This window comes from Serinicoccus sediminis, assembly GCF_004153545.1.
Taxonomy (GTDB): Bacteria; Actinomycetota; Actinomycetes; order Actinomycetales; family Dermatophilaceae; genus Ornithinicoccus; species Ornithinicoccus sediminis_A.
In genome coordinates, this window is sequence record NZ_SDVA01000014.1 from 1 (window position 1) to 55246 (window position 55246).

The 55246-nt window shown below is 72.7% G+C and carries 56 protein-coding genes and 2 tRNA genes (1 of these 58 cut by a window edge); 30 read left to right on the plus strand and 28 right to left on the minus strand.

The window, feature by feature from the left end:
- The 6 genes from EUS26_RS12800 to clpS all read right to left on the minus strand — a co-directional run.
- Window positions 1-337 (minus strand): HU family DNA-binding protein (locus EUS26_RS12800; RefSeq protein WP_130014223.1); only part of this gene is annotated, 337 nt, incomplete at its 3' end.
- A gap of 139 nt (window positions 338-476) precedes the next feature.
- Window positions 477-549 (minus strand) — tRNA-Glu (locus EUS26_RS12805).
- Between the two features lie 85 nt (window positions 550-634).
- Window positions 635-706 (minus strand) — tRNA-Gln (locus EUS26_RS12810).
- A 100-nt stretch (window positions 707-806) separates the two neighbouring features.
- Window positions 807-2360: a glutamate--tRNA ligase gene (gltX, locus tag EUS26_RS12815; protein ID WP_130014224.1), complete on the minus strand. Its 1554-nt coding sequence runs from the start codon at window positions 2358-2360 to the stop codon at window positions 807-809.
- A 79-nt stretch (window positions 2361-2439) separates the two neighbouring features.
- Window positions 2440-3024: a DUF2017 family protein gene (locus EUS26_RS12820; protein WP_130014225.1), complete on the minus strand. Its 585-nt coding sequence runs from the start codon at window positions 3022-3024 to the stop codon at window positions 2440-2442.
- A gap of 3 nt (window positions 3025-3027) precedes the next feature.
- Window positions 3028-3360 (minus strand): ATP-dependent Clp protease adapter ClpS, encoded by a 333-nt coding sequence (gene clpS / locus EUS26_RS12825; protein WP_202865147.1) that lies wholly within the window; start codon window positions 3358-3360, stop codon window positions 3028-3030.
- Between the two features lie 67 nt (window positions 3361-3427).
- On the opposite strand from clpS, the gene EUS26_RS12830 reads away from it, so the two are divergent.
- Window positions 3428-4684, plus strand: a complete 1257-nt coding sequence (locus EUS26_RS12830; protein ID WP_238148981.1) for a nicotinate phosphoribosyltransferase — start codon at window positions 3428-3430, stop codon at window positions 4682-4684.
- A 6-nt stretch (window positions 4685-4690) separates the two neighbouring features.
- Here EUS26_RS12830 and EUS26_RS12835 read toward each other — a convergent pair whose 3' ends face one another.
- The 4 genes from EUS26_RS12835 to EUS26_RS12850 all read right to left on the minus strand — a co-directional run bounded on the left by EUS26_RS12835 (window position 4691) and on the right by EUS26_RS12850 (window position 9224).
- The gene (locus EUS26_RS12835) at window positions 4691-5302 is read right to left on the minus strand and encodes a nicotinamidase (protein ID WP_130014227.1); all 612 of its coding nucleotides are present in this window, start codon (window positions 5300-5302) and stop codon (window positions 4691-4693) included.
- Window positions 5303-5333: 31 nt separating this feature from the next.
- The gene (locus EUS26_RS17370) at window positions 5334-6236 is read right to left on the minus strand and encodes an RDD family protein (RefSeq protein WP_130014228.1); all 903 of its coding nucleotides are present in this window, start codon (window positions 6234-6236) and stop codon (window positions 5334-5336) included.
- 369 nt (window positions 6237-6605) lie between these two features.
- Window positions 6606-7268, minus strand: coding sequence for a DUF6226 family protein (locus EUS26_RS12845; protein ID WP_130014229.1), 663 nt, complete (start codon window positions 7266-7268; stop codon window positions 6606-6608).
- 207 nt (window positions 7269-7475) lie between these two features.
- Window positions 7476-9224, minus strand: coding sequence for a DEAD/DEAH box helicase (locus EUS26_RS12850; RefSeq protein WP_130014230.1), 1749 nt, complete (start codon window positions 9222-9224; stop codon window positions 7476-7478).
- A 133-nt stretch (window positions 9225-9357) separates the two neighbouring features.
- Here EUS26_RS12850 and EUS26_RS12855 point away from each other — a divergent pair, with 133 nt between their 5' ends.
- A complete protein-coding gene (locus EUS26_RS12855; protein ID WP_130014231.1) occupies window positions 9358-9699 on the plus strand; it encodes a DUF3039 domain-containing protein in 342 nt (113 codons plus the stop codon).
- Window positions 9700-9720: 21 nt separating this feature from the next.
- Here the strand turns inward: EUS26_RS12855 and EUS26_RS12860 are convergent, their stop codons facing one another.
- From EUS26_RS12860 to EUS26_RS12890, 7 genes are all read right to left on the minus strand, one after another.
- A complete protein-coding gene (locus EUS26_RS12860; protein WP_130014232.1) occupies window positions 9721-10296 on the minus strand; it encodes a YqgE/AlgH family protein in 576 nt (191 codons plus the stop codon).
- Entirely contained in the window at window positions 10293-10667 is a 375-nt protein-coding gene (locus EUS26_RS12865; protein ID WP_202865148.1) for a VanZ family protein, read from the minus strand. The genes EUS26_RS12860 and EUS26_RS12865 overlap by 4 nt, the downstream gene beginning before the upstream one ends.
- A 47-nt stretch (window positions 10668-10714) precedes the next feature.
- Complete coding sequence (locus EUS26_RS12870) at window positions 10715-12130, minus strand: NAD-dependent malic enzyme (protein ID WP_130014233.1); 1416 nt, start codon at window positions 12128-12130, stop codon at window positions 10715-10717.
- Window positions 12131-12197: 67 nt separating this feature from the next.
- Window positions 12198-13793: an ATP-binding cassette domain-containing protein gene (locus tag EUS26_RS12875; RefSeq protein WP_165368612.1), complete on the minus strand. Its 1596-nt coding sequence runs from the start codon at window positions 13791-13793 to the stop codon at window positions 12198-12200.
- A complete protein-coding gene (locus tag EUS26_RS12880; RefSeq protein ID WP_130014235.1) occupies window positions 13790-14662 on the minus strand; it encodes an ABC transporter permease in 873 nt (290 codons plus the stop codon). Before EUS26_RS12880 ends, EUS26_RS12875 begins: the two co-directional genes overlap by 4 nt.
- The gene (locus EUS26_RS12885; RefSeq protein ID WP_238148975.1) at window positions 14655-15659 is read right to left on the minus strand and encodes an ABC transporter permease; all 1005 of its coding nucleotides are present in this window, start codon (window positions 15657-15659) and stop codon (window positions 14655-14657) included. Before EUS26_RS12885 ends, EUS26_RS12880 begins: the two co-directional genes overlap by 8 nt.
- Complete coding sequence (locus EUS26_RS12890; RefSeq protein ID WP_130014236.1) at window positions 15656-17299, minus strand: ABC transporter substrate-binding protein; 1644 nt, start codon at window positions 17297-17299, stop codon at window positions 15656-15658. The genes EUS26_RS12885 and EUS26_RS12890 overlap by 4 nt, the downstream gene beginning before the upstream one ends.
- A 35-nt stretch (window positions 17300-17334) precedes the next feature.
- Between EUS26_RS12890 and trxA the strand changes: the two genes are divergently transcribed.
- On the plus strand, window positions 17335-17718 hold the full coding sequence (trxA, locus tag EUS26_RS12895; RefSeq protein WP_130014237.1) for a thioredoxin: 384 nt from the start codon (window positions 17335-17337) through the stop codon (window positions 17716-17718).
- Window positions 17719-17727: 9 nt separating this feature from the next.
- Here the strand turns inward: trxA and EUS26_RS12900 are convergent, their stop codons facing one another.
- The gene (locus tag EUS26_RS12900; protein ID WP_130014238.1) at window positions 17728-18027 is read right to left on the minus strand and encodes an SCO4225 family membrane protein; all 300 of its coding nucleotides are present in this window, start codon (window positions 18025-18027) and stop codon (window positions 17728-17730) included.
- 149 nt (window positions 18028-18176) lie between these two features.
- Between EUS26_RS12900 and EUS26_RS12905 the strand changes: the two genes are divergently transcribed.
- From EUS26_RS12905 to EUS26_RS12925, 5 genes are all read left to right on the plus strand, one after another.
- Complete coding sequence (locus EUS26_RS12905; protein WP_130014239.1) at window positions 18177-18893, plus strand: GAF and ANTAR domain-containing protein; 717 nt, start codon at window positions 18177-18179, stop codon at window positions 18891-18893.
- Between the two features lie 147 nt (window positions 18894-19040).
- On the plus strand, window positions 19041-19559 hold the full coding sequence (locus EUS26_RS12910; protein WP_130014240.1) for a DUF1269 domain-containing protein: 519 nt from the start codon (window positions 19041-19043) through the stop codon (window positions 19557-19559).
- A 29-nt stretch (window positions 19560-19588) separates the two neighbouring features.
- On the plus strand, window positions 19589-20998 hold the full coding sequence (locus EUS26_RS12915) for an ATP-binding protein (RefSeq protein ID WP_130014241.1): 1410 nt from the start codon (window positions 19589-19591) through the stop codon (window positions 20996-20998).
- Window positions 20999-21080: 82 nt separating this feature from the next.
- Window positions 21081-21509 carry a DUF6325 family protein gene (locus tag EUS26_RS12920; protein WP_130014242.1) on the plus strand — a complete coding sequence of 143 codons (429 nt, stop codon included), beginning with the start codon at window positions 21081-21083 and terminating at the stop codon, window positions 21507-21509.
- A 9-nt stretch (window positions 21510-21518) separates the two neighbouring features.
- Window positions 21519-21860: an SHOCT domain-containing protein gene (locus tag EUS26_RS12925; RefSeq protein ID WP_130014243.1), complete on the plus strand. Its 342-nt coding sequence runs from the start codon at window positions 21519-21521 to the stop codon at window positions 21858-21860.
- A 59-nt stretch (window positions 21861-21919) separates the two neighbouring features.
- Here EUS26_RS12925 and EUS26_RS12930 read toward each other — a convergent pair whose 3' ends face one another.
- The gene (locus EUS26_RS12930) at window positions 21920-22639 is read right to left on the minus strand and encodes a hypothetical protein (RefSeq protein ID WP_130014244.1); all 720 of its coding nucleotides are present in this window, start codon (window positions 22637-22639) and stop codon (window positions 21920-21922) included.
- Between the two features lie 135 nt (window positions 22640-22774).
- Here EUS26_RS12930 and EUS26_RS12935 point away from each other — a divergent pair, with 135 nt between their 5' ends.
- The 3 genes from EUS26_RS12935 (at window position 22775) to EUS26_RS12945 (ending at window position 26349) form a co-directional block, all read left to right on the plus strand.
- On the plus strand, window positions 22775-23974 hold the full coding sequence (locus EUS26_RS12935) for a sensor histidine kinase (protein WP_130014245.1): 1200 nt from the start codon (window positions 22775-22777) through the stop codon (window positions 23972-23974).
- The gene (locus EUS26_RS12940) at window positions 23955-24614 is read left to right on the plus strand and encodes a response regulator transcription factor (RefSeq protein WP_130014246.1); all 660 of its coding nucleotides are present in this window, start codon (window positions 23955-23957) and stop codon (window positions 24612-24614) included. Before EUS26_RS12935 ends, EUS26_RS12940 begins: the two co-directional genes overlap by 20 nt.
- A gap of 94 nt (window positions 24615-24708) precedes the next feature.
- A complete protein-coding gene (locus EUS26_RS12945; RefSeq protein ID WP_130014247.1) occupies window positions 24709-26349 on the plus strand; it encodes an esterase/lipase family protein in 1641 nt (546 codons plus the stop codon).
- 24 nt (window positions 26350-26373) lie between these two features.
- Here EUS26_RS12945 and EUS26_RS12950 read toward each other — a convergent pair whose 3' ends face one another.
- On the minus strand, window positions 26374-26736 hold the full coding sequence (locus EUS26_RS12950) for an ArsR/SmtB family transcription factor (RefSeq protein ID WP_130014248.1): 363 nt from the start codon (window positions 26734-26736) through the stop codon (window positions 26374-26376).
- An 88-nt stretch (window positions 26737-26824) separates the two neighbouring features.
- On the opposite strand from EUS26_RS12950, the gene EUS26_RS12955 reads away from it, so the two are divergent.
- The 4 genes from EUS26_RS12955 (at window position 26825) to EUS26_RS12970 (ending at window position 29459) form a co-directional block, all read left to right on the plus strand.
- Window positions 26825-27292 (plus strand): ArsI/CadI family heavy metal resistance metalloenzyme, encoded by a 468-nt coding sequence (locus EUS26_RS12955; RefSeq protein WP_130014249.1) that lies wholly within the window; start codon window positions 26825-26827, stop codon window positions 27290-27292.
- 83 nt (window positions 27293-27375) lie between these two features.
- Window positions 27376-28377 carry an ACR3 family arsenite efflux transporter gene (gene arsB, locus EUS26_RS12960; RefSeq protein ID WP_238148982.1) on the plus strand — a complete coding sequence of 334 codons (1002 nt, stop codon included), beginning with the start codon at window positions 27376-27378 and terminating at the stop codon, window positions 28375-28377.
- Entirely contained in the window at window positions 28374-28991 is a 618-nt protein-coding gene (locus EUS26_RS12965) for an arsenate reductase ArsC (RefSeq protein ID WP_130014251.1), read from the plus strand. The genes arsB and EUS26_RS12965 overlap by 4 nt, the downstream gene beginning before the upstream one ends.
- A 39-nt stretch (window positions 28992-29030) precedes the next feature.
- Window positions 29031-29459 carry an arsenate reductase ArsC gene (locus EUS26_RS12970; protein ID WP_272947967.1) on the plus strand — a complete coding sequence of 143 codons (429 nt, stop codon included), beginning with the start codon at window positions 29031-29033 and terminating at the stop codon, window positions 29457-29459.
- Between the two features lie 28 nt (window positions 29460-29487).
- Here the strand turns inward: EUS26_RS12970 and EUS26_RS12975 are convergent, their stop codons facing one another.
- The gene (locus EUS26_RS12975; protein ID WP_130014253.1) at window positions 29488-30453 is read right to left on the minus strand and encodes an acetylxylan esterase; all 966 of its coding nucleotides are present in this window, start codon (window positions 30451-30453) and stop codon (window positions 29488-29490) included.
- A complete protein-coding gene (locus EUS26_RS12980; RefSeq protein WP_130014254.1) occupies window positions 30447-31667 on the minus strand; it encodes an ROK family transcriptional regulator in 1221 nt (406 codons plus the stop codon). The genes EUS26_RS12975 and EUS26_RS12980 overlap by 7 nt, the downstream gene beginning before the upstream one ends.
- Before the next feature lie 96 nt (window positions 31668-31763).
- On the opposite strand from EUS26_RS12980, the gene EUS26_RS12985 reads away from it, so the two are divergent.
- The 4 genes from EUS26_RS12985 to arfA all read left to right on the plus strand — a co-directional run bounded on the left by EUS26_RS12985 (window position 31764) and on the right by arfA (window position 36896).
- Window positions 31764-33074 (plus strand): endo-1,4-beta-xylanase, encoded by a 1311-nt coding sequence (locus EUS26_RS12985; protein WP_238148976.1) that lies wholly within the window; start codon window positions 31764-31766, stop codon window positions 33072-33074.
- A 50-nt stretch (window positions 33075-33124) separates the two neighbouring features.
- Window positions 33125-34288 carry an endo-1,4-beta-xylanase gene (locus EUS26_RS12990; protein ID WP_130014255.1) on the plus strand — a complete coding sequence of 388 codons (1164 nt, stop codon included), beginning with the start codon at window positions 33125-33127 and terminating at the stop codon, window positions 34286-34288.
- 68 nt (window positions 34289-34356) lie between these two features.
- Window positions 34357-35376, plus strand: a complete 1020-nt coding sequence (locus tag EUS26_RS12995) for a LacI family DNA-binding transcriptional regulator (RefSeq protein WP_130014256.1) — start codon at window positions 34357-34359, stop codon at window positions 35374-35376.
- Window positions 35373-36896, plus strand: coding sequence for an arabinosylfuranosidase ArfA (arfA, locus tag EUS26_RS13000; RefSeq protein ID WP_238148977.1), 1524 nt, complete (start codon window positions 35373-35375; stop codon window positions 36894-36896). The genes EUS26_RS12995 and arfA overlap by 4 nt, the downstream gene beginning before the upstream one ends.
- 98 nt (window positions 36897-36994) lie before the next feature.
- On the opposite strand, the gene EUS26_RS13005 is transcribed toward arfA, so the two are convergent.
- From EUS26_RS13005 to EUS26_RS13020, 4 genes are all read right to left on the minus strand, one after another.
- On the minus strand, window positions 36995-39295 hold the full coding sequence (locus tag EUS26_RS13005) for a beta-xylosidase/alpha-l-arabinosidase (RefSeq protein ID WP_130014257.1): 2301 nt from the start codon (window positions 39293-39295) through the stop codon (window positions 36995-36997).
- 73 nt (window positions 39296-39368) lie between these two features.
- Entirely contained in the window at window positions 39369-40298 is a 930-nt protein-coding gene (locus EUS26_RS13010) for a carbohydrate ABC transporter permease (protein WP_130014258.1), read from the minus strand.
- Window positions 40295-41278 carry a carbohydrate ABC transporter permease gene (locus EUS26_RS13015; RefSeq protein ID WP_130014259.1) on the minus strand — a complete coding sequence of 328 codons (984 nt, stop codon included), beginning with the start codon at window positions 41276-41278 and terminating at the stop codon, window positions 40295-40297. The genes EUS26_RS13010 and EUS26_RS13015 overlap by 4 nt, the downstream gene beginning before the upstream one ends.
- A gap of 14 nt (window positions 41279-41292) precedes the next feature.
- Window positions 41293-42606 carry an extracellular solute-binding protein gene (locus tag EUS26_RS13020; protein ID WP_130014260.1) on the minus strand — a complete coding sequence of 438 codons (1314 nt, stop codon included), beginning with the start codon at window positions 42604-42606 and terminating at the stop codon, window positions 41293-41295.
- 161 nt (window positions 42607-42767) lie between these two features.
- On the opposite strand from EUS26_RS13020, the gene xylA reads away from it, so the two are divergent.
- Entirely contained in the window at window positions 42768-43976 is a 1209-nt protein-coding gene (xylA, locus tag EUS26_RS13025) for a xylose isomerase (protein ID WP_130014261.1), read from the plus strand.
- Window positions 43977-44150: 174 nt separating this feature from the next.
- Entirely contained in the window at window positions 44151-44642 is a 492-nt protein-coding gene (locus EUS26_RS13030; protein ID WP_130014262.1) for a beta-class carbonic anhydrase, read from the plus strand.
- A gap of 144 nt (window positions 44643-44786) precedes the next feature.
- Here the strand turns inward: EUS26_RS13030 and EUS26_RS13035 are convergent, their stop codons facing one another.
- Window positions 44787-45104: a fibronectin type III domain-containing protein gene (locus tag EUS26_RS13035; RefSeq protein WP_130014263.1), complete on the minus strand. Its 318-nt coding sequence runs from the start codon at window positions 45102-45104 to the stop codon at window positions 44787-44789.
- Between EUS26_RS13035 and EUS26_RS13040 the strand changes: the two genes are divergently transcribed.
- The 3 genes from EUS26_RS13040 (at window position 44986) to EUS26_RS17570 (ending at window position 47353) form a co-directional block, all read left to right on the plus strand.
- The gene (locus tag EUS26_RS13040; RefSeq protein ID WP_130014264.1) at window positions 44986-45378 is read left to right on the plus strand and encodes a serine hydrolase; all 393 of its coding nucleotides are present in this window, start codon (window positions 44986-44988) and stop codon (window positions 45376-45378) included. The genes EUS26_RS13035 and EUS26_RS13040 overlap by 119 nt on opposite strands.
- Window positions 45379-45467: 89 nt before the next feature.
- Window positions 45468-46691: a penicillin-binding transpeptidase domain-containing protein gene (locus tag EUS26_RS17565; protein WP_165368613.1), complete on the plus strand. Its 1224-nt coding sequence runs from the start codon at window positions 45468-45470 to the stop codon at window positions 46689-46691.
- A 2-nt stretch (window positions 46692-46693) separates the two neighbouring features.
- Window positions 46694-47353 (plus strand): penicillin-binding transpeptidase domain-containing protein, encoded by a 660-nt coding sequence (locus EUS26_RS17570; protein ID WP_130014266.1) that lies wholly within the window; start codon window positions 46694-46696, stop codon window positions 47351-47353.
- 755 nt (window positions 47354-48108) lie between these two features.
- Here EUS26_RS17570 and EUS26_RS13055 read toward each other — a convergent pair.
- On the minus strand, window positions 48109-48744 hold the full coding sequence (locus EUS26_RS13055; RefSeq protein WP_130014267.1) for a hypothetical protein: 636 nt from the start codon (window positions 48742-48744) through the stop codon (window positions 48109-48111).
- 416 nt (window positions 48745-49160) lie between these two features.
- On the opposite strand from EUS26_RS13055, the gene EUS26_RS13060 reads away from it, so the two are divergent.
- From EUS26_RS13060 to EUS26_RS13085, 6 genes are all read left to right on the plus strand, one after another.
- On the plus strand, window positions 49161-49910 hold the full coding sequence (locus EUS26_RS13060) for an AfsR/SARP family transcriptional regulator (RefSeq protein WP_130014268.1): 750 nt from the start codon (window positions 49161-49163) through the stop codon (window positions 49908-49910).
- A gap of 193 nt (window positions 49911-50103) precedes the next feature.
- A complete protein-coding gene (locus EUS26_RS13065; RefSeq protein ID WP_238148978.1) occupies window positions 50104-50736 on the plus strand; it encodes a helix-turn-helix transcriptional regulator in 633 nt (210 codons plus the stop codon).
- A gap of 17 nt (window positions 50737-50753) precedes the next feature.
- Window positions 50754-51386, plus strand: coding sequence for a Pvc16 family protein (locus EUS26_RS13070; protein ID WP_130014269.1), 633 nt, complete (start codon window positions 50754-50756; stop codon window positions 51384-51386).
- Window positions 51383-53464 (plus strand): ATP-binding protein, encoded by a 2082-nt coding sequence (locus EUS26_RS13075; protein ID WP_130014270.1) that lies wholly within the window; start codon window positions 51383-51385, stop codon window positions 53462-53464. Before EUS26_RS13070 ends, EUS26_RS13075 begins: the two co-directional genes overlap by 4 nt.
- Entirely contained in the window at window positions 53461-54882 is a 1422-nt protein-coding gene (locus tag EUS26_RS13080) for a hypothetical protein (protein WP_130014271.1), read from the plus strand. The genes EUS26_RS13075 and EUS26_RS13080 overlap by 4 nt, the downstream gene beginning before the upstream one ends.
- Window positions 54883-55071: 189 nt before the next feature.
- On the plus strand, window positions 55072-55246 hold the 5' portion of the coding sequence (locus EUS26_RS13085; RefSeq protein WP_130014272.1) for a hypothetical protein. 155 nt of this gene lie beyond the right edge of the window; only the first 175 of its 330 coding nucleotides appear in the window; its start codon is at window positions 55072-55074; its stop codon lies beyond the right edge, outside the window.

Here is a 55246-nt window from a genome sequence, read left to right on the forward strand (position 1 = left end):
GCCCCGTGCCGCTCTCGGTGACCGCCCCGCGCACGCCGGCGGACCCTTCCGCCGGCAGGCCGGCCGGGTCGGCGACGACGTCCTTGAAGTAGCTGCCGGGCCGGAACCGGGGGCTCGTCGTGCCCGCGATCGGCACCGGCTCCCCGGTGCGGGGGTTGCGCCCGGTGCGGGGGGCCCGCTGCACCCGCTCGAAGGTGCCGAAGCCGGTGATGGCCACCGAGCCCCCGGACGCGACCTCGCGCAGGACGACGTCCACCATGGCCTCGACGGCCGCCGAGGCGGCCGCCCGGCCGCCCAGCCGTGGCGCGAGCGCCTCGATCAGGTCTGCCTTGTTCATGCCGCACCTCTCCACCGTGCCGGGCCTGTGCCCGCAGGTCGCCCGCCTGCGGACGGCGGGCCCCCACGCTACCCCGACCCGGGCCCGCACATGCGGAACGGCCCCCATCGCTGCTGCGATGAGGGCCGTTCGACACGGGTAGCCCCGACGGGATTCGAACCCGCGCTACCGCCTTGAGAGGGCGGCGTGCTAGGCCGCTACACAACGGGGCCGTGTCCGACGCTGACTGCGCCGAGCGGAGAGCCTACCCGACCGGGCGGACCTCCACGAAATCGAGAGCGGCGTCTCGATGTCGCGCTGGGGTACCAGGACTCGAACCTAGAACAACTGAACCAGAATCAGCCGTGTTGCCAATTACACCATACCCCAAGGGGTATCTCCGACCCCGTGCGGGGCGGCGAACCGAGGAGTCACTCTACCGTGCCTGCGTCGCCGACCCCAAATCCCCCGGCCTGGCCCAGGGCCTGGCTCAGAGCGAGGCGCGCAGCCGCCGGAGCCGGTCGAGGGTCTCCTCCCGGCCCAGGATCTGCATCGACTCGAACAACGGCGGGCTGATGCGCTGCCCCGAGACCGCGGTGCGCAGCGGGCCGAAGGCGAACCGCGGCTTGAGGCCGAGCCCGTCCACGAGCGCCTCGCGCAGGGCCGCCTCGATCCGCTCGTGGGTCCAGTCCACGCCCCCGCCGAGCGGCTCCGGCGCAGCGCCGGAGATCGGCTCGAGCGCCGCCACGGCCGCGTCCAGGACCGCGGGAGCGTCGTCCTTGAGCTGCCCACGGGCGTCCTCGGCGATCTCGAGGTCGGCGCCGCGGACGTAGAACGGACGCACCATCGGGACGGCCTCGGACAGCACCTGGATGCGGGTCTGGATGAGGTCGGCCACCGCCTCCAGCCGGGCGAGCTCACCCATGTCGCTCTGCTCGCCCAGGACACCGGCCTCGCGCAGCACGGGCAGCAGCCGGGACGTGAACTCCGGCAGGGACAGCCGCCGCAGGTGGTCGCCGTTGATCGACTCCGCCTTCTTCTGGTCCCACCTCGCCGGGTTGGGGTTGACGTCGGCGACGTCGAACGCGGCGACGAGGTGCTCGGGGTCGAAGATGTCGCGGTCGGGGCCGATGGACCACCCGAGCAGGGCCAGGTAGTTGATCATCCCCTCCCGGACGAAGCCACGCTCGCGGTGCAGGAAGAGGTCGGACTGCGGGTCCCGCTTGGACAGCTTCTTGCTGCCCTCCCCCAGGACGAGCGGGAGGTGCGCGAAGGTCGGGACCCGCTGCGCCACCCCGATCTCGATGAGCGCCCGGTAGAGCGCGATCTGCCGCGGCGTCGAGGAGAGCAGGTCCTCCCCGCGGATGACGTGGGTGATCCGCATGAGGGCGTCGTCGACCGGGTTGACCAAGGTGTAGAGCGGCTGGCCGTTGCCTCGCACGATGACGAAGTCCGGCACCGACCCGGCACCGAAGGTCACCTCACCGCGGACCAGGTCGGTGAAGGTCAGGTCCTCGTCGGGCATGCGCAGCCGCAGCACCGGCTCGCGGCCCTCCTCGCGGTAGGCCTGCCGCTGCTCCTCGGTGAGGTCGCGGTCGTGGTTGTCGTAGCCCAGCTTCGGGTCCCGCCCCGCGGCCCGGTGCCGCGCCTCCACCTCCTCCGGGGTGCTGAACGACTCGTAGGCCAGGCCCGCCTCGAGCAGACGTCGCGCCACGTCGGCGTGCAGGTCGGCCCGCTCGCTCTGCCGGTAGGGGCCGTAGGGGCCCCCGACGCCGGGGCCCTCGTCGTAGTCCAGCCCGAGCCACTCCAGCGCGTCGACGATCTGCTGCATCGACTCCTGCGAGTCCCGGGAGGCGTCGGTGTCCTCGATGCGGAAGACCAGCGTCCCGCCGTGGTGGCGGGCGTAGGCCCAGTTGAAGAGGGCGGTTCGGGCGAGACCGACGTGCGGCGTCCCGGTCGGGCTCGGGCAGAAGCGCACGCGGACGTCGGGGCCGGTGACGTCGTCGTGCTCGGTGGCGGAGACAGGTGCGGAGTGGGTCGTCATGATGGCCGCCAGCCTACTTCGCGCGGCATCGGGCGGGTGCCCCTCGTCGGACCCCGGGACGGCGTCGCTGGGGTATGCCTCAGTGCCCCATGAGCGCGGTCGTCACCGACTCCTGCACCCAGGACAGGAAGTCGTAGTAGGCCATCTTCTGCGCCAGCGCCGGGTCGAGCTCGGTCTCCCCCGCCAGGGCCGCCTCCAGCTCGTGGTGCAGTCGCTCGGAGTCCTCGTCGGTCCGCAGCCCGAGCCGCTCGCCCAGGATGAGCCGCGCGTCGGTGAGCGCGACGGCCAGGGCGCGGCCCTGCCCGAGGTCGAGCTCCAGCCGCGGCGGCGCCGCCGCCTCGAGCGCGGCGATGGCCGTGGCCAGGGTGCTCGCCTTGCGCTGCCGCAGCCCGTGCTCGGTGAGCCGGCGGAACTCGGCCGCCTGCTCGTCGTCGTCCCTCGACGCGGGCGGCAGCAGGCGGCGCAGCGCCGGGTCGCTGGGCTCGGTGGGGTCGACCTCGTCCCCAAGACCGGCGACGAGGTCGAGGAAGGGGTCGCCGGTCTCCGGGCGCTCCGGGGCGACGAAGTCCCGGGTCAGCCGCAGCACGTGGACGACCACCGCGATCTCGTCGGCGTCGAAGGAGCCCACCAGCCGCTCACCCTGGCGCCGGAACGCGTGCGCCATACCTCAGTCGTCCTTCTGGAAGGTGGCCCACAGGCCGTAGCCGTGCATGGCCTCGGTGTCGGCCTCCATCTTCTCCCGGGTGCCGGTCGAGACGACCGCGCGGCCCACGGTGTGGACGTCCATCATGAGCTTCTCCGCCTTGCTGCGGGTGTAGCCGAAGTGGGTCTGGAAGACCCAGGTGACGTAGCTCATGAGGTTGACCGGGTCGTTCCACACCAGGGTCACCCACGGACGGTCGGACTCCGGGCGGTCCAGGACGGCGACCCCGCCCTGCTCCTGCGGGGTGGTCTGCGGGCCGGCCGGCGGGGCCGGTGGGCTGGGGGTGTCGACGGGCACGCCCCCACCATAGGGTGCGGGGGTGAGCCCGAGCACCGCCCTGCTGACCGACCACTACGAGCTGACGATGATCCAGGCCGCGCTGGCCAGCGGTCACGCGGACCGACGGTGCGTCTTCGAGGCCTTCGCCCGGCGGCTCCCGGAGGGCCGGCGCTACGGCGTCGTCGCAGGCACCGGGCGGGCCCTGGAGGCGCTGCGCGACTTCCGCTTCGGCGAGGAGGAGATCGCCTTCCTCGCCGACCGCCAGGTGGTCGACCGGCGCACCCTCGACTGGCTGGCCGACTTCCGCTTCAGCGGCGACATCTGGGGGTATGCCGAGGGCGAGGTCTACTTCCCGGGCTCGCCGCTGCTCGTGGTCGAGTCGAGCTTCGCCGAGGGGGTGGTGCTGGAGACGCTCTTCCTCTCCGTCCTCAACCACGACTCGGCCGTCGCCTCGGCGGCGTCGCGGATGACGGCCGTCGCGCACGGCCGTCCGTGCATCGAGATGGGCAGCCGCCGGACGCACGAGGAGTCGGCGGTCGCGGCGGCGCGCGCGGCATACCTCGCGGGGTTCGCCTCGACCTCCAACCTGGAGGCGGGCCGCCGGCACGGCATCCCGACCATGGGGACGGCCGCGCACTCCTACACCCTGCTGCACGACGACGAGCGCCAGGCCTTCGCCAACCAGCTCGCCAGCCTGGGGCTGTCCACGACGCTGCTCGTCGACACCTACGACGTGACCGGGGCGGTGGAGCTGGCGGTCGAGCTGGCCGGGTCCGCGCTCGGCGGGGTACGGCTGGACTCGGGTGACCTGCTCGGCCAGGCCTTCGAGGTGCGCACCCTGCTGGACGAGCTGGGCGCGCCGGACACCCGCATCGTCGTCACCTCCGACCTCGACGAGCACGCCATCGCCGCGCTGCAGGCGGCGCCCGTCGACGCCTACGGGGTGGGCACCAAGGTGGTGACCGGGTCCGGGCACCCGGCGGCGGGCATGGTCTACAAGCTGGTGAGCCGCGAGAGCGGCTCCGGGGCGATGGAGGGCGTCGCCAAGGCGAGCAAGGACAAGACCAGCGTGGGCGGGCGCAAGTACGCGTTGCGGCGCCGCTCGCCGGACGGCGTGGCCACCGAGGAGATCATCGGGATCAACGAGCGTCCGCAGGACGACGGCGACGACCGCACGCTGCTGGTCCCGCTCGTGGAGCACGGGGAGGTCGTCGCCCCGACCGACGTGCAGCGCGCCCGCCAGCACCACCAGCGGGCCCTCGCCGAGCTCCCGCAGCGCGCGCTGCGGCTCTCGCTCGGCGACCCGGCGCTGGCGACGACCTACCTCGACGACTGGAGCTGAGCCCGGTCAGGCGGCGCCGGGGCCCTGCGTCGTGCCGCTGCTCCCCAGCTCCACCCCGGCCTGGCGCATCTCCTCCAGCGCCGCCTCGGTCGACCCCGGGGCGACACCGGCGCACAGGTCGAGCAGGACGCGCGTCTGCAGACCTTCGCGGCGGGCGTCCAGCGCCGTCGCCCGGACGCAGTGGTCGGTGGCGATGCCGCAGACGTCGACCTCGGTGATGCCACGCTCCCGCAGCCACTCGGCCAGGCCGACCTGCCGACCGTGGACGTCGCTGGTGCCCTCGAACCCCGAGTAGGCGGCCTCGTGCTCGCCCTTGCGGAAGACGGCCTGCACGTGCCCCAGCGCGGGACCGAGCTCGGGCCGGAACTCGGCCCCCTCGGTGCCCACCTCGCAGTGGACCGGCCACGAGGTCGCGTAGTCGGGCTCGCCGTCGGTGGCCCAGTGCTCACCCGGGTCGACGTGCCAGTCGGCGGTGGCCACGACCGCCGCGTACTCCTGGGCGTGCTCGGTCGTGTAGTCGCTCACGCCGCTGGCGACGGCGATCCCGCCGGTCACCGGCAGCGACCCGCCCTCGCAGAAGTCGTGCTGGACGTCGACGATGATCAGGCCGCGGCTCATACCGTCGATGATGCCACTCGCGGGCGCGGCCTCAGCGCCTCTTGACCACGTTGGTCCCGGCCGCCTTGTCGTGCAGGGCCTGGTTCTGGGGGTCCCACAGCGGCCACAGGACGTTGATGATGGTGAAGAGGCCGAGGAAGCCCAGGACGGGCACCAGGCTGCTGACGAGGTTGGGACCCTGGTAGACCGCCGAGCGCAGCAGCACCGCGCGCCAGGTGGGCAGACCGGGCTCGTCGCGGAGCCGGACCCGCAACCCGGTGATGAGCTTGCCGACGGTGCCGCCGAAGAACTTCACCATGAGGACCTCGTAGGCGACGCCGAGCAGTGCGGTGACGAGGCCGACCTGGAGGATCCAGTCCTCCAGCACCACCGGGATGGCGGCGGTCGGATCGGGGTCGAGGACGTAGTCCTCCATCGCGCTGCTGACCTCGGGGGTCATCGTGGCGAAGACCAGGACGATGCTGAGGGCCAGCGCGAGCAGGCCGTCGAGCAGGCGAGCCCCGACCCGGTGCCACCAGCCGGCGAGCGGCTGGCCGTCCGGGGTCGTCGGGCCCGGCTGCGGCTGGTACCCGCCGGGAACCGGGCCGCCCTGCCACTGGCCCTGGTACGGGTTCTGCCCGGTCTGGCCGGCGTAGGGGTTGGGCTGCTGGTAGCCCTGCTGACCCTGTCCCCACCCCTGCTGGCCCTGGCCGTAGCCGCCCTGGCCCTGCTGACCCTGCTGGCCCCAGCCGCCCTGGCCCTGCTGCCCCCACCCGGACCGACCCTGCTGACCCTGGCCGGAACCGTCCGACTCGGGTGCCTGCCACTGCTGGCCCGACTCGGCGAGGTTGGGCTTCTGCTTGGGTGCCGTGTGGTTGGTCCACTGCACGCCGTCCCAGTAGCGGAGGTTCTGCGCGTCCTCGGGGTCGTCGTACCACCCTGCCTGCTGACTCATGGGGCCAGACTATCCGCGCGGGCGACCTGCTCCGGCATACCTGTGCACACCACATGCACCCCACCGGCACCTGTGCACGGTCCGAGGCCGCCCCTCCGCCCAGCGCCACGTCGCGAGCGGTGACGACCTGCGGGCCCTCGGCCTCAGCCGCACCCAGGTCCGCAGGCTCGTCACCGACGGCGTGCTGGTGCGGATCCGCACGGACTGCTCGTGTCGGGCGAGGTATGGCGTGGGGCGGCCCCGTGGAAGCGGCACGACCTGCGGGCGCGCGCGGCATACCCGGCCCGTCATCCAGCACGGTTCGCGACCGTCCTTCTCGTCCTCACGCCCGGCCTGTGCACGTCCTGAGCAGCCCCCTGGCGTGGCTGCTCATGCACAGCCCCACCCCTGGCTGACCACGACCTGGGCATCGTCGGGCACGGCGACCTGCTCCCCGGCGAGGAGCGAGTCCGCGAGCCGGACCAGCTCTGAGAAGCTCCAGGGCCGGCCCCTCCCCCAGGACCCCTGTGTCATCACCCCACGGTCGAACGACCAGTCCCCACCGCGCAGGGCGACGAAGGGGCTGATCGCGTGCAGGACCAGCTCGTCGACGTCCTGGAGCAACGAGTCACTGCCCTCGTCGCAGGCGTCGCAGCCGCACATCGGCAAGCGACCCAGGCTCACGCGAGGCTCTCCGACGGCGATCTCGACAGCGGCCACCAGCCCGTCGCGGGCTCTGCCCAATCTCTCGAGGAACCAGATCGGTGGAGCAGCATCGGCCGGCAGTCTGAGGAGCACCTCGCGGTCAGCCGCCGCCTCCCGCAGGGCGGCCCTGGGCGCAGGTATGTCCGCGCGCCGGGCTCCGGCCACGGTGCACAGGACCTCGGTCCACACCCTCGTCCTGGCGAGCAGCACGTCATACCGCGCCGGGTCCGTCACGCGGGAGTACTCCCACCCCTGCGGCGACTCCGTCGGGTCCCTCGGGCATGGCCACGAGGGCTGGTCGAGCGCGGCGTAGCGACGGGTCACCTCGTCCATCAACGCCAGCCTCATGACGGTGCACGATAGGCGTGCGGCAAGGCCCAGGACAGTCATGTTCGTCCCCACGCCCGGCCTGCGCAGCCTGTGCGTGCGGTAGAACCTGCGCACCGGCTGCATACCCGTCCACAGGTGCGGGTGGGGCGCATGGGGGCGTGCACAGGTCACGGTCCGACCGCGCGTCCGGTGCGTCCTGACCGCGCGTCCGGTGCGGGTATGGCGTCAGCGGCGGCCGACGAACCAGCGGCGGATGGTCTCGATGCGGTCGCGGACCTGCTCGGAGGTGGCCGTCGCGAGCTCCGGGCCGCCGCAGGTGCGGCGCAGCTCGGCGTGCACGACGGCGTGCGGCTGGCCCTTCTTCTGGGCGTAGGCGGAGACCAGCTTGTTCAGCTCCTTGCGGTGCTCGGCCAGGGCGCGGTGGGCGGACACCGCCTGGGCCCGCGCCTGGCCGCCGTCCCGCCCGACCTGCTTCTTCTGCCGCTCCCGCAGCAGGGTCGCGACCTGGTCGGGCTCCAGCAGCCCGGGCAGGCCGAGGTAGTCGTCCTCGTCCTCCGACCCGGGCACCCCGCCGAGGCCGAACTGCTCGGCGTCGAACAGCACGTGGTCGAACTCGGCGTCCGAGCCGATCGCCTCGTAGCTGCCGGTCAGCTCGTCCGAGGCACCCTCGGCGGCCTGGGCCTGCTCGACCAGCCCGTCCTCCTCGGACCACAGCTGGTCCTCCCCGGTGTCCTTGCGGTTGAGCGCGTGGTCGCGCTCCACCTCCATCGAGCCGGCGTGGCCGAGCAGCAGGGGCACGTTGGGCAGGAAGACCGAGGCGGTCTCGCCCCGGCGCCGGGCGCGGACGAACCGGCCCACCGCCTGCGCGAAGAAGAGCGGTGTGGAGGTCGACGTGGCGTAGACCCCCACGGCCAGCCGCGGCACGTCCACCCCCTCGGACACCATGCGGACCGCGACCATCCAGCGTGAGTCGCCCGTCGCGAACTCCTCGATCCGGGCCGAGGCGCCCGCGTCGTCGGAGAGCACGACCGTGGCGGCCTCGCCGGTGATCTCGCGCAGCTGCTTGGCGTAGGCGCGGGCGGAGCGCTGGTCGGAGGCGATGACCAGCCCGCCGGCGTCCTCGACGTGCCGGCGCACCTCGCTCAGCCGCTTGTCCGCCGCCCGCAGCACCGCGGGGACCCAGTCGCCCGCCGGGTCCAGCGCGGTGCGCCAGGCCTGCTTGGTGACGTCCTGGGTCAGCGGCTCCCCCAGCCGCGCCTCGAGCTCGTCGCCCACCTTGGTGCGCCACCGCATGGTGCCGCCGTAGGACAGGAACAGCACCGGCCGCACCACCCCGTCGCGCAGGGCGTCGGCGTAGCCGTAGGTGTAGTCGGCGGACGAGCGCAGGATCCCCTCCGGGTCCATCTCGTAGCGCACGAACGGGATGGCCGCGGTGTCCGACCGGAAGGGCGTGCCGGTGAGCGCCAGCCGTCGCGTCGCGGGCTCGAAGGCGTCCCGCACGGCCTCCCCCCACGACAGGGCGTCCCCGCCGTGGTGGACCTCGTCGAGGATGACCAGCGTGCGGGCCGCCTCGGTGCGCGCCCGGTGCAGCAGCGGCTTGCTGGCGACCCCGGCATACGTCACCGCGACCCCGTCGAAGTCCTGGCTGTGCCGCCCCTGCGCGTTGGCGAAGCGCGGGTCGATCCGGATGCCGACCTTGGCGGCCGCCTCGGCCCACTGGGTCTTGAGGTGCTCGGTCGGGGCCACGACCGTGATGCGCTGGACCTCGCCCCGGTCGAGCAGCTCGGTCGCGACGCGCAGCGCGAAGGTGGTCTTGCCGGCACCGGGCGTCGCCACGGCCAGGAAGTCCCGCGGGCGCTCGGTGAGGTAGGTCTCCAGGGCGCTCGCCTGCCAGGCGCGCAGCTTGCCCGCCGTCCCCCAGGCGGCACGCTCGGGATAGGCGGGGGGCAGGTGGGAGGCGGCTGAAGTGGACATCGACTCGCCAGGATAGGTCGTTTCCGGATCCGACTCACCGGCCCTCCCGCTCCCGCCGGTGCCCTGGACGCCGTGGTATGCCGCTCCCTCCGCCCGCGGACAGGCATACCGGGGCGCGCCTAGACTGGGGCGCATGAGCGTCCGCATGTCCGACCAGCCCCTCGACGCGCCCGAGGCACCCAGCCAGCCGTCCACGCAGACCGCCGTGCTGGAGCGCGAGGACACCCGGGTCCAGCCCGACCTGTCCGAGCCGGGCGACCACGAGCGCTTCTCGCACTACGTGCGCAAGGAGAAGATCATGGAGTCGGCGCTCAGCGGCGACCCGGTGATCGCGCTGTGCGGCAAGGTGTGGGTGCCCGGTCGGGACCCGCAGCGCTTCCCGGTGTGCCCGCAGTGCAAGGAGATCTACGAAGGGCTGCGCGAGCCGCAGGACGGTGGCGGCTCGGACGGCGGGTCCGGCGGCGGAGAGGGCTGACCCCACCACGGGCGGCCCCGGTCAGTTGCGCTCGGGGTGCTCGGTCCAGGTGGTGAGGAAGGACACCGAGGAGCGCTGCCGCAGGAGCACCTCGCGCCACAGGTCGCTGGTGTCCTCGCGGAAGGCGTCCCGCGGCTCCCGCGGCACGACCTCCCACGCGCCGTGCCGGATCTCGGAGTCCAGCTGGCCGGCCGACCACCCGCTGTAGCCGACGTAGATCCGGAACGCTCCCAGCTCGGGCACGACGAGCGGCGCCGGCGCGTCCAGGTCGACCAGGCCGATCCCTCCGAAGAGCAGCTGGGTGCCCAGCGGCGGGTCCTCCGGGCGGTGCCCCGGCACGCTCACCAGCCCCATGGCGGTGTCCCGCCCGACCGGCCCCCCGCGGAAGAGCACCCCGGGGTCGGTGACGAAGGGCTGCCACTCGGGCAGCACGGCATCGACACCGGCCTCCATCGGCTGGTTCAGGACGAGCCCGTGGGCGCCGTCCTCGTCGTGGTGCAGGACGAGGACGACCGACCCAGCGAAGGGCTCCCCGGTGAGCGGGGTGGCGACGAGCAGCTCGCCGGTCACCCGTCCCGGATCCCGCCGCGGACTCACGACTCCCCCCTCACCGGCGTCGACGTCTCGCCCATGTCACCATCATGACCCCACCGGCGTGCGGTCGTCGCGGCGACCCAGACGCCGAGCGCGATGCCGACGAGGTCGGCGACGGCGTCGACGAGGTCCGGTTGGCGGCCGGGGGCGAGCACCGCTTGCAGCGGCTCGCTGACGAGAGCGTGCAGGACCAGCACCGGCAGCAACCAGCGGGCGCGCAGCCACCAGGCCAGGGCGGCGGGGACGGCGAAGGCGACGAGGTGCCCCACCTTGTCCAGACCGGGGACGCCGTCCGGGCCCGGCATCTGCGGCGCGTAGAGCCCGTAGCACTGCACGAGGAGCGCGACGAGCAGCGCGAACCACCCGAGGACCACGACGAGGTCCAGGCCGGGCGGCCGGTGCGGGGGTGGTGGGCCGCTCGTCAGCTCGACGCCTCGCGGCGCGCCCGCGCGGCCTGCTCGACCGCCTGCGCGACCGCCTTGGTGGCCTTGGGGTTGAAGACGCTGGGGATGATGTAGGTCGGGTTCAGCTCGTCGGCGGTGACGACGTCGGCGAGCGCGGAGGCCGCGGCGAGCAGCATCTGGTCGTCGATGTGGTCGCTCGCGGCGTCGAGCAGACCGCGGAAGACGCCGGGGAAGACGAGCACGTTGTTGATCTGGTTGGCGAAGTCGCTGCGCCCGGTGGCCACCACCGTCGCGTGCCGGCCGGCCTCCACCGGGTCGACCTCGGGGACCGGGTTGGCCATCGCGAAGACCACGGCGTCCTCGTTCATCGTCGCGATGTCCTCGCCGGTGAGGATGTTGCCCGCCGAGACCCCGATGAAGACGTCCGCCCCCACGAGGGCCTCCTTGAGGGTCCCCGACTCCAGTCCGCGGTTGGTCTGGCTCGCGATCCAGGCGAGGTTGCCGTTGTCGCCGCGCATCACGTCGGGCCGTCGCGGGTGGATGACCCCGTCGACGTCGGCGACGAGGACGTCGGTGGCCCCGGCCTGCAGCAGCAGCCGGATGATCGCCGACCCGGCCGCCCCGGCGCCGGACATGACGATCTTGACCGAGCCGATCTCCTTGTCGACCACGCGCAGCGAGTTCTTCAGGGCGGCCAGCGCCACGATCGCGGTGCCGTGCTGGTCGTCGTGGAAGACGGGGATGTCGAGCTCGCGACGCAGCCGCGCCTCGATCTCGAAGCAGCGGGGTGCCGAGATGTCCTCGAGGTTGATCCCGGCGAAACCAGGGGCCAGCGCCTTGACGATGCGCACGATCTCGTCGCTGTCGTGGGCGTCGAGGCAGATGGGGAAGGCGTCGATGTCGGCGAACCTCTTGAAGAGCGCGGCCTTGCCCTCCATCACCGGCATGGCGGCCAGCGGCCCGATGTCGCCGAGCCCGAGGACGGCCGAGCCGTCGGTGACCACGGCGACGGTGTTGCGCTTGATGGTCAGGCTGCGCGCGTCCTCGGGGTTCTCGGCGATGGCCTGGCAGATCTTCGCCACGCCCGGTGTGTAGACCAGGGAGAGGTCGTCGCGGTTGCGGATCGGCAGCTTGGACTTGACCTCGAGCTTGCCGCCCAGGTGGGCGAGGAAGGTGCGGTCGCTCACCCGCCCGATCTCCACCCCGTCGACCTCGCTGACCGCCTCGACGACCTCCGCGGCGTGGTCGGTGCCGTAGGTCGCGATCGTCAGGTCCGCCTGCAGCCGCTCGGTGCCGGAGTCGCTGATGTCGACCGCGGTGACCATGCCGCCGACGTCGGAGACCGCGGTGGTGATCTCGGAGACGGCGGTGACGCGCGCCGGCAGCTCGAGCCGGACGGTGATGGAGTTCGACACGGAGGGGACGGGGCTCATGGCCCCATTGTGGCGCGTCGCAGGGCGCCGGAGGTATGCAGCCCGCTCCCGGCGTGCCGTGCGCGCCTCACCACTCGACGACGACGTCGCACCAGGTGCGCAGGAGCTCCTCGTCGTGCGAGGCGACGAGCACGCCGCAGCCGGTGGTGTGCTGGTGCTCGTGCACGGCGCGGACGACCGCCCGGGCGGTGGCGGCGTCGACCATGGACGTCGGCTCGTCGAGCAGGAGGTAGTCCGCGTCGAGCGCGAGCGCCCGGGCGAGGACCACCCGCTGCAGCTGCCCCCCGGACACCTCGTCCGGCCGGCGGCTCGCCAGCTCGGGGGCCAGACCCACCCGGTCCAGCAGCCGCGCGACCGTGGTGTCGTCGGCCGGCCGGCCAGCCAGCCGCGCGGGCTCGAGCAGGCTGCGGCCCACCGTCCACCGAGGGTCGACGCCCTGGCGCGGGTCCTGCGGCACGAAGGCGACGCGTCGGCGCACGGCGGGGGGCACCGCATACCCGGTGCCGCGGACCGGCCGCCCGTCGAGGCGGACCTGCCCGGCGGACGGCGCGTGCAGCAGTGCCAAGGTGCGCAGCAGCGTGGTCTTGCCCGCCCCGGAGGGTGCCATGAGACCCGTGGTGCGGTCGGGGGTGACCTGCAGCGTCACCCCGCTGCGCACGAGCGTGCCCCGACCCCGGCGCAGGGTGAGGTCGAGCGCCGTGAGGCCGGGGCCGTCCGGGACGTGCTGGCTCGGAGGCGCCTGCGGCCGAGGCTGCGCCCGGCCGGCGGGGTGCAGGGGCCGTGCGGGGGCTTGCGGCCGGGGCTCCACCCCGTCCGCCGATCGCGGGGTCGTCACGACGGCCAGCCGCTGGGCCGTCGTGGCGTGCGGGGCCAACCGGTGCGTCGCCGTGCGCGCCCGGGCGATGACCTCGGGCACCGGCACGTCGCCGCCGGTGGACCGGCCGTCGTCCAGCTCGACGACGGTGTCGGCGACCTGCTCGGCCAGCCGCAGGTCGTGGGTCACGACGAGCACGGCGCGCCCCTCGTCGTGGGCCAGGGCCGCCAGCCCGTCCGCCGCGGCGGTGGCCCGCGGCCGGTCCAGACCGGTCGTCGGCTCGTCGGCCAGCACGAGGCCGGGGTCGCCGAGGAGCGCGAGGGCGTTCGACACCCGCTGTGCCTGCCCGCCCGACAGCTGGGACGGCAGCCGGCGACGCCACGCCGGGTCGACGTCGTGCCGGCGCATGGCCTCCCCCACCGTGGTCGGCACCTGCGAGACCGGCACGTGGACCCGCGCCTTCTCGGTGAGGTGGTGGCCGACGGTGAGGACCGGGGTGAGCGCGCCCTGGGGCGCCTGCGGGAGCCACGCCGCGACGCGTCCGCGCACCCGGGCCCGGGCGGGGGCGCCCGGGTCGACCAGGTCCAGCGGCCGGCCGGCACCCTCCTCCTCCCACCACCCGTGGCCGCGGACGAGCGAGCCGCCGGGCAGCAGGCCCAGCAGGGCCGACAGCAGGGTCGACTTGCCGGCGCCGCTCGGGCCCAGGAGCACGACGAGCCGGCCGCGCGGCACCCGCAGGTCGACCTGCTCCAGCACGGTGTGGTGGCCGCCCCGGCCGTCCGGGAGGGCCACCCCCAGCCCCTCGACCCTCAGCCCCTCGACCGGGCCTGCGGCATACCCCTCGCTCACGCCCGCCCCCTCGACACCGGGCGCAGCCGCTCGGCCAGCGCGAAGACGGCGAGGCTGAGCGCCACGAGCAGCAGGCCCGGCAGCACCGCGGGCCACCAGTGGCCGGCGAGGACGGCCGTGCGCGACTGCTCGATGATGGTGCCGAGCGAGGCCTGGTCGTCGGGCAGCCCGAGGCCGAGGAAGCTCAGCGCCGACTCGTGCATGATCGCGTGCGGCACCATGAGCACCGTCGCCAGCAGGACCCGGCCCGCCACGTGGGCCAGCAGATGCCTCGACAGCACCCACCACCGCCCCGCTCCCGCTCCGACCGCGGCCTCGACGAAACCCACGTGCTGCAGCGCCAGCAGCTCGGCCCGCACGATCCGGGCCGTCGTCGTCCAGTGGGTCAGCGCCACGCTGAGGATGACGCTGCTGAGGGAGGGGCCGAGCAGCGCCACGATGACGATGCCCAGCACCAGGTGCGGCAGGGCGTTGACGGCGTCGACGAGCCGCATGAGGACGCCGTCGACGACTCCTCCCCCACGGGAGGCGAGCGAGCCGGCCAGCCCTCCGACGACCACGCCGACGACGCTGGAGACGAGCGCCGCGACCAGCCCGACGAGCAGCGAGACCCGGGCCCCGGCCAGGCTGCGGGCCAGCAGGTCGCGCCCTGCCTGGTCGGTGCCGAAGGGGTGCTCCGCCGAGGGCGGCAGGAACGCCTGGGAGAAGTCCGCCCGCTGCGTCCCAACCCCGGCCCCGAGGAGCAGGACCACGACGACCACCGCGAGCAGGGCCCCCCACCAGACCCCCCGGGCCCCGGTCGCGCGGACCCGGGGTCTGTCCCACGGTCGCGACCGGGCGTCCGCGACCTCGCGCCAGCCCTCAGCCATCGCGCTGCCCCACCCTGGGGTCGACCACCCGGTAGGCGACGTCCGCGGCGAGGTTGCCCAGCACCACGATGACCGTGGTGAGCACGGTGAGTGCCGCCAGCAGCGAGAAGTCCAGGCGCAGGGCCGAGTCCACGGTGGCGCTCGCGACCCCCGGCCACGAGAAGACGGTCTCGACGAGCACCGCGCCGGTGATGAGCTCCGGGACCCGCACGCCGACCACGGTCACGAGCGGCAGCAGGGCGGGTCGGACGGCGTGCTGGCGCAGCAGCCGTGAGGTGGGTATGCCCCGGGCCCAGCCCGCGCGCACCGGCAGCCCGGCGAGGGCGTCCCGGGTGGCGTCCCGGACGACCAGCCCGAACCACGGCAGCTGGGACAGCGCCAGCACCAGCACGGGAAGGACGGCGTGGCGCAGGACGTCGAACGGCTCCACGGCGTCCGTGTCCGGCGAGGTCGCCCCACCGGTGGGCAGCCACCCGAGCCAGACCGCGAACACCCACACGGCGACCAGGCCCGTCCAGAACGGCGGGGCCGCCTGCACCGAGAGCAGGCCGCCGCCCGCCACCCGGTCGGCCCAGGAGCCGGGGCGCGTGCCGGCCAGCCCGCCCACCAGCACCCCGCCGGCCACGGCCAGCACCAGGGACACCGCCATGAGACCCAGCGTCCACGGCAGCCGCTGCGCGATGACGGTCGCCACCGGTGCGCGCTGGCTCGAGGACACCCCGAGGTCGCCCTGCAGCGCGTTGCCCCACCAGGCGGCCCACTGCTGCACCGCCCCGGTGTCACCGGCCCGGTCGCGCATCGCCTCCAGGGTCGGGCCGTCCATGGTCAGCGCCCGCTCCCCCAGCGCCGCGAGGACGGGGTCGAAGGGGGTCTGCTGGGCCAGCACGAACATCACGAGCGTGACCACGGCGAGCAGCACCGGCAGCAGCAGCAGCCGGCCGAGGACGAGCCGGGTCAGCGGGGATCCGGCCCGGGCCGACCGGTCGAGCAGCCTCACCCGCCGGAGACGGTCCACTCGGGCAGGTTCCACCAGGGCCCGCCCTGGAGACCGTGCTCGTGCGGCTCGACGAGGGGCACGTCATACCCCGACCACGTGCCGGCCTCGATGACGTAGTCGTGCTCGACGTAGGCGAGGAACACCCAGGGAAGGTCCTGCGCGAGCTGCTCCTGCACCGTGGCGTAGGCCTCGACCCGCTCGGCGTCCGCCTGGGCCGCCCGCCCGGCCTCGAGGGCCTCGTCCATCTCCGGCGAGTCGTACCCACCCGGGTTGTCGAAGCCCTGGAAGGCGCGGGAGGAGTGGAACAGCGGGTACGTGGACAGGTCGGCGTTGTAGGGGTTGCCGGTGCCGTAGACCAGGGCGTCGGTGGCCATCCGGGGCTCGATGGCCTCCCAGCTGAGCCCCTCGGGCTCGATCTCGATGCCGAGCTCGGCGGCCTGGGCCTGCACCTCGAGCGCGATGTTCTGGCGCAGGGTGTCCCCGGCGGGGTACATGAGGGTGAAGGCCGCCCGCTCGCCGTCGCGGGTCCGCACCCCGTCGTCGCCCTCGGCCCAGCCCGCGTCCTCCAGCGTCTGCTCCGCAGCGCGGGGATCGGGCTCGACCTCGAGGACGTCCGAGTACTCGACCGCCTCGGGCGGGATGGGGCCGAAGGCGGGGCGGCCGGCACCGGCGAGCGCGCCCTCGACCAGGGCCTCCCGGTCCAGGCCGGTGTGCAGTGCTGCGCGGACGGCGGGGTCGCCGCTCACCTCGCCCCCCTCGGGGAGCACCAGGGCCCGGAAGTCCGCGGTGTCGCGGCGCACCACGTCATAGGCGTCGTCGTCCTCGAACCGTCCGAGCGCCTGGGTGGGCAGCAGGGCGGCGTCGACCTCGCCGGAGGCGAGCCGCGCGGCGCGCGCCGCGTCGTCCTCGACGAAGAGGAACGTGGCCCGGGTGACCTCGGGCTCCTCGCCCCAGTAGTCGGGGTACGCGGAGAGCACGATCCGCTCCCCCGCCCGGTAGCCGTCGACCTGGTAGGGACCGGTGCCCACCACGTCCTGCGGGGAGGTCGCGTCGACCGCGTCGGCCGGGAGGATGCCGAGGGTGGTGGTGGTGACGAAGGCGGACTGCGGGTGCGTCAGGGTGAACCGGACCGTGCGGTCGTCCACGGCCTCGACCGACTCCAGCGCGGTGAGGTCGGCCGCCACCGGGGAGGCGTTGTCGGGGTCGAGGGCGGCCTCGTAGGTCGCGACCACGTCGTCGGCGCCGAGGGTCTGCCCGTCGTGGAAGGTCACCCCCTCGCGCAGGGTGAAGGTGTAGGTGAGGCCGTCGTCGGACACCACCGGCAGGTCCTCGGCGAGCGCCGGCTCGGCGACCAGGTCGACGCCGAGCCGGGTCAGACCCTCGACGACCTTGCCGTCGCCCCACCGGGCATACCCCAGGACCGGGTTGAAGCTGTCCGGCTCACCCCCGGTGGCGATGACGACCTCGGCCGCGTCGGTCGAGGCCGTGGACGTCGCGCCCTCGCCCCCCGCCGAGGGCACGGCGGTGGGGTCGGTGCACCCGGTGAGCAGCAGACCGACCAGAGCGACGGAGGAGGCGAAGACCGCCGCCTTGTTGCGAAGTATTCGCATGACGCGACGGTAGCAGGCACGGTCGGGCATGGAAGAAGACCAGGGGTGCTCGCGTTGGAACCGCCATGAGCACCGTAGACCTGACCGCAGACACCTTCGAGCAGACCGTCACCGACAACGACATCGTCCTGGTCGACTGGTGGGCCGAGTGGTGCGGCCCGTGCAAGATGTTCGCGCCGAACTACGAGGAGGCCTCCGAGAAGTACGACGACGTCGTCTTCGGCAAGGTCGACACCGAGGACCAGCAGGCCCTGGCGCAGGGCGCGGGCATCAGCTCGATCCCCACGATCATGGCCTTCAAGGAGGGCGTGCTCGTCTTCCGCCAGGCCGGTGCCCTGCCGGCACGCGACCTCGAGTCGGTCGTCGACCAGGTGCGCGCTCTCGACATGGACGAGGTGCGCGCCAAGCTGGCCGAGGCCGAGCAGGAGCAGGCGTCGCAGCAGGCCTGAGGCGAGTCCTCAGGCCCTGCGGGCGGCGCGGCGGCGGGCCACGAGGCGCGCCACGGCGTAGATGATGGCCGCGTTGACCGCTGCACCGACGACGACACCGATGGTCCCGGAGACAGCCCCGTCGACGTCCGTTCCTGCGGCGTCGACGACGCTGGTCACCGCGACCGACCACGGCAGCGTCAGGATGACGGCGAACACGCCGGAGAGGGAGTCGTCACTGACGAGGATCAGCAGCACCGCGACGACGACCAGCGCCAGGTAGACGAGGACCGCGATGACAGGGGCGCGCCGCGGCGTCGGATCAGCCATGAGGGTCTCCCACTCTGCAAGGTGATGGTCGACATCATGCCACGGTCGATCCCGGACCGCCTGGCGTCGCGGCGGCCGCGCCACGGGTCGGCTCGAGCGGTCGGCCGACGCCGCTTGGCAACCGTCGGCGCAGCGAGGACACTGAGGTGATGACCCCGGACAGCCTGCCCGAGCTCATGGCTCAGGCAGCCCGGGACCTGCAGCACCAGTCGGGCACGGACGCCACCATGCAGACGGCGGTGGACGTGGCACTGCGGGACATCGACGGCGCTGAGGCCATCGGCCTGTCGATGGTGACGCGACGGCGTGAGGTGGAGACGCTCGCCGCCACAGCACCCGAGGCACGGCTGGCCGACGTCCTGCAGTACCGGCACGACGAAGGGCCCTGCCTCGACGCCGTCTGGGAGCACCGCGTCGTGCACAGCAGAGATCTGCGTCAGGAGAGCCGCTGGCCCCGGTGGGCGGCGCAGGCGTCGGCGGAGACCGGCTACCGGAGCATGATGGCCTTCCAGCTCTTCACGACCTCCGACCGGCTGGGCGCTCTCAACCTCTACTCCACCCAGGTGGACGGGTTCGACACCACCGACCGGGACCACGGTCTGGCCCTGGCGGCGCACATCTCGGTCGCCGTGCGGAGCGCGCAGCAGATCCAGAACCTCCAGGCCGCGCTCGACAGCCGCACGGTCATCGCCCAGGCCGTGGGCATCCTCATGGAGCGGTACGACCTGGAGCCCGACGGCGCGTTCTTCGTGCTGACGAGGGTCTCGACGACCACCAACAGCAAGCTGCGGGACCTGGCCGAGCAGCTCTGCACGACCGGAGGACTGCCGCATCTCGGGGACGGGTCGGGCGCAGCCACGGGCTGACCCGTCCTCCGTGACGGAGGCTCTGGAGCAGGATCGGACGTCAGCCCGCTCACACCTGTGGACGGGGTGCGCGATGACGTGCCAGACTCACCCGCAAGGATGGGGCTGCCATCTTGGCCGGTCCCGCCGACGACGGGAGGATGTGGCATGGCGACTCTGACGGTGTGGAAGTTCGACGACCCGCTGCGGGCCGAGCAGGTCCGGGCCCAGGTCATCGAGCTGCAGAAGAAGCAGCTCATCACGGTGCACGACGCGGTGGTCGTGTCCTGGCCCGAGGACAAGAAGAAGCCGCGGACCCAGCAGGCCTTCTCCCCCACGGGTGCGGGGGCCTCGGGAGGAGCGTTCTGGGGTCTCCTCTTCGGCATCATCTTCTTCGTCCCGCTCTTCGGTATGGCGTTCGGCGCGGCCATGGGGGCGCTGGCCGGGTCGATGCGCGACTTCGGGATCAGCGACGAGTTCATCGAGACCGTCCGGGAGAAGGTCACGCCCGGCACGTCCGCCCTCTTCCTCATGTCCAGCGGTGGCGTGCGGGACCGCATCGCCGAGGAGCTGGGAGACCACCAGGGCGAGCTGATCGCCACCAACCTCAGCGTGGATGACGAGGCCGCGGTCCGCGACATGTTCGGCTCCGAGGAGCAGTCGGCGGACCAGGGCGACCGGGCCTGACCGGCCACTCGCGGGAAGCTGGTGACCAGGTGACCCCGTCGTCCGACGGCAGCGGCGCCGATCAGCTCGAGGAGAGGCGCACGACCTTCCTGGACTCGCCGGATGGCCGGTCGTTCCGGGTCCGGGGGTCGTGGATCCCGCCGAGGGTGGGCGGCTTCCTCGTCGTGCAGAGCGACGAGACCAGGCTCCTGGGCCAGGTGGAACGGCTCGAGGCCTCGGGGCGGGACGAGCACGTGGCAGCCGGGACCATCGTCGCGCTCGACGGGGCCCCACCCGCGCCGGTGCCCAGCCCGGTGGACGTGCACCGCGCCTCGGACGAAGAGGTCGCCGCCGCGGTCTCCGGGACGGACCGGCGGTTGCACCTGGGCCGGCTGCAGGCCGCGCCGGAGGTGCCGGTGGGCGTCGTCGCCCGCAAGCTGAACCGGCATACCTTCTGGTGTGGCCAGAGCGGGTCGGGCAAGACGTATGCCCTCGGGGTGCTGCTCGAGCGCATCCTCACCGCCACCGGGCTGCCGGTGCTGGTGCTCGACCCCAACAGCGACTTCGTGCACCTGGACACGACCGTTCCGGGGGCAGACCCGCAGGAGTCGGGGCCGCTCGCCGCCCGCGACGTGCAGGTGCTGCGCCCCGAGAGCGACGAGCACCCGCTGCGCATCCGGTTCACCGACCTCAGCGCACGGTCCAAGGCGGCGGTCCTGCGGCTGGACCCGGTCGTCGACCGGGTGGAGTACAACGCCCTGCTGCAGCTGTCGGCGTCCTTCTCCGAGCACGGCGTCGCCGACGTGCTGCCCACGCTGCACGGCGCGGGGACGCCCGAGGCGACCATGCTGGCGCAACGCATCGAGAACCTCGGGCTGCTGGAGTGGAGGACGGTCTGGTCCGACCACACCACCTCGGCCACGGACGTGCTCGACCGTCGCCCCAGCGCGACCGTGCTCGACCTGGGCGGCTACGACCAGCAGGAGGAGCAGCTGGCCATCGCGCTGGGCGTGCTCGACCACCTCTGGGAGCACCGGTCCGAGCGCCGCCCCCTGCTCATCGTGGTCGACGAGGCGCACAACCTGTGCCCACCGGAGGCCGAGACGCCGCTGGGCGTCGCGGTGCGCGACCGCCTGGTCCAGATCGCCGCCGAGGGCCGGAAGTACGGCTTGTGGCTCCTCGTCTCGACCCAGCGCCCGTCCAAGGTGCACCCCGGGATCATCACCCAGTGCGACAACCTCACCCTGATGCGGATGACGTCCCGGTCGGACCTGGAGCAGCTGGCGAGCATCTTCGGGCACGTCCCCGGGGCCATGCTGCAGCAGGCGGCCCAGTTCCGGCTGGGCGAGGCCCTGGTCGCCGGCCCCTTCGTGCCGCGTCCGAGCATCGTCCAGATGCGGGACCGGGTGACCGAGCAGGGCGGCTCGGACGTCCCCGTCCCGCTGCGCGAGGACGGGTGACCACCGTGTCAAGGCGTCCGCAGCCCGGTAGCACATCGCCGTCGTCGTCCACGCAGCGTCCGCGCTGGTGAGGAGAAGTGGTATGAGGTCATCCACCTACGGTCCGGTCGAGCTGCACCTGGTGGGGTTCGAGGGTGACCGTCCAGATCCCGGTGCCCTTGCTGCCCTGCGTGAGCTCGTCGACAGCGGCCTGCTCCGGCTGCTGGACCTCGTCGTCGTCTCCCGGTCCGAGCAGGGAGAGCTGACGACGCAGGAGATGTCCGAGGGGTCGCAGGACTGGGACGTGTCCGGCCTCGAGCCCGCCGAGACCGGTCTGGCGGGCGAGGAGGACCTCGAGGAGCTCGCCGCCACGCTCGAGGCCGGCACGTCCGGGGTCGTCGTCGTCTTCGAGCTCGTCTACGCGCGCACCCTGGCGGAGCGTCTTGCCGCAGCGGGCGCGACCGTCCTGCGCACCGAACGGATCCCCGCGCCCGTCGTCAACGAGCTGCTCCGGTCAGCCGAACAGGTCTAGGAGAGTCACATGCCCATCGGTCGAGTCGGTCGTCCGGGCCTCATCGGTCTGGCCGCCCGCACCGCAGTCATCGCCGGCACCGCCCAGGCGGTGAGCGGAGGGATGGCCCGCAACCAGCAGGCGCGTGCTCAGCAGGCTGCCCAGCAGCAGGAGTACGCCGACGACCAGCAGCGGGCACAGATGGAGGCGGCCGCGCAGGCCGCCGCCGCGGCATACCCCCCTCCCCCGACGCCCTCACCCGCCCCGACGACAGATCTCATCGGCGAGCTCCAGAAGCTCGCCGCCCTCCAGCAGGCGGGTGTGCTGACCGACGCGGAGTTCTCCGCGGCGAAGGCCAAGCTGTTGTCCTGAGCCCGCACCGGGAGGCGCGGCCCCGTGACCAGTCATGGGGCCGCGCCTCGGGTGGCTGCTCAGGGCCGCCGCAGGGTCAGCCCGAGCCAGGTGAACCACAGGATGAGGCCGAGCCCGAAGACCGACGTCGCCAGGTCGGAGGCGGCCGGCACGACGGTCGCCATCCCGACGGCCGCCAGACCGAGCGCCAGTCCGGCGAGCGGCGCCGACAGCGTGCGGGCCCGCAGCGCCGCGAGGCCGACCGCGGCGGCCCACAGGGCCCCGGCCACCTCGACGCCGCCACCCAGGCCGTCCTGCACGACCCCGACCGAGACCCAGGTGCTCAGGGCGAGGTCGGGGTGCTGCTCGTGCAGGGTGACCGCCGCGTGCTGCCCGACGAGGGCGATGCTGCCGCTGGCGACCAGCAACCCGGACCAGATGAGGCCGAGGGCGGTGCTCACCCGGGACAGCGCCGGTGCCGCGGCGAGACGCTGGCCGACCCCCAGCGAGACGACAGCCATCGCGGCCCCGCCCAGGAGGTAGAGCACCAGGTACCAGGCAGACAGCTCGACGTGGTGGCCGAGCAGGTGGTCGAGCGAGCCCGCCGGGTCATCGACCGGCGCCGCGAACCCTCCCGGGACCAGGTAGATGGCCATGGCCATGAATCCCACGACGTAGGTGCCGGCGACGACCTGGGCGGCGGTACCGGCTGCGCCGACGAGGGCGGGGACGTGCGGGGCGGGCGTCGGTGCGGAGACGCTCGCGGCCGGGTGGGACGGGGTCTGGGTGTCGTGTGTCATGACTCCACCGTGGCCGCGTGCAACGGTCTGCCACATCGGAGGTCGGGCCACCACCGGCTCGTGCCCAGGTGCCGTCGTGGCTGGCCGAAAGGACGACCTAGACGCCGGGGGCCCGCCTGCCTCTAGGCTGGAGACATGGCCGCAGCCGCGCTGCGCGCGCTCTGGGACGAACCGCGGGCCGTGGCACCGGCGGGGACGGCGTGGTGGGACCGGGCCCTGGTCGCCGGGCTCGTGCCGGTGACGGTCCTCGAGGCAGGCCTCCGGACCGACATGGTGTGGCCGGTCTGGCAGGCGGTGTGGGCACTGGTCTGTGCCGCCACGCTGCTCGGGCGTCGCCAGCACCCGGTGACGATGCTCGTGCTCGCCTACGGGGCGCAGACGGTGGCCGGTGTGGTCCCCGCCCTGGCCGGCCAGCCCTACAGCGTGCTCAACGTCACCGCGGTCGTGCTCCTCCTCGCGTACTCCCTGGGGCGGTGGGCCAGCGGCCGCGGCGTGCTCGTCGGGTCGGCCTTCCTGCTGGCGACCCACCTGCTGCGCGAACCGCTCTACGCCTCCAGCGGCGCGTCCATGGCCATCGGCGTCGGTGCGCTGATGCTGCCGGTCGCCCTGGGGGTCCTGACGCGGTCCTGGGCGTCGTCGCAGGTGCGCGCCAAGGAGGCGGTGCGGATGCGGGAGCGCGAGCGCCTGGCCCGCGACCTGCACGACACGGTGGCCCACCACGTCTCCGGCATCCTCCTGCACGCCCGCGCTGCCAGGGTGCGGGCGCGGACCGATCCCGGGGCGGCGGCCGCCGCGATGGACGACGTGGAGGGCGCCGCCCAGCGCACGCTGGACGACATGCGTGCCATGGTCGCCCTCCTGCGCGGCACGGACGAGGACGGCCCGGGCCGGACGCCACCGCCCGGGGCCGGGGACATCGCGATGCTGGCGGATGTGCACAGCGGAGGCCCGGGGATCTCCGTGTCGCTCGACGACGACCTCTGCCACCTCGCCGGCCCGGTCGGGTCGGCGCTCTACCGCGCCGCCCAGGAGGCGGTGACGAACGCCCGGCGCCACGCCGTCGAGCCCACCCGGGTGGCGATCTCGTTGACCCGGGGAGCGGGGACGGCGCGGCTGCGGGTCCACGACGACGGCCGGGTGACCCCCACCCGGACGCGCCGCGCGACCCCGGCGTACGGCCTGGCGGGTATGCGCGAGCGCTTCAGCCTGCTGGGCGGGACGGTGCGGGCCGGTCCGGACCCCGCCGGCGGGTGGACCGTGGAGGCCGTCGTCCCCCTCCCCGCGGGGGCCGGGCGACACGACGGGGAGGAGACCGATGCGGGTGCTCATCGCTGACGACCAGGACATGGTCCGGGTCGGGCTCGCGACCATCCTGGACGCTCAGCCGTCGATCGAGGTGGTCGGGCAGGCGCGGGACGGGCTGGAGGCGGTCGCGCTGGTCCGGTCCCTGCGCCCGGACGTCTGCCTCTTCGACATCCGGATGCCGCACCTCGACGGGATCGAGGCGACCAGACGGGTGGCCGGTCCCGAGGTGGTTGAACCGGTCCCCGTCATCGTCATCACGACGTTCGACGAGGACGAGTACGTCTACGACGCGCTGCGGGCCGGTGCCCGGGGGTTCCTCCTCAAGGACGCCGACCCGGACCTGCTCGCTCGCGCCGTCCGAGCGGCGGCGGACGGTGACGCGCTCATCGCCCCCGCGGTGACGGCACGGCTCCTGCGGACCTTCGCCGCGGGCCGGGAGGGGGCGGCCCGGCAGCCCGTCGAACCGCTGACGGCACGGGAGGATGAGGTCCTCGACCTCCTGGCGGCCGGCCGGACGAACACCGAGATCGCCGGTGAGCTCTATCTCTCGCTGAGCACGGTGAAGACCCACGTCGGCGCGATCATGGCGAAGGTCGGGGCCCGCAACCGGGTCGAGGTCGTCATCTGGGCGTTCGAGAGCGGCTTCGTCGACCGCGCACCTCGGCGCTGACCCCGGCCTGCGGCTCGCAGATTGCCCCTTCCGCCCGTCCCCGCTCTGTGCTAGACCACGAGGGAGAGGATGACCATCGCTCTGAGGAGTCCCGATGGATGCTGTGACGACCCGACCGCTGATCCTCGTGCGTGGGTTCGGCGGCCTGGACATCTCCTCCGAGCAGGCCAACGCCTACCAGGGCTTCAACGAGGGCACGGTCTACCCGGGCCGGCGCGGTGACAACTACATCTACGAGGGCTTCCTCCTGCGTGCGCTGAAGTCGACGAACTACCCCTACACCGACGCCACGAACGTGGTGGGGTACTACTCCAGCCCGGTCACCTCCCCCGGTGGCGACCTGGGGGGCTGGGACCCCCAGGACACCGAGGGCACGGTGGTCGTCGACCACGTGGTCGCGGCCCGGGTCCTGAGGGAGGCGGCCAACGGGACGCTGTGGGTGTACCGGTTCTACGACCTGTCCCCGCGGTCGCTGGAGCGGTACGGCGAGGGGCTCGAGCAGCTCGTCGGGTTGATCCGCAAGGCCGTGGAGCGACAGCGACCGGGGAGCTTCGACGGGGTGGACCTGGTGTGCCACAGCATGGGTGGGCTCGTGATGCGGGAGGCGCTGCTCGCCATGGACCGGCGGGAGCAGGGGTCGGCAGCGCGCCTGGTGCACCGCGTCGTGACCCTGGGGACCCCGCACCGCGGCATCGCCTTCCAGCGCCTCCCCCGTTGGCTCGTCGACTCGCTCCCGGGCGCCCGGGCGGGGTCGGACGAGCTGGAGTCGTTCTCCCCCGACAGCACAGGGTTCCTCGAGCTGGAGAAGGTGTTCCCGGTCCAGCGCATCCTGACCGTCGTGGGCACCAACTACCGCAGCTACGCGGTGGGCGCGGCCAGCGTGCTCAACCGGCTCTCGACCCTGCTCGACGAGGGCAGCCTGGCGACCAACCGGAGCGACGGTCTCGTCAAGCACTCGGCCGCCCAGCTGCCCGGCGCGCCGCGCACCTTCGTGCACAAGAGCCACGGTGGGCCGGACTCGGTCGTGAACTCACGCGAGACCTACGAGATCGCGATGCGCTTCCTCCACGGCACGCACAAGGTCTTCCTCTGGCTGGAGCGGGCCCGGATCACCCGCGGCAAGGACTGGTTCGGCAGCAGCGAGTTCTACTTCGGCGTCAGCATCAAGCCGAGGTATGTCGACTTCGAGCTCTTCCACCAGAGCCCCGAGGCGGAGAACTGCTACGGACCGTTCCGCAGGGACGACCTCGGCGACGACCTCCCCGACCTGGCGAGCGAGCTGCGCAAGCCGCTGTCCCACCAGGGTGACGAGACCACCGGCTGGGCCGGTCCGGACCGGCTCATCTGGGAGGGGTGGATGGACGGACGGCCCCGGCCGGGGGCGAACGGGCCGGGGCTGGTCTTCCGTCTCGACCTCTATGTCGGGGAGCGCGACAGCCGGGGCATCGGCTTCTCCGACAACGTCATCTTCCGCAAGCAGTACTACGTCCAGGTCTTCCCGGGCACCACCCGCGCGGAGCTCTTCCTCCACACCGGCGAGCAGTACCTCGGCGACCGCGACGCCAGGACCGTCGACGAGCTGCGCCGGCTCGCAACGGAGCACGAGCACCTCGGCGTGAAGGCGCCCGTGCAGCACCTCACGGAGATCGGGTCCCGGCCCGGGTGGTTCCTCGACGTGGAGGGCACCGGCTTCTCCGCGCGGCTGCGCGTCGCCATCGCCCGGAACCGGGCCTGACGAGGCGTCCCGACGGCCGCTGCGCTACACCTCCAGGGCGCGGCGGGCCAGGGAGAGCCGGTCGGGCACGAGGGTGAACCACGCCCACTGACCGCGGCGCTCACGGGTGAGCAGTCCGGCCTCGACGAGGATCTTGAGGTGATGGCTCACCGTGGGCTGGGCGATGCCGAGGGGGGCGGGCAGGTCGCACGCGCACACCTCCATCCCGGGGGAGCAGCGCACGATGCCGAGGATCTGCAGGCGCACCGGGTCCGCGACGGCCTTGAGGAGACGGGCCACGAGCTCAGCGTCCGCACGCATGACGGGCGAGCTGCCCTCGGTGGCGCAGCAGCGCTCGACCGCCTGGGCGAGCTCGGCGCGGCCGTCGGGCACTGGTGCGATCGTCATACCTCCATATTGACATATGTCGATCTGAGGTGCCACGATCTATCCCATCGACACCCATCGATATGCCTCGTCTGGAAGGAACCGCCACATGAGCCGCGTGCAGCTCGCTCTCGACGTCGTCGACCTCGACGCGTCCGTCGACTTCTACTCCACCCTCTTCGGCGTCGGCCCGCACAAGCGCCGCCCGGGCTACGCCAACTTCGCCATCACCGAGCCGCCGCTCAAGCTCGTGCTCATCCAGACCGACCAGACCACCCGCGGCAGCGGCCCCAAGGGTGCCCTGAACCACCTCGGCGTCGAGGTCGACAGCGTCGAGGAGGTGGCAGGGGCTCGCACCCGCCTGACGGACAGCGGTCTGGCCACCTTCGACGAGAACGACACCACGTGCTGCTACGCCCTGCAGGACAAGGTCTGGGTGCACGACCCCGCCGGGGCCCCCTGGGAGGTCTACGTCGTCAAGGACGAGAACCCTGCGGACGCCCGTCCCGCCACGTCGTCGCTGCCGGTCCTGGACCTCGCCCCGGAGTGCTGCGCGCCCGCCGGTGCCGACGCGTGACGACCGTCCAGGACGCGCCGACGCAGGTGGGCGGCCGGCTGTCCACCCTCGACCGTTACCTGCCCGTCTGGATCGGGGTCGCCATGGTCCTCGGGCTCGCGCTGGGCCGGGCGGTCCCCGGGCTGGGCCCGACGCTCGACGCGGTGCAGCTGCACGGCATCTCGCTCCCCATCGCCGTGGGGCTGCTGGTCATGATGTACCCGCCGTTGGCCAAGGTGCGGTACGACCGCCTCGGAGCGGTGACGTCCGACCGTCGGCTGCTGGTCGCCTCGCTGGTCCTCAACTGGGTCTTCGGCCCCGCCCTGATGTTCGCCCTCGCGTGGATGCTCCTGCCCGACCTGCCCGAGTACCGCACCGGCCTCGTGATCGTCGGACTCGCCCGCTGCATCGCGATGGTCATCATCTGGAACGACCTGGCGTGCGGCGACCGCGAGGCCGCCGCCCTGCTCGTCGCCCTGAACTCGGTGTTCCAGGTCGTCGCCTTCGCCGGGCTCGGATGGTTCTACCTGACCCTCCTGCCCGGGTGGCTCGGCCTGGAGCAGAGCGCCCTCGACGTCTCCTTCGCCCAGATCGCGGTCTCCGTGCTCGTCTTCCTCGGCGTCCCGCTGCTCGCCGGATACCTGTCCCGCATCCTGGGCGAACGGGCCAGGGGCCGGGAGTGGTACGAGGACACCTTCCTGCCGCGCATCTCTCCGCTGGCGCTGCTCGGGCTGCTGTTCACGATCGTCCTGCTCTTCGCCCTGCAGGGCGAGCGCATCACGAGCCAGCCCCTCGACGTCGCCCGGATCGCCCTGCCGCTCCTGGCCTACTTCGCCATCATGTGGGGCGGTGGCTACGCCCTCGGGAACGCCCTGGGCCTCGGCTACGAGCGCACCACCACCCTGGCCTTCACCGCCGCCGGCAACAACTTCGAGCTCGCCATCGCGGTCGCGGTCGCCACCTTCGGGGTCACCTCGGGCCAGGCCCTGGCCGGCGTCGTCGGGCCGCTCATCGAGGTGCCCGTCCTCGTCGCCCTCGTCTACGTGTCACTGGCCCTGCGACGCCGCTCCGGGGCCAGCCCCTCCCCCACCCAGGAGACAGCATGACCACCACCCGGCCCGACGCCTACACCGCTATCGTCGAGGACCTGACGTACTCCTACGAGGGGACCTTCTCCCGCGAGTCGGTCCAGCTCGCCGTGGACCAGGCCCGGCAGCAGCTGGAGACCGTCTCGACGATCCCCACGTTCCTTCCCGTGCTCGTGGCCAAGGACGCACGGGAACGGCTGAGCGCGGCAGCCCAGGCAGAGGGACGCCTCACCAAGAAGGTCCCCGAGCTGCTGTTCGTGTGCGTGCACAACGCCGGCCGCTCCCAGATGGCCGCAGCCCTGGCCGAGCACCTGTCCAACGGGCGCGTGCACGTGCGGTCCGCCGGCTCACGCCCCTCCCAGGAGCTCAACCCGCTGGTCGTCCAGGTCCTGGCGGAACGAGGGATCTCCCTGACCGAGGCGTACCCCAAGCCCCTCACCGACTCCGTGACCCGCGCCGCCGACGTCATCATCACCATGGGCTGCGGCGACGCCTGCCCCGTCTACCCGGGCCGCCGCTACGAGGACTGGAAGGTTCCCGACCCCGACGGCGCCGACCTCGACACCGTGCGCGACATCCGCGACGACCTCCAGGCCCGCGTCACTGCGCTCCTGCGCGACGTCCTGGACTAGACCTCATCACGCCCCCTTCCCACCGCCCCAGGAGTGCCCGTGACCAGCAACCCCCCACCCTCCGTCCTCTTCGTCTGCGTGCACAACGCCGGACGCTCACAGATGGCCCAGGCCTGGCTCGCCCACCTCGCCGGCGACGCCGTCGAGGTCCGGTCCGCCGGGTCCGCACCCGCGGACACGGTCAACCCCGCCGCGGTCGAGGCCATGCGCGAGGTCGGCATCGACATCAGCCAGGCCCGCCCCGCCGTCCTCACCACCGACTCCGTCCGACGCTCCGACGTCGTCGTCACCATGGGCTGCGGCGACGCCTGCCCCATCTTCCCCGGGAAACGCTACGAGGACTGGCCGGTGGACGACCCCGCCGGCCAGGGCGTGGAGGCCGTGCGTCCCATCCGGGACGCCATCCGCGGGCGGGTCGTCGACCTGCTCACCTCCCTGGGCGTCGCCGTCCCGGCCTCGGACGGGTAGGCGTACCCGCGAGCACTCCCCCGGGTGCTCACGCCCCGAGCACCCCGCCCAACCACGCGACCGTGCGCAGCCACTGCTCCTGGGCGCCGCCCTCGTGGTCGTTGAACGGGTAGATCTCGAGCTGCGGCGGGGTGGGGAGCGCGTGGGCCGCGGCGAAGACCGTCGACGGCGGGCAGGTGGCGTCCATGAGCGCGACCGACACCATGGTGGGCACGGTGATGCGCCGGGCCATGGTGACCCCGTCGACGTAGGACAGCGTGCGGAACACCTGCTCGGCGGCGTTGCGGTGCACCGCGAGGTAGGCGGTGATCTCGGCGTAGGGCGCGGCGTCGGTGACAGCCAGGGCCCGCTCGAAGTGGCACAGGAAGGGCACGTCGGCGTTGACCGCGGCGACGTCACGGTGCAGCGCGCCGGCGGCGAGCGCCAGCCCCCCGCCCTGGCTGGTGCCAGCCACGGCGACCCGCCGGGGGTCGACGTCCGGACGCGTGAGCACGTGGTCGACGGCGCGGACCGCGTCGGTGACGAGCCGGCGGTAGTAGTAGGTCTGCGGCGACTCGATCCCTCGCGTCATCACGCCGGGGAAGGCCGGTCCGGAGCCGTGCGGGTCCGGGGTGCCTCCGCCGGAGCCCCAGGTGGACGCCTGGCCCCGGGTGTCCATGACGAGGTGCGCGAAGCCCGACGCCGCATACCCCAGGCGCTCGTGCGGCAGGCCGCGACCGCCGCCGTAGCCGAGGAACTCGACCACGCAGGGCAGCCGCTCCTGCGACCGGGGCGCGACGAACCACGCCCGGACCGGCTCGCCGCCGAACCCGGGGAAGGTCACGTCCTCGACCCGCACCTGCGTCACCGGGGTGGCGGCCGGGACACTGGTCGCCTCCGCACCGGCCGCCCGGGCCTGGACCAGGGTCGAGGACCAGAAGTCGTCGAAGTCCTCCGGCTCGGGCACCTCCGGACGGTAGGTGCGCAGCTGCTCCAGCGGCAGGTCGGTCAGCACGCTTCTCCTCCCCCGGCGGCCAGGACGACGGCGGGGCTCGTCACGACCTGGGTCAGGTGCACCAACGCCCCGCCGGTGGCCCCCGCGACGTCGTCGGGGTCCTGGCAGACCTCCAGGGGCATCCAGCCCGCGGCCATGACCCGGGCCCGCACCCGTGCCTCGACGACGGGGGCGATGCGCGGCGCCAGGTCGCCGATCTCGCCGCCGAGCACGATCGTCGGCACGTCGAGCAGGTTGACGACGCCGGCGAGGACCACCCCGAGCGCCTCGGCGGCGAGCTCGATCGCCTCCCGGCTGCCGGCGTGCCCCTCCTCGGCCCGCTGCCCGAGCTCGGCGAGCGTCGTGGACGGGGGCAGGCCCGCGCGACGGGTCATGGCGAGGCGACCCGCATACCGCTCCAGGCACCCGTCGGAGCCGCAGGGGCAGGGGTCCCCGCCCGGCCGGAACGGCATGTGACCGATCTCCCCGGCGAAACCGTGCAGCCCGGACTGCACCAGCGAGTCCGTGACGACCGCGCCGCCGATGCCGATCTCGCCGGAGACGTAGACGAAGTGGCTCGATCGACCCCGCCGGCCGGGTGCGGGCTGGGCGAAGGCGTGAGCGCCGAGGTTGGCCTCGTTGCCCAGTGTCAGGGGTATGTCGTGCAGCTGACCACGCAGGCCCGCCACGGGCTCGACGTCGCGCCAGTCGAGGTTGGGGGCCCGCAGCAGGCGTTCCCCGGAGGCGTCCACCACCCCGGGCAGCGCCAGGCCCGCCCCCACGATCCGGCCGTGCTCGGGAGCCGCCGGCAGGACCTCGGCGAGGTGCCCACCCAGCAGACCGAGCGCCCGCGCCGGGTCGGAGCCGACGAGGTCGGGCTCGGACCGTGACTCGGCGACGACCTCGCCCCGCAGGTCGATGAGGCGGGCCGCGACGTGCGCCGCGTTGACCTGCAGCCCCACCGCGCAGATGCGGCGCGCCGGTCGCAGCGGCGTCGCGGGACGTCCCGGACCGGCCAGCCGCGCGGTGCCCTCGTCGACCAGGCCGCCGGCGACCAGCTCGTCGACGAGCCGCGAGACCGTCGAGCGGGTCAGACCGGTCGCCGACGCCACACCTGCCCGCGACACCGGTTCGGGCGAGGCGCACACGCACCGCAGGACCACGGCCAGGTTGCTCTCGCGCAGCGTCGACTGGTGGGCGAGGACCGGAGCGGCCGCTGCGGCGAGGGTGGGCATGCGCCCAGCCTACGCACCGGCAGGGGTTGCGTGGTGGAGGACGACGGGTTAGTTTTGCCGAGATAGTTTTGGGACACAACCAATGGAGGTATCCCGGTGGCCGCACCCCGCTCCCCCTCGACGGCGCTGCGACCGGACCCGTCGCTCGCGCACCGGACAGCCGCCACGGTCATCGAGGTCCGGGACGCCCACGGGAGGCCCGTGGTCGACACGGACGTGGTGGTGGAGCAGCTCGAGCACGCCGTCGGTCTCGGCTGCATCGGCTTCGAGCTGCTCCCGCCCGCCGCCACGTCGGCGCACGAAGAGGTCGGGGCCGACGACCCGGACGACCGCGAGCGTGACGTCATGGCGGCCCAGTGGCTGGAGCTGTTCAACACCGCGACGCTGCCCTTCTACTGGGGACAGTTCGAGGCGCGGGAGGGCTCGCCGGAGACCGATCGGCTGCACCGGGGCGCCGAGTGGTTCGCCGGGCACGGGGTACGCCTCAAGGGCCACCCCCTCGCCTGGCACACGCTGGCTCCCCAGTGGCTGCTGGGACGCGACCCGGAGACGGTGGAAGGACTCCTGCGCCAGCGGATCACCCGCGAGGTCACGGGTTTCGCCGGGCTGATCGACACCTGGGACGCCATCAACGAGGCCGTGATCATGCCCGACTTCCAGGCCGAGGACAACGCCGTCACCCCGCTGGCCCGGCACCTCGGGCGCGTCGGCATGGTCCGCCTCGCCGTCGAGACGGCCCGGGCCGCGCATCCCTCGGTCACGCTGCTGCTCAACGACTTCGACATGTCACCGGCCTACGACGCGCTCGTCGAGGAGGTCCTCGACGCCGGCATCCAGGTCGACGCGATCGGGCTGCAGAGCCACATGCACCAGGGCTGGTGGGGCGAGGAGCGCACGCTGGAGATCCTCGCCCGGTTCTCCCGCCACGGGCTGCCCCTGCACCTGACCGAGACCACGCTGGTCTCAGGGGACCTCATGCCGTCCCACGTCGAGGACCTCAACGACCACGTCGTCCAGCCGGGCGGCTGGCCCAGCACCCACGAGGGTGAGGCCCGGCAGGCGGAGGAGATCGAGCGCCACTACCGGACCGTCCTGTCGCACCCCGCAGTCGAGTCCCTCACCTACTGGGGGCTGTGGGACCGCTGGGCGTGGCTGCACGCGCCGGCCGGCCTGGTGCGCCGGGACGGCTCGCGCAAACCCGCCTACGAGGCGCTCCGGCGTCTGGTCAAGGAGGAGTGGTGGCTCGGACCGACGACGGTGCGCACGGACGCCGACGGTCGCGTCCCGCTCACCGGGTGGCTCGGCCGGTATGCCGTCCGCCTCCCCGAGGGCGCCACGGCGGAGGTCGAGCTGACCCAGGACACCCCGTCCGTCACCGCCCGCGCCGACGTCACCGCAGCTGCCTGACCACCCCATACCCCCCTCCGTCCATCACCACCGTCAAAGGAGACACCACGATGCGACACCCCTTCCGTTCCCTGGCGCTGGGCGTCCTCGGCACCGCCGTGGCCGCAGGCGCCCTCGTGCCCGCAGCCTCGGCCGCCCCGCCGGAGCACTCCCACGGCCACCAGGACACCCTGCGCCGCCAGGCACCCCGCGACCTCGAGATCGGCAGTGCCGCCTGGGGCCAGCGCGACCTGACGGGCTACGACAAGCACGACCCCACCGACTACCAGCGCGTCCTGGCCCGCGAGTTCGGCTCGATCACCCCAGAGAACGACATGAAGTGGGCCGAGATCCACCCCGAGCCCGGGGTCTACGACTTCAGCGGCGCCGACGCGGTCATGGACTTCGCCCGCGCCCACCACCAGGAGGTCCGTGGGCACACCCTGCTCTGGCACAGCCAGAACCCGCAGTGGGTCATCGACGCCAGCGACGACTGGACCTGCCAGGAGGCGCGGGACGTGCTCGAGGACCACGTCCGCACGGTCGTCGGGCGCTACGCGGGCGAGATCTACGAGTGGGACGTCGCCAACGAGATCTTCCAGGACGACTGGGACACCGGCGGGGTCCGCCTCCGGACCGAGGCCAACCCCTTCCTGAAGGCGTGCGCCGAGGACCCGGTGGCGCTCATCGGCGACACCTTCCGCTGGGCGCACGAGGTCGACCCGAAGGCCAGGCTGTTCCTCAACGACTACAACGCCGAGGGGGTCAACACCAAGACCGACGCCTACTACGCGCTGGCCCAGGAGCTGCTGGCCGACGGGGTGCCCCTGCACGGTTTCGGCGCCCAGGGCCACCTGAGCCTGATGTACGGCTTCGACACCTCCATCCAGGCCAACTTCGAGCGTTTCGCGGCCCTCGGTCTGGACGTCGCCGTCACGGAGGCTGATGTGCGGGTCCCGATCCCCGACGGCCAGGACGGGCCGACGGCCGAGCAGGTGACGCTGCACGCCGAGCGCCACGACGCCATGCTCGAGGCCTGCCTGGCCGTGCCGTCGTGCACGTCCTTCACGGTCTGGGGCTTCCCGGACGCCAACTCGTGGGTGCCCGACGTCTTCCCCGGGGAGGACTGGGCCACGATCTTCACCGACGACTTCGGCCCGAAGCCCGCCTACCACGCGATGCTCGCGTCGCTGCGCGAGGCGACGCCCGGCGTCTCCCCGCGCTCGGGCCGCTGACCCTCGGACGACGCGCGGCAGGACCTGCCCTGAGCAGGTCCTGCCGCGCACCCGTCGATAATGGCGCCATGATCACCGGTGGACGCGTGCGGATGGAGGACGTCGCGCGCCAGGCCGGCGTCTCCGTGGCGACGGTCTCCAAGGTCGTGAACGGCAGGTATGGCGTCTCCGCCGCCACCACGGCGCGGGTGCACACCGTCATCGCCGAGCTGGGCTACGAGACCAGCCTGCTGGCCCGCAGCCTGCGCAGCGCGCACACCGGCATCCTCGGGGTGCTGGTCGCCGAGTTCGAGCCGTTCAGCACCGAGCTGCTCAAGGGTGTCTCCGGGGCGATGGCCGACACCGACTACGAGCTGCTGGCCTTCGCCGGCGCCACCCACGGCGAGACCGTCGGTTGGGAACGGCGCTCGCTGCGCCGCCTGGGGGGCACCCTGCTGGACGGCGCGATCATCGTCACGCCCACCGTGGTCGAGCCCGGGGCCGCGATGCCGGTGGTCGCCATCGACCCGCACACCGGCAGCCACGACGTCCCGACCGTGGAGTCCGACAACGTGGGGGGCGCCCGCTCCGCCGTCGAGCACCTGGTGGGGATGGGTCACACCCGCATCGGGATGATCCGTGGGCGTGAGGACCTCGAGTCGGCCAGGCTGCGCGAGCAGGGATTCCGCCAGGCCATGGCCGCCGCCGGGCTGCGGGTCGACGAGACCCTGCTGGCCACCGGTTCCTTCCGCGCAGAGTCGGCCGTCGGTCCGGCCCACCTCATCCTCGACCGCAAGGACCGTCCGACGGCGGTCTTCGCCGCCAACGACCTCATGGCGCTGCGCACCGTGGAGGTCGCGCGCCAGCTGGGCCTGCGGGTGCCGCAGGACCTGTCCGTCGTCGGGTTCGACAACGTGCCTGAGTCGGCCGTCAGCGAACCGGCGCTCACGACCGTGGCCCAGCCGCTGCGCGACCTCGGCCGCACGGCGCTGGACATGTTGCTCACCCTGCTGGCCGGCGAGGAGCTCGAGCGCACGCACGTGCGCCTGCAGACCCGCCTCGTCACGCGCGCCTCCACGGCCCCGCCCGGCCCGGAGGGCCCCCGGTGAGCGGGCTGCCGGCCCGGGTGTCGGTCGACCCGGCCTTCGTGGTCGCCGCGGTGAACCGTCGGCTCTTCGGCTCCTTCGTCGAGCACATGGGCCGGTGCGTCTACACCGGTCTCTACGAGCCCGGCCACCCCAGGGCCGACGCGGACGGCTTCCGGGAGGACGTGCTCGAGCTCGTCCGCGAGCTCGGCGTGACCACCGTGCGCTACCCCGGGGGAAACTTCGTCTCCGGCTACCGCTGGGAGGACGGCGTGGGCCCGCGGGAGGACCGACCGACCCGGCTGGAGCCGGCGTGGCGGAGCGTGGAGACCAACGCGTTCGGGCTGGGCGAGTTCATGCGGTGGGTCGAGCAGGCCGGTGTCGAGCCGATGATAGCCCTCAACCTGGGCACCCGCGGCATCCAGGAGGCGATGGACCTGCTGGAGTACGCCAACCACCCCTGCGGCACCGCGCTGTCGGACCTGCGGGTCGCGCACGGGGCGCCCGAGCCCTACGGCATACGCCTGTGGTGCCTGGGCAACGAGATGGACGGCCCCTGGCAGCTCGGCCACCGGACGGCCGAGGAGTACGGCCGGCTCGCGGCGGAGACCGCCCGGGCCATGCGCCAGCTCGACCCCGACCTGGAGCTCGTCGCCTGCGGGTCCTCCAGCCGGGACATGCCGACCTTCGGGGCCTGGGAGGCGACCGTCCTCGAGCACACCTACGACGTGGTCGACCACATCTCCGCGCACGCCTACTACCAGCTGGAGGGCGACGACCACGCCAGCTTCCTGGCCTCGTCGGCCGACATGGACCGCTTCATCGAGCAGGTCGTCGCCACCGCCGACCACGTCGGCGCGCGCCTCGGGTCGGACCGGCGCATCGACATCTCCTTCGACGAGTGGAACGTGTGGTACCTGGACCAGTGGCAGGAGCAGGAGCACACCCCCACCGACCGGTGGGAGGTCGCGCCGCGCCGGAGCGAGGACACCTACACCCTGCTCGACGCGGTGGTCGTGGGCTCGCTGCTCATCACCCTGCTCCGCCACGCCGACCGGGTCACGGCGGCATCCCAGGCCCAGCTCGTCAACACCCTGTCGCTCATCCGCACCGAGCCCGGCGGGCCGGCCTGGCGGCAGTCCACCTTCCACCCCTTCGCCCTGACCTCCCGGCACGCCACCGGGACGGTGCTGGACCTGCGGGTGCAGGCGCCCACCCTGCAGACCCGGCGTCACGGCGAGGTCCCCGTGCTCGATGCGGTCGCGACGCACGACCCCGACGCCGGACGCCTGGCCGTCTTCGTGGTCAACCGTCACCCCACCGAGACGGTGACCCTCGCCACCGGTCTGCACGGCCTCGGCGGCGCCACCCTGGTGGAGGCGGTCGTGCTGAGCGGCCCGGACCCGACCGCCGCCAACACCCAGCAGGATCCCGACCGTGTCGTGCCCCACGAGCACCCGCACGCGGACGTGGTCGACGACGAGCTCAGGGCGGAGCTCCCACCGGCCTCGTGGAGCATGTTCCTCCTCGACACGAGCCGCTGAGACGGGGCGGGAGGCTCACGCCCACCCGACCTCGGGGTCCGCTGCCGACGACGGGACCCCGCCCGGCACCGCGGGAGGTACGGACGGGGCCCTGCGCCTCAGCCGCCGAGCGCGACGTCGACGGTGGTCCGGCGGGGGTCGCGCAGCTGCACCTCGTGGACCTCACCGGTGAGCGTGACGGTCTGCAGCAGCCGACGGTCCTCGACCGAGTCACCCACCCAGATCTCGACGTCCCCCGGCTCGACGACCCGGCGCCCGTCCCGGCCGGAGAACGACAGCCGGTGCGGCGGCACCTGCAGGGTCACGGCGCACGACTCCCCCGCCCCGAGCGAGACGCGGGCATACCCCACCAGCTGGGCCACCGGCCGGGTCACCGAGGCGACGAGGTCGCGGGCGTAGACCTGCACCACGTCGTCGCCGGCACGCGTCCCGGTGTTCCTCACCCGCACGCCCACCTCGAGACCCGCGGCGGTGGAGGCCGCACGCACCTCGAGCTCGTCGAGCTCGAAGGTCGTGTAGGACAGCCCGTGCCCGAACGGCAGCGCGGGCCGGCTGGACAGGTTGGTCACGTCGGTGTCCCCGCCGAGGGGCGGGTGCAGGTAGGTGTAGGGCTGGCTGCCGGCGGAACGGGGCATGCTCACGGGCAGGTGGCCCGAGGGGTTGACCCGCCCCGAGAGGACGCCGGCCAGCGCCTGACCGCCCTCCTCCCCCGGGAAGAAGGCCTGGACCACCGCCGCGCAGGAGCCGAGAGCCCAGTCGACGGCGTAGGGCCGCCCGGTGAGGAGCACCAGGACCACCGGTGTCCCGGTCGCCACCACCGCCTCGACGAGCTGCCGCTGCACCCCGGGCAGCTCGAGGTCGTCGCGGTCGCAGCCCTCGCCGGACGTGGCCCGCCCGAAGAGACCGGAGGAGTCGCCGACCACGACCACGGCGACGTCCGCCTCGCGCGCCGCGGCCACCGCGTCAGGCACGCCCGACAGGTCCTCGGAGTCGACGTCGCAGCCCCACGAGTAGGCGTGGCTCGCGTCCGGCCACTCCTGCAGCAGCGCCTCACGGACGGTGGGCGCCTCGATGCCAGGGTCGGTCTGCGGGTGCTGGGGGATGACGTGGTTGACGAAGGAGTAGCACCCGAAGAGCGCGGCCAGCCGGTCGGCGTTGGGACCGATGAGGGCCACGCGCCGCGGCTCCGGGAGCGGGAGCGTCCCGTCGTTGGCCAGCAGCACCACCGACTCCTGCGCCATCCTGGCCGCGAGCGCCCGGTGCTCTGGCCCGTCCAGCTCGATGTCCTCGGGCGGCCCGTCCTCGAACGTGGCACCCAGCAGGCCCAGCTCCTCCTTCTGCCGCAGCGCCCGGGCGCAGGCCCGGTCGACGAGGGCCTCGTCCACGGTGCCCGCCCGCACGGCGTCGGCCAGGGGCTTCAGGTAGGCGTCACCGGTCGGCAGCTCGATGTCGACCCCCGCCTGCAGCGCCTGACCCGCCGCCTCGCCGAGGTCACCGGCCACGTGGTGGAGCAGGTGCAGGAAGGCGACGCCGAAGTAGTCGGCCACCACGGTGCCGTCGAAGCCCCACCGGTCCCGCAGCACCCCCGTCAGCAGGTGCGGGTCGGAGGCCACCGGCACCCCGTCGACCTCGGCGTAGGAGTGCATCACCGAGCGCACGCCCCCCTCGACGACCGCCATCTCGAACGGCGCCAGGAGGACGTCCTCGAGCTCGCGGGGCCCGGCGTGCACGGGCGCGAAGTTGCGCCCGGCCTGCGAGGCGGAGTAGCCGACGAAGTGCTTCAGGGTCGCGTGGACACCCTCGGACTGCAGGCCCTCCACATACCCCGTCCCGACGGTGGCGACGAGGTAGGGGTCCTCGGAGATAGCCTCCTCGACCCGCCCCCAGCGCGGGTCACGCACGACGTCCAGGACGGGCGCCAGGCCCTGGTGCACCCCGAGCTGCCGCATGGTGCGCCCGACGAGGGCCGCCATGTCGTGCACGAGGTCCGGGTCCCAGGCGGCGCCCCACGCCAGCGGGGTGGGGAAGGTGGCGGCCTTCCACGCGGCCAGCCCGGTGAGGCACTCCTCGTGGACCAGGGCGGGTATGCCGTGCCACGTGGAGGTCACCAGCCAGCGCTGGAAGTCCCAGAGCCACCGGGCGCGCTCGACCGGCTCCACCGGCGTCGTGCCGTAGACGCGGGTGAGGTGCCCCAGGCCGCCCGCGGCCACGTCCTGCAGGCTCGTCGGCTCGGCGAAGGCGCCCTGCAGCGGGGCCACCGCGTCCCCGTCGCCCTTGTCCCAGAAGCCGACGATCTGCGCCAGCTTCTCCTCCAGGGACAGGGACGAGAGCAGCTCTGGGACGCTCGGTCGGAGGCGGTCGCCCGGTGCGGTGGCCTGGACGGTCGTGGTCTCGGTCATGGTGAGGTGCCTTCCTCGGTGAGGAGATGAGGTGCGGGACGCAGGCGCTGGGCCGCGTGCGGACAGTGGGTCGTCAGCCCTTGACGGCGCCCTGGAGGCCGCTCACGATGCGCCTCTGCATGGCCAGGAAGAAGATCAGCGCCGGGACCATCGCCAGGGTCGTGAACGCGAAGACGCCGGCGGTGTCCGAGGAGTACTGCGAGGAGAAGTCGGCCACGCCCAGCGGCAACGTCTTCATGTCGCCCTGCAGGAGCAGCAGGGGCAGCAGGTAGGCGTTCCACGACGCGACGAAGGCGAGCACCCCGACGGTGACCGCGCCCGGGGCGGACAGCGGCAGCAGCACCCGCCAGAAGAACTGCAGCCGTGAGGCGCCGTCGACGATGGCGGCCTCCTCCATCTCCCGCGGGATCGCCATGAGGAAGGGACGCAGGATGACGATGGTCATCGGCAGCGCGAACGCCGCCTGGGGAAGGGCGACGCCCCACCAGGTGTTGCCCAGGCTCAGGTCCCGGGTGACGAGGATGAACAGCGGGATGATCGCCACGGTGGCGGGGAAGAGCAGCCCCACGACGAAGACCATGAACAACGGCTCGCGCCAGCGGAACTGGTAGCGAGCCAGGGGGTAGGCCGCCATGAGCCCGGCGATGACGGTCACCGCGGTGGTGATGAAGGCGACCGCCACCGAGTTGAGGGCATACGTCCAGAACGAGCTCTCGGTCAGCACCCGCCGGTAGTTGTCCAGGACCCACGGGTCCGGCATCCCGGCCGGGTCGGAGGCCAGCTGCGCGTTCGTGCGGAAGCCGCCGAACACGGCATACAGGACCGGACCGAGGGTGAGCGCCACGACGACGAGGGCCGCGAGGTAGACGAGCACCCCGCCCTCGCTGCGGCCGCTGCCGTGGCGGGGGCGCCGGCCGTCCGCCGACCGGGGGCGCGGGTCGGGACCGGCCGAGCCGGCCCGGGGCGTCGCACCGGTCGCCGTGGTCGTGGTCGTGGTGCTCATCGGACCCCCCTGGGGACGTCGGCGTCGGCGGTGTCCCGCCGCAGGACGAAGCGTTGGTAGAGCACGGCCATCACGAGCGCGATGACGAAGAGGACGACCGAGGCGGCAGCGGCGATGCCGTAGTTCTGCCGCTTGGTGCCCTCGTTGACCAGGAAGGTCGCCATGGTCGTCGTCGCGTTGGCCGGGCCGCCACCGGTGAGGATCCAGACCATGTCGAACAGCTGCAGGGAGCCGATCATCGACAGGAACGCCCACATCCGGATGGTGGGTCCCAGCAGCGGGATGGTGACCCGCCACTGCGTCTGCCACCACGAGGCACCGTCGATCTGCGCGGCCTCGGCCAGCTCCTCCGGCACACCCTGCAGGCCGGCGAGGAAGAGCAGCACCGCCAAACCCACGTACTTCCACGTGAGGACGACGACGAGGGTGGGCAGCGCCAGCGAGGGCGTGCCGAGGAAGCCCTGAAAGGGGCCTTCCAGGCCGACGGTGCCGAGCATGGCCTCGATGACGCCGCGGCCGGGCTGGAGCAGCTGGAACCAGACGACGCCGGCGATGACCTCGGACAGCACGTAAGGCACGAAGATGATGGTGCGGAGCACACCCTGGCCGCGCATCCGCCTGTTGAGCAGCAGCGCGATGGCCAGCCCGAGGGGCAGCTGGATGAGGATGGAGGCCACGACGATGATGAGGTTGTGGCCCACCGCGCCGGTGAAGACGTCGTCGGACAGGACGGCGACGTAGTTCTGCAGGCCGACGAAGTCGACCAGCGGCCCGAACCCGTTCCACCGGAAGAGGGAGAACTGGACGGCACGCAGGATCGGCCAGACCACGAAGACCCCGAACAGGAGCAGGGCCGGGGCGGTGAACCCCGCGATCTCGGCAGCCATCCGCCAGTCGCGGCGCCGACCGCCCGCCGGCCGCGAGCCGCGGCCGGCGGGTGGGTCGGTGGCGCCCCGGGGCGGGGCAGAGGTGACGGTCATCGTCGCGAGCCCGCTCAGCCCTCGGCGTCAGCCGCGGACTGGGTCTGGCCGACGATGTCCTGGGGGGTCGCCTGGCCGGCGAACATCAGCGCGATGGCGTCGTTCATCGCCCCACCGACCGACTGGCCGAAGGCGGTGTCGAAGTACAGCTGGACGTAGGGGGCGCTGTCACGCACCTCGAGCAGCTGGGCCAGGGCCGGGTCGGAGACGGCGTCGGTGACGTTGGGGTTGGTGGGCAGGCCCATGTCGCGCTCGGCGAAGCCGCGCTGGACGTCGTCGGAGAGCATGTACTTCACGAACTCCACCGCCGCCGGGGGTGCGTCCGCGGACACGCCCCAGGCGTCGCCTCCGCCCAGCTGAGCCGCCGGGTCGCCCTGGCCACCCTCGACCTCCGGGAAGGGGAACCAGCCGAGCTTCTCGCCCAGCCCCTCCCCGTCCTCGGTCAGGCCGGCCATGACACCGGGCTCCCAGTGCCCCTGCATCTCCATCGCCACCTGCTCGGTCGCGAGCAGGCCGGAGGCGCTCGTCGGGCCCGACTGGGCCGGGGTGGACAGGAAGCCGCGGTTGAAGGGCTCGGCGGCGACCAGCTTCTCGACCTCCTCGCCGGCCCGGATGAAGCACTCGTCGGAGAAGTCCAGGGTCTGCACCGCGTCCGTGAGGACGTCCTCGGCACAGTGACGCAGGGCGAACTGGTACCAGTAGTGCGCTGCCGGCCACTTGTCGCCCGCGCCCACCGAGAGGGGCTCCATCCCGGCATCCTTGAGCTGGTCGATGGCCGTGTACATCTCCTCCCAGGTGCTCGGCGGCTCCGTGATGCCGGCCTGCTCGAACATCTCGGTGTTGTACCAGAACCCGACGACGCCCACCGAGAACGGCAGTCCGTAGACCCGGTCGTCGACGGTCCAGCCCTGCGTGGTCCCGCCGAGCAGCTCGATCTCCTCGGCGGCCTCGTCGGTCAGGTCCATGGTCAGGCCCGCCTCCACGTGGTCGGCGAGCTCGCCGCCGCCTCGCTCCATGTAGACGTCCGGGGCATCCCCGGCCTGGAAGGCTGCGTCGAGCTTGGTGAGCATGTCCTCGTGCTGCATGGCCTCCATCTGGACGGTCACGCCGGGGTTGGCCTCCTCGAAGTCGGCGGCGACCTGCTCGTAGTACTCCAGGCCCTCCCCCGTATTCGAGTTGTGCCACCAGCTGATGGTCGTGTCGCCCGCGGCGTCGCCGCCCGACGAGCCGCCCGCGTCGCCCCCCTCGTCACCGCCGCCACCGCAGGCGGCGAGCGTGAGGACGAGGCTTCCCGACGCGGCCAGCGTCAGTGCACGGATGGTGTTCATGTGTTGCTCCTCGGCGTTGAGTGAGATCCGTCGAGACGACAGTGCCAGTTTGTTGCGCCGTGTGTCAATCGTTATCGATAACGATTTCGTACCGACTGCAGCATGGTTGCACCGGGCGCCTCAGCAGGATAGTTTTGCCACACAACCAACAAGGAGGACGCATGTCGACGACGACCACGCCCACGTCATACTCCCAGGTCCAGTTCACCTTCGGTCTGTGGACCGTCGGCTGGGCGGCCCAGGACCCCTTCGGACGCGCCACCCGACCGGCGCTCGACCCCGTCGAGTCCGTGCACCGTCTCGCCGAGCTGGGCGCCTCCGGCGTGACCTTCCACGACGACGACCTCGTGCCGTTCGGCGCCGACGCGGCGGACCGCGACGCGGTCGTCGCCCGCTTCCGCGCCGCGCTGGAGGAGACCGGCATGACGGTCCCCATGGTGACGACCGACACCTTCAGCCACCCGGTCTTCAAGGACGGCGCCCTGACGAGCAACGACCGCGGGGTGCGGCGCCTGGCGCTGCGCAAGATCCTGCGCCAGGTCGAGCTGGGGGCAGAGCTGGGCGCCCGGACCTTCGTCATGTGGGGCGGCCGCGAGGGTATGGAGTACGACGGGGCCAAGGACCACCGCGCGGCCCTCGATCGCTTCGCCGAAGGTCTGGACACCGTGGCGGGCTACATCAAGGAGCGCGGCTACGGCATGCGCATCGCCCTGGAGCCCAAGCCCAACGAGCCCCGGGGCGACATCCTCCTGCCCACGGTGGGTCACGCCCTCGGCTTCATCTCCATGCTCGAGCACGGCGACATCGTGGGTCTCAACCCCGAGGTGGGGCACGAGCAGATGGCGGGGCTCAACTTCACGGCCGGCCTGGCCCAGGCGCTGTGGCAGGGCAAGCTGTTCCACCTCGACCTCAACGGCCAGCACGGACCCAAGTTCGACCAGGACCTCGTGTTCGGCCACGGCGACCTCCTCTCGGCGTTCTTCACCGTGGACCTGCTGGAGAACGGCTTCCCGAGCGGCGGTCCGCGCTACGAGGGCCCCCGCCACTTCGACTACAAGCCGTCCAGGACCGAGGACCTCGAGGGCGTCTGGGCGTCCGCCGCGGCCAACATGGAGTCCTACACCCTCCTGGCCGAGCGCGCCCGCGCCTTCCGCGCCGACCCCGAGGTGCAGGAGGCCATGCAGGCCTCCGGCATCGTCGAGCTGGCCACCCCCACGCTGGACGAGGGCGAGTCCGCGGCCTCCCTGCTGGAGGGCGGGGGCGACCTCGGCACGCAGATCGCGGAGGAGTCCGAGCGGCTCGCCGAGCGGGGCTACGGCCACGTCCGCCTCAACCAGCTCGCCCTGCGGCACGTGCTCGGGGCCGCCTGAGTCGTTTGGCTGCCGCCCCAGACCCGCGCCGCTGCGCGGGTCTGGGGCGGCGGCGCGACCAGCCGTCCGGCGTCCGGCCACGTCGTCCTCGTCCCGCGTCGAGTCATGCCTCTCGACGCCGCGGCTCCGCCGCGGGATGATGAGCGCAGCAACCGGTCAGGAGAGCAGGTAGCCATGTCGACCATCGATGAACTTCTCAGCCGGGCCGAGCGGTATGCCGCCGGTTTCGAGCACGGCGGTCTCCCCCTTCCCCCCTCCCTGGGCATCGCGGTCGTGGCGTGCATGGACGCCCGGCTCAACGTCTACGGGCTGCTCGGCCTCACCGAGGGGCAGGCGCACGTCATCCGGAACGCCGGTGGCGTGGTGACCGAGGGTGAGTTGCGCTCCCTGGCGATCAGCCAGCGCCTGCTCGGCACGACCGAGATCATGCTGATCCACCACACCGACTGCGGCATGCTCACCTTCACCGACGACGAGTTCCGCGACGCGATCGAGGCCGACACCGGGGTGCGACCGTCCTGGGCCTCGGAGGCGTTCGCGGACCTGGACCAGGACGTGCTGGCCGGCATGGCCCGGATCCGGGCCGAGCCGTCCATCCCGCACACCGAGACGGTCCGCGGGTTCGTCTACGACGTGTCGACCGGTGGTCTGCGCGAGGTGGTGTAGGACCACCGCCCGGCCCGTCGCCGGAGCGTCAGCGAGGTGCACCCGCGACGCCCAGCACCTCGCCTGACTACACCCGGGCCGCACAGGGCTCCTCCCGTGCCCGCGACAGGCGGGGACGGGAGGAGCCCCAGCGGAGCAGCCCTGTCAGCGGGCCTGCACCTGGTTGGAGCGCGCCGACTGCGGCCCGGCACCGATCGCGTTGATGGCCTGCACCGTGAACCGGTAGCTTCCCGCCGCGAGGGTCATCGACAGCGACCGCGTCGTGGCCGGCTGGACCGTCGACGTCGTGGTCGACAGCACCGACCCGTCAGCCGCGATCCGCAGGGCCCGGACCCGGTAGCCCGTGACCGGGGACCCGCCGTTGTTGGTCGGCGGCGTCCACGCCGCCGTCGCGGTGACCGCCCCGCCGACGGCGCCGGAGGTGGCCGTACCGCAGTGGGGGGCGTGGCTGCGGCGGGTGATGGCCCGCCAGGCGTTCCGTCACCGGCTCGCGTCGGGGTTCCCGCACGACGACGTCGAGGTCGCCAGCCGCACCGGCTCGTTGCTCGCGCTGAGGCACGAGGCCGGTGTCGTCAGCTTCCCGGGTGAGGAACCGGTCGCCGTCGCCGTGCTCATTCATGCCCTCAACCCGGCTCAGCACCTGCCTGACGTCGACAGGGTCATCGGGACCATCGGCAGGGTGGCTGTCACGCCGCTGCGGCGCGTCGGGCCGGTCGGCGATATCCGTAGCGACTGACCCAGCGGGGTGTCGGCACTTTGAGGTATGCCGTGTGCTGCTGCTTGTCTGGGGACATGACTTCCCTGAGGACTCCCTACAGGTTCGCGGTGGCGACATCTGTGGGCTTCGCCGTCCTGAGCGTGGTGGGCCTGGCGGCGTGCGACAGCGGCCCGGAAGGGTCGCCGTCACAGGTCGCCGAGACCGTCGCCGACGCCCTGGAGGCCGGCGACCTCGGCGGCCTGCCGGTGGTGGACGGGACACCCGAGACGTCGCAGCAGCAGCTCGAACAGGCCTGGGACGGGTTGGGCGAGGCGCCCCGGTCGGTCGAGGTCATCGAGGTCGAGCCGGCCGACGACGCCATGAGCAGCCGAGCACAGATGCGCCTGACCTTCGACCTGCCCGGAGACGGCGCCGATCTGGTCCGTGATGTGCCGGTGCGCATGCGGGTCTCGGAGAACGTCTGGTCCCTGGCCTGGGAGCACGCCCTGCTCGGGGTCCCCCTGGGGCAGCGGCTACAGGTGGAGCAGGTCCGCGAACCACGGGCCGACATCGTCGACCGGGACGGGGACCCGCTGGCCACCCGTCGTCCCGTCTGGAGGGTCGGGATCGACAAGACGCGCCTCGCCGGAGAGCAGGCCGCCGCGGCGTCCCGCGACCTCGCCGAGGCTGCCGGTCTGGACGAGGACGCCTACGCCGACCGCGTGACGTCGGCCGGCCCCGAGGCGTTCGTGGAGCTCATCACCTACCGGCAGGACGACCCCGACGGTCAGGAGCTGGCGGCGGCCACCGACGGAATACCCGGAGCGACGGCGATCGAGGACGAGCAGGTGCTGGGACCGACCCGGACCTTCGCGCAGCCGTTGCTCGGGACGGTGGGCCCGGTGACCGCCGAGATGCTCGAGCAGAACCCCGAGCGCTACGAGTCCGGTGACGTCGTCGGCCTCACCGGGCTGCAGGCCGCGTTCGACGACCAGCTGCGGGGCGAGCCGTCGACCCGCGTGGTGGCGGTGGACGAGGACACGGGTGCCTCGATCCTCGTGATGGAGCAGGAGGCCAAGGCGGGTCAGGAGCTGCGCCTCACCCTGAGCGGTCCTCTGCAGCGGGAGGCCCACGCGGCGCTCGCAGAGGTCGGGCCACCCTGTGCCCTCGTAGCGCTGGACCACTCGACTGGTGACCTGCTGGCCGTCGCGAACGGGCCAGGGTCGCAGGGTGCCTCCACGGCGCTCGCCGGACAGTACGCCCCCGGGTCGACCTTCAAGGTCGCCACCGCACTCGGGCTGCTGCGTCAGGGCTTCACCCCGGACTCCCAGGCACCTGCACCGAGGATCTAACGGTGGACGGCTACCGCTTCACGAATGTCCCCGGCTACCCTGCGTCCGCCCTCGGACCCATCACCCTGACGACCGCGCTGGCCAACTCGTGCAACACCGCCCTGATCGCCGACCGGGACGAGGTGCCGATGACTGCGGTCGCGGCAGCGGCAGCTGACCTCGGGCTGGGCGCGGTCTGGGACATGCCGGTCACCGCGTTCTCGGACTCCGTCCCGGACACGGTGGACAGCGACACCGAACACGCAGCCAGCCTCATCGGCCAGGGGCGGGTGCTCGTCTCCCCAGCCACCATGGCCGCGTTCGCCGGCACGGTCGCCCAAGGCGCGCCGGTGATCCCGCGCATTGTGGCGGAGCAACCGGTGCCCGCGCCGACGGGCACCATCCAGCCATCGGAAGCCCAGGCTCTTCAGGACATGATGCGAGCTGTCGTCACCGAGGGAGGTGCCAGCATCCTGGCCGACAACCCAGGGCCTCCCATCATCGCCAAGACCGGCACGGCGGAGTTCGGGACGCAGGACCCCCTGCAGACGCACGTCTGGATGATGGCCGTGCAAGGAGACCTGGCGGTGGCGGTGTTCGTCGAAGAGGGCGAGCTCGGCTCCACCACCGCAGGCCCGATCATGGACGCCTTCCTTACCCGAGCGCGCGACCTCTCCCCCTAGGTGTACTGACCGAGCACGTTGGTCACCCGGCTGAAGGGTTGTTGCCGCAGGCCGAGAGGCAGGTGGTGATTGCAGGTGAAGCCAGGCGGGTGGGGCTGCTCGACAGCGGGTCCTGATGCTGTAGTGCCAGCCTTCGGCCCACCTCTCGACCAGTGGGCTGCTGCACCGACGGCCGGGCATCAAACCCCCCAGTCACGTGGGCCAGGGGCACCCGCAGCGGCACTGTCGGACGGGCGTAGCCGTCCTCAGCGCAGCAGTTGCGCGTGTCACGATGCAGTCTCAGACTAGGCCGCCGTGGGGCATGGACGAGTGCGTGCATGACCGGCACGGATGACTGTTACCCGAATGGGCCCGCCGTGATGGGCGTGATGGCCTCCCCTCCTCCCGGCGGGGACTCGACTTTCCGGCAGCGCCGGCACTCGAGCACCTTTTCCTCGGTATGGGCCACGACGTTCCAGGCGTGGCCGAAAATCCAGCAGTACACCCTCTTCGTATTCATGCGCCATGGTAGGCAGGTGCCACGGTGAGGTTCCATGGTTCTGGGCGTGCCATCCCGATCCGACGACTTCGTGACGAGGAACTGGTTGTCGTGCGCACGAACTCGGCAGCCGCCGCCTAGGCAGGAGCAAGTCTTCCGACAGGCACTGCGTACAGTCGCGCGTGGCGGCAGACGAGTGTGGTGGCACCTGAGCGACGGCACTAGTTGTCCACATTAGCGCCGAGACCGGTGCCGCTGCGAACGACCGACGGCTTGGTCACGTGTCGGCGTTGTGTTGCTCTAGTTGCGGCCTGATGGTTTCCAGGTCGACTGGTGGAATGCGACGGTCTGCGTCGATATAGGTGCCGTCCAATGATTCTGTGAGAACGGCGACCGGATAGTACGTGTCTCGGTCCGTGGCCAAGAAAAGGAGCGCGTCCAGGTCCGGCGTGATCCGGGGGCCGCAGGGGTCGGTCCCGGGCCTGTCCTCAGTTGCCACGACGTCGACCCTGTCCTCGAGGGGCGAGTCCAACGGGTCGATGATGGCGATGCTCCATCCATGCGCTCCCGGTGGCGCACCCGGGGCCGTGCTCTGGACCTCCTTCAGCTCCGAGACTCCCTGGATCACAACGTCGGTATCGGCGAGGGCGGCCTCGACGGTTTCGTAGGTCGGGTAGTCCGCGGCACAGTCCCCGATCAACTCTGTGGGCTCGGCCGTGCCCGGGACGTTGGAGGCGGGGTTCTCGGGAGGTGCTTGACCGCAGGCAGCGAGAAGAACCATGGTTCCCGTAACGGCCAGGGCCACCCCCACGCTCGTGTGCCTCACATCGGCTCTCCGTTCCTCGGGGGCTGAGCTGGCGGTGGTCAGCAGCACAGTCTTCTGACTCAGGTCAGCAACGATGGGTTCCACCATTCGGGCCCTGCGCGCAGTCCGAAGGCCTCCAGCCGCTTCCAGCCCACAGCGGCAGGTCCGGATGTACCGCCGGGACTTGTCAGCGGCCATCCATGGCCTTGAGGTGACGACGCGTCATGACGAGCTGCGCCGTTCGGGCGACCGGCCCGGTGAGTCGGTCATCAGGCCGCGACACCCCACCCGGAGGTCCTCCTTGCGTCAACACCCTCGCTGTTGCCCCCCTCCTGGCCGGGTCCACAGACACACTGCGCCCGGGAGTCCGTACACGGCGCGAGCGCTAGGACGCAGCTCCACCCGAGAGGACGACCGGTGCGCCGTCCGGTGGGACGGTGGAACTGTGGCCGGTCAACCACTAGCATCATGAGTCCAGCGAACCACCGCCCGAGGGGACAGAGCCGGCAGGGTCTGGAGGTGCCATGGCAGAGACCCAACTCGGTCTACTCGGAGGTTTCACGCTGGAGGTTGACGGCGTGGCGGTGGACCCGCCGGTGGGCACGCAGCACCTGCTGGCGTGCCTGGCCTTGCGCGGACCCGCACCGCGCCCCCACATCGGTGCGCTGCTGTGGCCGGATCTGTCGGAATCCCGCTCTCTCGCCTGCCTCCGGACGGTGCTCTGGCGGGTGAACAAGACGCTTCCGGGCGTGGTCTCCACGACGAGGTCCGACCTAGCACTCTCACGACAGGTGCAGCTGGACATCACTGATGTGACTCGCCTTGCCTCCCGCTACGCCCATCCTCCCCCGAGCACCTCGGGCGAGCCCGATGTCGAGCGGATCCTGACCAGCAGGGCGAGGCTGTGCTCAGGCCCGCTCCTCCCTGGCTGGTACGAGGACTGGGTGGTCGAGGAACGCGACCGGCTCGAGCAGCTGCGGCTGCACGCCCTAGAGTCCTGCGCGGTCTGGCTGCTCAAGGCGGGTGAGACGGAGCTCGCGCTGGAGCTGGCCCTGGAGGCCGTGCGCACCGAGCCGCTGCGAGAGAGCGCCGCCGGAACCCTCATCTCCGTGCACATCGCCGAGGGCAACATGTGGGAGGCGTTCCGCGAGTTCGAGAGCTATCGGCACAAGGTGCTCGCAGAGCTCGGGCTGCCGCCCTCGGGTCGCGTCAGCGGCCTCCTGCCCCCGGAGTGGCGGGCCGTGTACGAGAGTCCCATCCATCCGACCAGGTGACCGGCGAGGCAGTCGCGCGGGCACGTTGGCCGGCGAGGCTGTCGACGTGGTCGGCCGGGCGACCGCGCAACGTCGAACAGCCGGCTCCGAGGCCGCTGCCGGCGACCTGTGACGTCGTGGTGACGCCCGTGCGGGACGCTGCCCGTAAGCCTTGACGTCCGGGGCGGCCCGGACCGCACGGAGGGAGGTCACGGTGGGCCAGGACATGATCACCCTGCGGATCGAGGCCAGTGATGCCCTGACCGAGATCGGCGCACGAGAGGTGCTCGGCCAGGTGCCGGACCTACAGGTGCTGACCGGCCCGCAGAACGGCATCCCCACAGACGTGGTCGTGGTGATCGTCGACACGGTGGACGAGGGTGCTCTAGAGCGGATCCGCCGCGCGCACGCCGTGGACCGGCGCCCCGTCGTGCTGATCGCCGGCGCCCTCGACCCCGACACGGTTCTCGGCGCCGTGGAGGCGGGAGCCCGGACCATCCTGCGCCGCCAGGACGCGTGTGCCGACACCGTCGCCGACGTGGTCCGCAGCGCGATGAGGGGCGAGGGGACCGTCCCCTGCGACGTGCTGGGACGGTTGCTAGACCAGGTCGGCCACCTGCAGGCCCAGGTGCTCGAGCCGATGGGCCTGCGCTTCAACGGGTTGAGCCGTCGCGAGACGGAGGTGCTGCGCCTGGTCGCCGAGGGCCTGGAGACCGCGGAGATCGCGCGGCGCCTCAACTACTCCCCGCGCACCATCAAGGGCGTGCTGCACGACGTGTCGGTGCGGCTCAACCTGCGCAACCGTGCCCACGCCGTTGCCTACGCCATGCGCGAGGGCCTCATCTAGAGGACGGAGGAGGCACCGTGATCCAGGACGTCGACGCCGCTCTTCGTTCCCTCCTGCTTCCGGGGGCCGAGGAGCACAGCGCGGAGGTCAGCTTCGAGGCACCCACCCGTGACTGGGGCGCCCGACGCTCGGGGCCGACCCTGGACGTCTACCTCTTCGACATCCGCGAGGACGTCGACCTGAGGTCGGTGGCCCGAGAACTAGTGCGTGCACCCGCCGCACAGGAGGGAGACGGTCCGGCCGACATGAGTGTCGGTCATCCGACACCCACCGACGGGGGGCAGCAGGTCGCGGGACGGAAAGTCCCACCCCGCTTCTTCCGGCTCTCCTACCTGGTGACCGCCTGGACCACGCGCCCCGAGGACGAGCACCGCATGCTGGCGGACGCACTGCGCACGCTGGTGGTGCTGGACGCCCTCCCCGCCTGGTCGCTGACGGACGGCCTCGCCGAGCAGCCCTACACCGTACGGCTCGAGGTCGCCCTGCCGGTCGCCGAGGACCGAACCGTCTCCGACCTGTGGACCGCCCTCGGTGGCGAGCTCAAGCCGTCCCTGGACCTGGTCGTCACGGCCCCCGTCGACGCCGCGCCCTCGACCTCCGTCGCGCCGCCGGCACGCCGTCGCGACCTGTCGACGATCCCGCACCGATGACCACCACGGCTCGGTCAGCACGGGGATCCACCGGCTCCCTCGCCCACCTGCTCGGCCGGGTCGCCCTGGTGGAGCTCGCGGTCCGGGAGGCCGTGGCGCGGCGCGGCATCTCCGACCCCGACCCGGTTGACCCGACCCGCGGCGTCTACCTCTCCGACGCCTACCTGGCCTGGCTGTTGGACCGCGACGTGCAGAGCCCTGCTGCCTCCAGCACCGAGGCGGATTCCCGCCGGCAACGGCTCGACGCCGACGCCGACGCCGCCGAGGCCGCGGGCGCGGACCTGCGGCTTCGCCGGTTGTGCCGCTCCTGCGGGCTGGACGCTCTGGAGGAGGAGCTGCTGGTCGTGGCGGCCGCCCCGATGCTGGACCGCCGTTTCGGCCAGTTCTACGGCTACCTCAACGACGACGTCACCCGTCGCTGGGCGACCGTGGCGCTGGCGGTGGAGCTGGCCGGTGGCGCCGGCCCGGGCGACCCCCGGCAGTGGCTCCGGCTGACGCCGGGCTCCCGGCTCAGGAGCACCGGACTGCTCGAGGTGGGAGACCCGGACGACCCGTTGCCCACGCAGTGCCTGCGGGTCCCCCAGCGCGTGATCGCCCACCTGCTGGGCGACGACTCGCCCGACCCGACGCTGGCGGCGCACCTCGATCCCTCCCCTCCGCTTCCGGTCGGCGACCCCGGCCTTCGGCACACCGTGCCCCGCAACCTCGTCCTGCTTCAGCAACCGGGTACCGACGCGGCCTCGGCCGCGGCGACGTGGTTGACCGGGCACGGGTCCCCGGCCCTGGTCCTGAGGCTGCCACGCGCGCCCTCGGGCGACCAGGGTGTTGAGCTGGTGGACCTGCTGCGCCGTGAGCGTCTGCTGACCGGCCGCCCGGTCGTGCTGGGGCCGGTCGAGGAGCTGCTGCGGCTAGACAGCGGTGCGGTCGCGGTGCGCAGGTTGCTCGGGGCCGCCGCTCCCCCCACGGTCCTGTGGGCCGAAGGTCCGGTGGACGCCACCGTCCTGCCCGCCGAGCTGGAGTTCCGCCAGCTGGCCGTTCCGCCGGCCGAGCACCGTCTGTCCGTCTGGCGGTCCTCGGGGCTGGGAGACCATGTGCCGGACGCCGATCTGCTGGCCCTGGCGGAGCAGTACCGGGTCGGCGCGGCCCGCATCCGCCGGGCGGTCGCGACCGCCGGGGCGACCCGCCCAGGACGGGTGCCCGACCGTCCCGCCCTGGAGGACGGACTCCGGGCGGGGGACGGGGCAGCGCTCCAGCAACTGGCGCGGCGGGTCAGGCCGGCGCGCAGCTGGGCCGACCTCGTCCTGCCACCGGCCACCGTGACCGAGCTGCACGAGCTTGTCGGGGCCGTCCGCCACCGGGACGAGCTTGCCGATGCGTGGGGGCTGGCCCGGGCCGGCACGGCCCGCGGTGTCACCGCCCTGTTCGCCGGGCCGTCCGGCACCGGCAAGACGCTGGCTGCCGAGGTCCTCACCCACGAGGTCGGCGGGGACCTGTACACGGTCGACCTGGCACGGGTCGTGGACAAGTACGTCGGGGAGACGGAGAAGAACCTCGACCGGGTACTTCGCGCCGCCGACGGCGTCACGGGCGTGCTCTTCTTCGACGAGGCCGACGCCCTCTTCGGTCGACGTGGCGAGGTGACCTCCGGACAGGACCGCTACGCCAACCTCGAGGTGTCCTACCTGTTGCAGCGCGTGGAGACGCTGGGCGCCGTGGTGCTGCTGTCCACCAACCTCCGGTCCCAGATCGACGAGGCGTTCATCCGACGGGTGGACGCGGTCGTGGAGTTCCCCCAGCCGGACCGGTCCGCGAGGGAGGCGATCTGGCGGCGCCATGTGCGGCTGCTGCCGCTCGATGACGACGTAGACCTGGACCGCTGCGCGGCGACGTTCGAGCTGGCGGGGGGAAACATCCGCAACGCGGTAGCGGCGGCCGCGTGCCTGGCGGCCGAGGAGGGGCGCCCCGTGCGGATGTCCGACCTGCTCCGCGGAGTGGAGCGCGAGTTCGCCAAGCTCGGTCGGTTGCGCACGTCCGCGGAGTTCGGCCGACCTCCGCGCACTACAGGGGGTGGCCGGTGAAGGTCTGCCCGCTCGGCCACGAGAACAACGACGACGCCGTGACCTGTCGCGTCTGCCTCCGGCGGCTGCCCAGCGGTCCCCTCAGGCTGAGTCTGGCCTGGAGCGGGGCCTCGCCGGTGGCCCTGCCCGCGGGGACCACCACCGTGGTGACCCTGGGCCTGACCCAGGCCGGCGGGGCGGCGATGCCGATGGCGACGACGGTGTCCGGCCCGGCGGCGGACTGGGCCTCGACCTCGTCAGTGACGACCGCTCCGGGACAGACTGTCCAGGTGGCCGTCGAGCTCGAGGTGCCCGCCCAGGCAGCTGACGGGTCGAGCGAACTGTTCGTGACGGTCCGTCCGCTCGACCAGGATCAGCCCTCGGCCGAGACGGTGCTGCCGGTCAGGGTGGAGGCCGCGGAGCAGCCTGCCCGCCGGGAGCATCCGCGCGAGACGGGACGGGGCCTGCCCCTGCCCGCCTGGATGCACCGGCGGGTCACCGGACCGCGCACCGACGGTCCCCAGGCCCCGGGACCGTCGGAGCAGACCCAGCCGGTGCCCCGGCCCCCGTGGTCGGACCGGTCGGCCCCAGAACCACCGGAGCAGACCCAGCTGATGCCCCGGCCCCGGCGACCGGGCCAGCCGCCCCCGGAACCACCGACCGGCCGACCCGCCCCCCAGCAGGACCGCGACCGGCTGGGCGGTGGCCGCCGCAGGGGTCGTCGGGACGTGGGCGTCGCGGCGGCCGTCGTGACTACCCTCCTAGTGGCCCTGGCCCTGGTCCTGTGGCAGGCCATCGGTCGCGAGCTCAGCCCCCGAGCGGCGCTCGAGCTGTCGGAGGAGGAGGCCCTCGAGCACCTCACCGAGGTGCTCGAAGGTGACCGCGCAGAGCTGGAGAGGTTCCGTTCCACCGCGGGCGCCGTGGCTCTGCAGCTCAGCGGCAAGTGCCCCCAGCTCACCAGGGTCGACCTCACCGGTCCTGGCGGGCTGGGGCGTCCGGACGGACATGAGGAGTCCTACGAGGACGGCGTGGGCTACGCAGGCATCCTCGCCTTCCACCTCGGTCTGGAGGAGGCGTGGGGCAGCGCCATCCTGGCCACCGCGACCAGTCGCGACGGACCTCCCTGCGCGGACGAGCTGCGGTGGCTCACCCTGCACGTGCCCGACGACGGCCCGCTCGGTTCGCTCGAGGAGGGGGTGTGCGAGTGCGCCCGCAGCGGCGTGCCCGGCGGCGAGTGCGGGGCCCGCGCCTCCGACGGCTCCACGGCCTTCTGGTCGGGCGATGACGTCCGGGCCTCCTGCGCCTCCCTGCTCGGCAGCCCGTCCGGCGCTCCCCCGCCCGACGGAACCGCGCCACGCCCATCCGTGCGGGCAGAGTCGTCTGCCCCCAGGGTCGCCCCTGCGCCCCTGTCACGCCGTGGGGGTGACACGTCAGGCTGATCAGCAAGAGTGCCCGCAGATCACGTGAGGAGGACTCGCATGCACGCGTCGACGACGCTCGTCCGCCCCCAGGGGAGCAGTGCCCCGGTCCACCGGTCGGCCCAGCTGTCCGCCGGGCACCGCCACGGAAGCGTGCTGGACCCGCGTGGCCGGCACAGTCCGCTACCCCGTCCACCGGCGCAACCCGGCATGTTCGACGACCTGCTGGGCACGGCCGGCCCCGGGCTGCTGGGTGCCGCGTCCTCCCTCTTGTCCGGAGACACCGGCGGTGCGCTGGAGCAGGTGCGAGAGACTGGGGGGCCGGCGCTGTCCGGGCTCGCCCAGCAGGGCGTGGGAGCCCTGGGCAGCGCGATCGGTGGGTCCG

What these genes read in the sequence shown, in the direction of transcription:
- EUS26_RS13030 (WP_130014262.1), top strand. Translation starts at nt 44,151, where the DNA reads ATGTCGACCATCGATGAACTTCTCAGCCGGGCCGAGCGGTATGCCGCC.
- EUS26_RS13060 (WP_130014268.1), top strand. Translation starts at nt 49,161, where the DNA reads ATGGCAGAGACCCAACTCGGTCTACTCGGAGGTTTCACGCTGGAGGTT.
- EUS26_RS12880 (WP_130014235.1), bottom strand. Translation starts at nt 14,662, where the DNA reads ATGGCTGAGGGCTGGCGCGAGGTCGCGGACGCCCGGTCGCGACCGTGG.
- EUS26_RS13075 (WP_130014270.1), top strand. Translation starts at nt 51,383, where the DNA reads ATGACCACCACGGCTCGGTCAGCACGGGGATCCACCGGCTCCCTCGCC.
- EUS26_RS12820 (WP_130014225.1), bottom strand. Translation starts at nt 3,024, where the DNA reads ATGGCGCACGCGTTCCGGCGCCAGGGTGAGCGGCTGGTGGGCTCCTTC.
- trxA (WP_130014237.1), top strand. Translation starts at nt 17,335, where the DNA reads ATGAGCACCGTAGACCTGACCGCAGACACCTTCGAGCAGACCGTCACC.
- EUS26_RS17370 (WP_130014228.1), bottom strand. Translation starts at nt 6,236, where the DNA reads ATGAGTCAGCAGGCAGGGTGGTACGACGACCCCGAGGACGCGCAGAAC.
- EUS26_RS12965 (WP_130014251.1), top strand. Translation starts at nt 28,374, where the DNA reads ATGACCACCACCCGGCCCGACGCCTACACCGCTATCGTCGAGGACCTG.
- EUS26_RS12950 (WP_130014248.1), bottom strand. Translation starts at nt 26,736, where the DNA reads ATGACGATCGCACCAGTGCCCGACGGCCGCGCCGAGCTCGCCCAGGCG.
- EUS26_RS12940 (WP_130014246.1), top strand. Translation starts at nt 23,955, where the DNA reads ATGCGGGTGCTCATCGCTGACGACCAGGACATGGTCCGGGTCGGGCTC.
- EUS26_RS12830 (WP_238148981.1), top strand. Translation starts at nt 3,428, where the DNA reads ATGATCCAGGCCGCGCTGGCCAGCGGTCACGCGGACCGACGGTGCGTC.
- EUS26_RS12890 (WP_130014236.1), bottom strand. Translation starts at nt 17,299, where the DNA reads ATGCCCGACCGTGCCTGCTACCGTCGCGTCATGCGAATACTTCGCAAC.
- EUS26_RS13020 (WP_130014260.1), bottom strand. Translation starts at nt 42,606, where the DNA reads ATGAACACCATCCGTGCACTGACGCTGGCCGCGTCGGGAAGCCTCGTC.
- EUS26_RS13010 (WP_130014258.1), bottom strand. Translation starts at nt 40,298, where the DNA reads ATGAGCACCACGACCACGACCACGGCGACCGGTGCGACGCCCCGGGCC.
- EUS26_RS12990 (WP_130014255.1), top strand. Translation starts at nt 33,125, where the DNA reads ATGCGACACCCCTTCCGTTCCCTGGCGCTGGGCGTCCTCGGCACCGCC.
- EUS26_RS12925 (WP_130014243.1), top strand. Translation starts at nt 21,519, where the DNA reads ATGCCCATCGGTCGAGTCGGTCGTCCGGGCCTCATCGGTCTGGCCGCC.
- EUS26_RS13055 (WP_130014267.1), bottom strand. Translation starts at nt 48,744, where the DNA reads ATGGTGGAACCCATCGTTGCTGACCTGAGTCAGAAGACTGTGCTGCTG.
- gltX (WP_130014224.1), bottom strand. Translation starts at nt 2,360, where the DNA reads ATGACGACCCACTCCGCACCTGTCTCCGCCACCGAGCACGACGACGTC.
- EUS26_RS12905 (WP_130014239.1), top strand. Translation starts at nt 18,177, where the DNA reads ATGACCCCGGACAGCCTGCCCGAGCTCATGGCTCAGGCAGCCCGGGAC.
- arsB (WP_238148982.1), top strand. Translation starts at nt 27,376, where the DNA reads ATGGTCCTCGGGCTCGCGCTGGGCCGGGCGGTCCCCGGGCTGGGCCCG.
- EUS26_RS12855 (WP_130014231.1), top strand. Translation starts at nt 9,358, where the DNA reads ATGAGCGTCCGCATGTCCGACCAGCCCCTCGACGCGCCCGAGGCACCC.
- EUS26_RS12980 (WP_130014254.1), bottom strand. Translation starts at nt 31,667, where the DNA reads ATGCCCACCCTCGCCGCAGCGGCCGCTCCGGTCCTCGCCCACCAGTCG.
- xylA (WP_130014261.1), top strand. Translation starts at nt 42,768, where the DNA reads ATGTCGACGACGACCACGCCCACGTCATACTCCCAGGTCCAGTTCACC.
- EUS26_RS12955 (WP_130014249.1), top strand. Translation starts at nt 26,825, where the DNA reads ATGAGCCGCGTGCAGCTCGCTCTCGACGTCGTCGACCTCGACGCGTCC.
- EUS26_RS12845 (WP_130014229.1), bottom strand. Translation starts at nt 7,268, where the DNA reads ATGAGGCTGGCGTTGATGGACGAGGTGACCCGTCGCTACGCCGCGCTC.
- EUS26_RS12870 (WP_130014233.1), bottom strand. Translation starts at nt 12,130, where the DNA reads ATGAGCCCCGTCCCCTCCGTGTCGAACTCCATCACCGTCCGGCTCGAG.
- EUS26_RS12850 (WP_130014230.1), bottom strand. Translation starts at nt 9,224, where the DNA reads ATGTCCACTTCAGCCGCCTCCCACCTGCCCCCCGCCTATCCCGAGCGT.
- EUS26_RS12920 (WP_130014242.1), top strand. Translation starts at nt 21,081, where the DNA reads ATGAGGTCATCCACCTACGGTCCGGTCGAGCTGCACCTGGTGGGGTTC.
- EUS26_RS12995 (WP_130014256.1), top strand. Translation starts at nt 34,357, where the DNA reads ATGATCACCGGTGGACGCGTGCGGATGGAGGACGTCGCGCGCCAGGCC.
- EUS26_RS12930 (WP_130014244.1), bottom strand. Translation starts at nt 22,639, where the DNA reads ATGACACACGACACCCAGACCCCGTCCCACCCGGCCGCGAGCGTCTCC.
- EUS26_RS13005 (WP_130014257.1), bottom strand. Translation starts at nt 39,295, where the DNA reads ATGACCGAGACCACGACCGTCCAGGCCACCGCACCGGGCGACCGCCTC.
- EUS26_RS12935 (WP_130014245.1), top strand. Translation starts at nt 22,775, where the DNA reads ATGGCCGCAGCCGCGCTGCGCGCGCTCTGGGACGAACCGCGGGCCGTG.
- EUS26_RS12900 (WP_130014238.1), bottom strand. Translation starts at nt 18,027, where the DNA reads ATGGCTGATCCGACGCCGCGGCGCGCCCCTGTCATCGCGGTCCTCGTC.
- EUS26_RS12910 (WP_130014240.1), top strand. Translation starts at nt 19,041, where the DNA reads ATGGCGACTCTGACGGTGTGGAAGTTCGACGACCCGCTGCGGGCCGAG.
- EUS26_RS12945 (WP_130014247.1), top strand. Translation starts at nt 24,709, where the DNA reads ATGGATGCTGTGACGACCCGACCGCTGATCCTCGTGCGTGGGTTCGGC.
- EUS26_RS12835 (WP_130014227.1), bottom strand. Translation starts at nt 5,302, where the DNA reads ATGAGCCGCGGCCTGATCATCGTCGACGTCCAGCACGACTTCTGCGAG.
- EUS26_RS13015 (WP_130014259.1), bottom strand. Translation starts at nt 41,278, where the DNA reads ATGACCGTCACCTCTGCCCCGCCCCGGGGCGCCACCGACCCACCCGCC.